Annotated in this window: 46 protein-coding genes, 1 tRNA gene, 1 other RNA gene and 1 riboswitch (1 of these 49 cut by a window edge); of the genes, 21 read left to right on the forward strand and 27 right to left on the reverse strand. The window is 65.0% G+C overall.

Translation table 11 applies throughout. The features are described from left to right. The coding region (gene dnaX / locus AC1DIX_RS10265) for a DNA polymerase III subunit gamma/tau (protein ID WP_477324076.1) at positions 1-1169 on the reverse strand (1169 nt) is incomplete at its 3' end. A 95-nt stretch (positions 1170-1264) separates the two neighbouring features. Here dnaX and AC1DIX_RS10270 point away from each other — a divergent pair. Next, positions 1265-1945 (forward strand): hypothetical protein, encoded by a 681-nt coding sequence (locus AC1DIX_RS10270; RefSeq protein ID WP_442124839.1) that lies wholly within the window; start codon positions 1265-1267, stop codon positions 1943-1945. A gap of 56 nt (positions 1946-2001) precedes the next feature. Here the strand turns inward: AC1DIX_RS10270 and ffs are convergent. Both ffs and ubiD read right to left on the reverse strand, forming a co-directional pair. After that, positions 2002-2100, reverse strand: an RNA gene (ffs, locus tag AC1DIX_RS10275) — signal recognition particle sRNA small type. A gap of 99 nt (positions 2101-2199) precedes the next feature. Then, the gene (gene ubiD, locus AC1DIX_RS10280) at positions 2200-3684 is read right to left on the reverse strand and encodes a 4-hydroxy-3-polyprenylbenzoate decarboxylase (RefSeq protein ID WP_477254367.1); all 1485 of its coding nucleotides are present in this window, start codon (positions 3682-3684) and stop codon (positions 2200-2202) included. Between the two features lie 514 nt (positions 3685-4198). Here ubiD and AC1DIX_RS10285 point away from each other — a divergent pair. After that, a complete protein-coding gene (locus AC1DIX_RS10285) occupies positions 4199-5074 on the forward strand; it encodes a transglycosylase SLT domain-containing protein (RefSeq protein WP_477324316.1) in 876 nt (291 codons plus the stop codon). Positions 5075-5318: 244 nt separating this feature from the next. Here AC1DIX_RS10285 and nusB read toward each other — a convergent pair whose 3' ends face one another. The 3 genes from nusB to ribBA all read right to left on the reverse strand — a co-directional run bounded on the left by nusB (position 5319) and on the right by ribBA (position 7476). Beyond that, positions 5319-5789 carry a transcription antitermination factor NusB gene (gene nusB / locus AC1DIX_RS10290; RefSeq protein ID WP_442121599.1) on the reverse strand — a complete coding sequence of 157 codons (471 nt, stop codon included), beginning with the start codon at positions 5787-5789 and terminating at the stop codon, positions 5319-5321. Between the two features lie 19 nt (positions 5790-5808). Next, positions 5809-6288, reverse strand: a complete 480-nt coding sequence (gene ribH / locus AC1DIX_RS10295; RefSeq protein WP_442121600.1) for a 6,7-dimethyl-8-ribityllumazine synthase — start codon at positions 6286-6288, stop codon at positions 5809-5811. Positions 6289-6369: 81 nt separating this feature from the next. After that, positions 6370-7476, reverse strand: a complete 1107-nt coding sequence (gene ribBA / locus AC1DIX_RS10300; protein ID WP_442121601.1) for a bifunctional 3,4-dihydroxy-2-butanone-4-phosphate synthase/GTP cyclohydrolase II — start codon at positions 7474-7476, stop codon at positions 6370-6372. 240 nt (positions 7477-7716) lie between these two features. On the opposite strand from ribBA, the gene AC1DIX_RS10305 reads away from it, so the two are divergent. Continuing rightward, positions 7717-10581 (forward strand): M16 family metallopeptidase, encoded by a 2865-nt coding sequence (locus AC1DIX_RS10305; RefSeq protein WP_477324078.1) that lies wholly within the window; start codon positions 7717-7719, stop codon positions 10579-10581. Positions 10582-10618: 37 nt separating this feature from the next. On the opposite strand, the gene AC1DIX_RS10310 is transcribed toward AC1DIX_RS10305, so the two are convergent. The 11 genes from AC1DIX_RS10310 to glyA form a co-directional block, all read right to left on the reverse strand. Continuing rightward, positions 10619-12802 (reverse strand): TonB-dependent receptor plug domain-containing protein, encoded by a 2184-nt coding sequence (locus AC1DIX_RS10310; RefSeq protein ID WP_477324080.1) that lies wholly within the window; start codon positions 12800-12802, stop codon positions 10619-10621. A gap of 7 nt (positions 12803-12809) precedes the next feature. Beyond that, positions 12810-14774 carry a S9 family peptidase gene (locus AC1DIX_RS10315; RefSeq protein WP_477324082.1) on the reverse strand — a complete coding sequence of 655 codons (1965 nt, stop codon included), beginning with the start codon at positions 14772-14774 and terminating at the stop codon, positions 12810-12812. Positions 14775-14916: 142 nt separating this feature from the next. Beyond that, positions 14917-15546, reverse strand: a complete 630-nt coding sequence (locus tag AC1DIX_RS10320) for a riboflavin synthase (RefSeq protein ID WP_477324084.1) — start codon at positions 15544-15546, stop codon at positions 14917-14919. A 2-nt stretch (positions 15547-15548) separates the two neighbouring features. Next, entirely contained in the window at positions 15549-16640 is a 1092-nt protein-coding gene (ribD, locus tag AC1DIX_RS10325) for a bifunctional diaminohydroxyphosphoribosylaminopyrimidine deaminase/5-amino-6-(5-phosphoribosylamino)uracil reductase RibD (protein ID WP_477324318.1), read from the reverse strand. Positions 16641-16686: 46 nt separating this feature from the next. Beyond that, positions 16687-17250, reverse strand: a complete 564-nt coding sequence (locus AC1DIX_RS10330; RefSeq protein ID WP_477324086.1) for a GspH/FimT family pseudopilin — start codon at positions 17248-17250, stop codon at positions 16687-16689. Continuing rightward, positions 17247-17693 (reverse strand): type IV pilin protein, encoded by a 447-nt coding sequence (locus tag AC1DIX_RS10335; protein WP_442121607.1) that lies wholly within the window; start codon positions 17691-17693, stop codon positions 17247-17249. The genes AC1DIX_RS10330 and AC1DIX_RS10335 overlap by 4 nt, the downstream gene beginning before the upstream one ends. 32 nt (positions 17694-17725) lie before the next feature. Next, positions 17726-18538 carry a pilus assembly PilX family protein gene (locus AC1DIX_RS10340; RefSeq protein WP_477324088.1) on the reverse strand — a complete coding sequence of 271 codons (813 nt, stop codon included), beginning with the start codon at positions 18536-18538 and terminating at the stop codon, positions 17726-17728. Continuing rightward, positions 18535-19464 (reverse strand): PilW family protein, encoded by a 930-nt coding sequence (locus AC1DIX_RS10345; RefSeq protein WP_477324090.1) that lies wholly within the window; start codon positions 19462-19464, stop codon positions 18535-18537. The genes AC1DIX_RS10340 and AC1DIX_RS10345 overlap by 4 nt, the downstream gene beginning before the upstream one ends. Next, positions 19461-20009 (reverse strand): type IV pilus modification protein PilV, encoded by a 549-nt coding sequence (pilV, locus tag AC1DIX_RS10350; RefSeq protein WP_477324092.1) that lies wholly within the window; start codon positions 20007-20009, stop codon positions 19461-19463. Before pilV ends, AC1DIX_RS10345 begins: the two co-directional genes overlap by 4 nt. 91 nt (positions 20010-20100) lie before the next feature. After that, positions 20101-20571, reverse strand: coding sequence for a transcriptional regulator NrdR (gene nrdR, locus AC1DIX_RS10355; RefSeq protein ID WP_477324094.1), 471 nt, complete (start codon positions 20569-20571; stop codon positions 20101-20103). 30 nt (positions 20572-20601) lie between these two features. Then, positions 20602-21849 (reverse strand): serine hydroxymethyltransferase, encoded by a 1248-nt coding sequence (glyA, locus tag AC1DIX_RS10360; protein WP_477324096.1) that lies wholly within the window; start codon positions 21847-21849, stop codon positions 20602-20604. A 97-nt stretch (positions 21850-21946) separates the two neighbouring features. Beyond that, positions 21947-22045, reverse strand: a riboswitch (ZMP/ZTP riboswitch). Between the two features lie 152 nt (positions 22046-22197). Between glyA and AC1DIX_RS10365 the strand changes: the two genes are divergently transcribed. The 9 genes from AC1DIX_RS10365 to AC1DIX_RS10405 all read left to right on the forward strand — a co-directional run bounded on the left by AC1DIX_RS10365 (position 22198) and on the right by AC1DIX_RS10405 (position 28590). Further along, positions 22198-22950: an SDR family oxidoreductase gene (locus AC1DIX_RS10365; RefSeq protein WP_477252455.1), complete on the forward strand. Its 753-nt coding sequence runs from the start codon at positions 22198-22200 to the stop codon at positions 22948-22950. A gap of 227 nt (positions 22951-23177) precedes the next feature. Next, positions 23178-23582: a tol-pal system-associated acyl-CoA thioesterase gene (ybgC, locus tag AC1DIX_RS10370; RefSeq protein ID WP_442121614.1), complete on the forward strand. Its 405-nt coding sequence runs from the start codon at positions 23178-23180 to the stop codon at positions 23580-23582. A 23-nt stretch (positions 23583-23605) separates the two neighbouring features. Next, positions 23606-24289, forward strand: a complete 684-nt coding sequence (gene tolQ / locus AC1DIX_RS10375; RefSeq protein WP_442121615.1) for a protein TolQ — start codon at positions 23606-23608, stop codon at positions 24287-24289. A gap of 23 nt (positions 24290-24312) precedes the next feature. Beyond that, positions 24313-24741 (forward strand): biopolymer transporter ExbD, encoded by a 429-nt coding sequence (locus AC1DIX_RS10380; protein ID WP_442121616.1) that lies wholly within the window; start codon positions 24313-24315, stop codon positions 24739-24741. A 16-nt stretch (positions 24742-24757) separates the two neighbouring features. Further along, positions 24758-25753, forward strand: coding sequence for a cell envelope integrity protein TolA (gene tolA, locus AC1DIX_RS10385; RefSeq protein ID WP_477324098.1), 996 nt, complete (start codon positions 24758-24760; stop codon positions 25751-25753). A gap of 32 nt (positions 25754-25785) precedes the next feature. Further along, the gene (gene tolB, locus AC1DIX_RS10390; protein WP_442121618.1) at positions 25786-27057 is read left to right on the forward strand and encodes a Tol-Pal system beta propeller repeat protein TolB; all 1272 of its coding nucleotides are present in this window, start codon (positions 25786-25788) and stop codon (positions 27055-27057) included. 25 nt (positions 27058-27082) lie between these two features. Continuing rightward, positions 27083-27610, forward strand: coding sequence for a peptidoglycan-associated lipoprotein Pal (pal, locus tag AC1DIX_RS10395; protein ID WP_442121619.1), 528 nt, complete (start codon positions 27083-27085; stop codon positions 27608-27610). Positions 27611-27696: 86 nt separating this feature from the next. Next, on the forward strand, positions 27697-28458 hold the full coding sequence (gene ybgF, locus AC1DIX_RS10400) for a tol-pal system protein YbgF (RefSeq protein WP_442121620.1): 762 nt from the start codon (positions 27697-27699) through the stop codon (positions 28456-28458). 56 nt (positions 28459-28514) lie between these two features. Continuing rightward, a tRNA-Lys gene (locus AC1DIX_RS10405) sits at positions 28515-28590 on the forward strand. Between the two features lie 108 nt (positions 28591-28698). Here the strand turns inward: AC1DIX_RS10405 and AC1DIX_RS10410 are convergent. The 5 genes from AC1DIX_RS10410 to AC1DIX_RS10430 form a co-directional block, all read right to left on the reverse strand. Then, entirely contained in the window at positions 28699-30699 is a 2001-nt protein-coding gene (locus AC1DIX_RS10410; protein WP_477324100.1) for a T6SS phospholipase effector Tle1-like catalytic domain-containing protein, read from the reverse strand. Then, positions 30677-31264, reverse strand: a complete 588-nt coding sequence (locus AC1DIX_RS10415) for a DUF3304 domain-containing protein (protein ID WP_477324102.1) — start codon at positions 31262-31264, stop codon at positions 30677-30679. The genes AC1DIX_RS10410 and AC1DIX_RS10415 overlap by 23 nt, the downstream gene beginning before the upstream one ends. A 7-nt stretch (positions 31265-31271) precedes the next feature. Beyond that, entirely contained in the window at positions 31272-32141 is an 870-nt protein-coding gene (locus AC1DIX_RS10420; RefSeq protein WP_477324104.1) for a DUF4123 domain-containing protein, read from the reverse strand. Beyond that, positions 32138-34948, reverse strand: coding sequence for a type VI secretion system Vgr family protein (locus AC1DIX_RS10425; RefSeq protein ID WP_477324106.1), 2811 nt, complete (start codon positions 34946-34948; stop codon positions 32138-32140). Before AC1DIX_RS10425 ends, AC1DIX_RS10420 begins: the two co-directional genes overlap by 4 nt. 115 nt (positions 34949-35063) lie before the next feature. Further along, entirely contained in the window at positions 35064-35624 is a 561-nt protein-coding gene (locus tag AC1DIX_RS10430) for a transglycosylase SLT domain-containing protein (RefSeq protein ID WP_477324108.1), read from the reverse strand. Between the two features lie 216 nt (positions 35625-35840). On the opposite strand from AC1DIX_RS10430, the gene AC1DIX_RS10435 reads away from it, so the two are divergent. Then, positions 35841-36854 (forward strand): 5'-nucleotidase, encoded by a 1014-nt coding sequence (locus AC1DIX_RS10435; RefSeq protein ID WP_477324110.1) that lies wholly within the window; start codon positions 35841-35843, stop codon positions 36852-36854. Here AC1DIX_RS10435 and pbpC read toward each other — a convergent pair. Then, positions 36761-38950, reverse strand: a complete 2190-nt coding sequence (gene pbpC / locus AC1DIX_RS10440; RefSeq protein WP_477324320.1) for a penicillin-binding protein 1C — start codon at positions 38948-38950, stop codon at positions 36761-36763. The two genes, AC1DIX_RS10435 and pbpC, sit on opposite strands and share 94 nt — an antisense overlap. Then, on the reverse strand, positions 38950-44691 hold the full coding sequence (locus AC1DIX_RS10445; protein WP_477324112.1) for an alpha-2-macroglobulin family protein: 5742 nt from the start codon (positions 44689-44691) through the stop codon (positions 38950-38952). Before AC1DIX_RS10445 ends, pbpC begins: the two co-directional genes overlap by 1 nt. A 172-nt stretch (positions 44692-44863) precedes the next feature. Between AC1DIX_RS10445 and AC1DIX_RS10450 the strand changes: the two genes are divergently transcribed. From AC1DIX_RS10450 to AC1DIX_RS10465, 4 genes are all read left to right on the forward strand, one after another. Then, positions 44864-46264 (forward strand): L-cystine transporter, encoded by a 1401-nt coding sequence (locus tag AC1DIX_RS10450; RefSeq protein ID WP_477324114.1) that lies wholly within the window; start codon positions 44864-44866, stop codon positions 46262-46264. 207 nt (positions 46265-46471) lie between these two features. Next, a complete protein-coding gene (locus AC1DIX_RS10455) occupies positions 46472-47236 on the forward strand; it encodes a histidine phosphatase family protein (protein WP_442121629.1) in 765 nt (254 codons plus the stop codon). A 13-nt stretch (positions 47237-47249) separates the two neighbouring features. Beyond that, positions 47250-48221, forward strand: coding sequence for an NAD(P)H-hydrate dehydratase (locus AC1DIX_RS10460; protein ID WP_477324116.1), 972 nt, complete (start codon positions 47250-47252; stop codon positions 48219-48221). 239 nt (positions 48222-48460) lie between these two features. After that, positions 48461-48850: a hypothetical protein gene (locus AC1DIX_RS10465; RefSeq protein ID WP_477252475.1), complete on the forward strand. Its 390-nt coding sequence runs from the start codon at positions 48461-48463 to the stop codon at positions 48848-48850. A 143-nt stretch (positions 48851-48993) separates the two neighbouring features. Here AC1DIX_RS10465 and AC1DIX_RS10470 read toward each other — a convergent pair whose 3' ends face one another. The 3 genes from AC1DIX_RS10470 to AC1DIX_RS10480 form a co-directional block, all read right to left on the reverse strand. Continuing rightward, the gene (locus AC1DIX_RS10470) at positions 48994-52194 is read right to left on the reverse strand and encodes an efflux RND transporter permease subunit (protein ID WP_477324118.1); all 3201 of its coding nucleotides are present in this window, start codon (positions 52192-52194) and stop codon (positions 48994-48996) included. 12 nt (positions 52195-52206) lie between these two features. Beyond that, a complete protein-coding gene (locus AC1DIX_RS10475; protein ID WP_477324120.1) occupies positions 52207-53382 on the reverse strand; it encodes an efflux RND transporter periplasmic adaptor subunit in 1176 nt (391 codons plus the stop codon). Positions 53383-53720: 338 nt separating this feature from the next. Beyond that, positions 53721-54146, reverse strand: a complete 426-nt coding sequence (locus tag AC1DIX_RS10480; RefSeq protein ID WP_442121634.1) for a divergent PAP2 family protein — start codon at positions 54144-54146, stop codon at positions 53721-53723. 135 nt (positions 54147-54281) lie between these two features. Between AC1DIX_RS10480 and AC1DIX_RS10485 the strand changes: the two genes are divergently transcribed. The 4 genes from AC1DIX_RS10485 to AC1DIX_RS10500 all read left to right on the forward strand — a co-directional run. Beyond that, the gene (locus AC1DIX_RS10485) at positions 54282-55319 is read left to right on the forward strand and encodes a DUF475 domain-containing protein (protein WP_442121635.1); all 1038 of its coding nucleotides are present in this window, start codon (positions 54282-54284) and stop codon (positions 55317-55319) included. A gap of 27 nt (positions 55320-55346) precedes the next feature. Continuing rightward, a complete protein-coding gene (locus AC1DIX_RS10490) occupies positions 55347-55922 on the forward strand; it encodes a TerD family protein (protein ID WP_477324122.1) in 576 nt (191 codons plus the stop codon). A 106-nt stretch (positions 55923-56028) separates the two neighbouring features. After that, positions 56029-56436: a hypothetical protein gene (locus tag AC1DIX_RS10495; protein WP_442121637.1), complete on the forward strand. Its 408-nt coding sequence runs from the start codon at positions 56029-56031 to the stop codon at positions 56434-56436. Positions 56437-56515: 79 nt separating this feature from the next. After that, on the forward strand, positions 56516-57121 hold the 5' portion of the coding sequence (locus AC1DIX_RS10500) for a CE1 family esterase (protein WP_477324124.1). The gene runs 366 nt beyond the window's last position; the window shows 606 of its 972 coding nt (coding positions 1-606); its start codon is at positions 56516-56518; its stop codon lies off the right edge, out of view.

The following is a 57121-nucleotide window of genomic DNA, read 5'->3' on the forward strand; positions in this document are numbered from 1 at the left end:
GCCTGGGCCTGCGGCATCGCGCGCGCGATCGCGGCCGGCGCCGGGCTGGCCACCTGCTCGGCCCCGCCCTGTCCCGGGCGGAAGGCAAGCATGCGCAGCAGGGTCATGGTGAAGCCGGCGTACTCGTCCGGCGCCAGGCCGATCTCGTTACGGCCGTGCACCGCGATCTGGTAGAAAAGCTGCACTTCCTGCGGATCGAAGACGGTCGCCAGGCGCTGGATGTCGCCAAGCTCCGGCAGATCTTCCGGCACCGCGGTCGGCACGGTCTGGGCCAGCGCGATGCGGTGCAGCAGCGTGCCGAGGTCCTGCAGCGCGCCGTTATAGGACAGGCTGCGGCTGGCCATCTCGTCGGCCACCGCCATCAGGTCGGCGCCATCCTGTCTGGCCAGCGCGTCCAGCAGGCGCACCAGGTAGGACTGGTCGAGCGCACCCAGCATGCCCTGCACGGCGTCCAGGGTGACGGCGCCTGCGGCGTAGGCGATCGCCTGGTCGGTCAGCGACAGCGCATCGCGCATCGAGCCGTGGGCGCCTTGGGCCAGCAGGCGCAGGGCCGGCTGTTCGAACGTCACGCCTTCCTGGCCGAGGATGTTTTCCAGGTGGCCGACGATGTGGCCCGGCGGCATCTGCTTCAGGTTGAACTGCAGGCAGCGCGACAGCACCGTCACCGGGATCTTTTGCGGGTCGGTGGTCGCGAGGATGAATTTCACGTGCTCGGGCGGTTCCTCGAGCGTCTTCAGCATCGCATTGAAGGCGTGGTTGGTGAGCATGTGCACCTCGTCGATCATATAGACCTTGAAGCGCGCATTGCTCGGCGCGTACACCGCCTGTTCCAGCAGCTGGGCCATCTCGTCGACGCCGCGGTTCGATGCCGCGTCCATCTCGACATAGTCGACGAAGCGGCCGGCGTCGATCGCGCGGCAGGGTTCGCAGACCCCGCACGGCTCGGCCGTGATCCCGCCCTGCCCGTCCGGGCCGACGCAGTTGAGCGACTTGGCCAGGATACGCGACAGCGTCGTCTTGCCCACCCCGCGCGTGCCGGTGAACAGATAGGCGTGATGCAGGCGTCCGGTACGTAGCGCATGGGTCAGGGCACGGACGACGTGCTCCTGGCCGACCAGCGTTTCGAAGTTCCTGGGACGGTATTTGCGGGCGAGGACTTGATAGGACATACCGGGATTTTACCGTAGACCGGGGCAGGAGCGGCAACATTAGACGCTCATCGGGAATTCCCCTACACTGATGTTTTTATTTCAATGTGGAAAATATGAGAACACTTGTCGCCGCTGTACTGTCGTCGTCGCTGCTGTTGTCGCTCACGCTTTCCGCCCAGGCCGCCGGCGAACGCGAGTGGATCCCGTACCGCAAGCTGGTCGAGACCGTCAAGGCCGACAAGTTCTACGCCCTGCCGGCCGGCGAGCGCGACAAGGTGATCCTGTATGCCCGGCTGGTCCCGGTCAACAAGGCCATCGCGCCGCCGGACGCGAAGCTGGTGGTGGTCGACGGCGCCAGCCGCACGCCCTTCCCGCTCGACGCCGCCGGCCGTGCGCGCATCGTTCCGAATCCGCAGTGGCTGGCGGACGACGCGAAAATCTGGACCAGCCTGCCGAACGGCGAAAAGATGAGCCTGAGCTTCGACATCGGCGCCGTCCTGCCCGAAGCCGCGCAATGGAATTACGCCACGGTGATGGGCTCCGTCCCGCAGTCGAATGCGGCGATCGGCAAGGTGGCCGGCGCCCTCAGCATGTTCGTGCCGACCATGAAATCGGTGATCTTCAAGTTCGACAAGCCGGCCCAGCTGACCATCAAGGCCAAGGGCGGCGAGCGGCGCTATGCCAGCGACGCGAAGAACCAGGTAAGGCTGAAGCTGGACGGCGACCTGTTGAAGGAGAACCCGCTGGTGATGCTGTCGGAGCGGCCCTTCGAAGCGGAAATCGATTCGGATTGAAGAACACCGACGGCACAAACGAAAACAGCTGCCGGGGCAGCTGTCGTTCTGAATGAGGTGGCGAGCCTGATCTGCGGCACTTGCGGTGAACGGCTTTGGCTGCTTCGTTCCCGACCTGACCAGGTAAACCATGCCGCAATGCGCAGGGGCCCGCCAGCAATCATTATAACCGAGCATGCGCCGGCGGGCAAACCGGCGATCAAAGCCATATATATATATATAGGGCATATGCGCGGCGGATGCCTGCCCCGGCCTTACAGCCCCAGCTGCTGCCAGATGTCGTCCACCCGCTTCTTCACCTCCGGCGCCATGACGATAGGCGTACCCCACTCGCGGTTGGTCTCGCCCGGCCACTTGTTGGTGGCGTCGATGCCCATCTTGCTGCCGAGTCCACTAATGGGGGACGCGAAGTCGAGGTAGTCGATCGGCGTGTTGTCGACCAGGACCGTGTCGCGGGTCGGATCGACGCGGGTCGTGATGGCCCAGATCACTTCCTTCCAGTCGCGCACGTCGACGTCCTCGTCCACCACGACGATGAACTTGGTGTACATGAACTGGCGCAGGAAACTCCAGACCCCGAACATCACGCGCTTGGCGTGGCCGGCGTACTGCTTCTTCATCTGCACCACCGCCATCCGGTAGCTGCAGCCTTCCGGCGGCAAATAGAAATCGGTGATCTCGGTGAACTGCTTCTGCAGCAGGGGAATGAAGACTTCGTTCAGCGCCACGCCCAGCACGGCCGGCTCGTCGGGCGGTTTGCCGGTATAGGTCGAGTGGTAGATCGGGTCGCGCCGCATGGTGATGCGGTCGATGGTGAATACCGGGAACCAGTCCTGCTCGTTGTAATAGCCGGTGTGGTCGCCATACGGGCCTTCCAGCGCATGCTCGAAGCCGGTGGGATGCGTCTGGTCCGGATAGATATGCCCTTCCAGCACGATCTCGGCGGCGGCAGGCACCCGCAGCTCGCTGCCGATGGCCTTGGTGAGCACGGTGCGCTGGCCGCGCAGCAGGCCGGCGAACTGGTATTCGGACAGGGTGTCCGGTACCGGCGTCACCGCGCCCAGGATGGTGGCCGGGTCGGCGCCCAGCGCCACCGCCACCGGATAGGGCTTGCCAGGGTTGGCGATGCAGTGCTCACGGAAATCGAGGGCGCCGCCGCGGTGCGCCAGCCAGCGCATGATGACCTTGTTCGGCCCCAGCACCTGCTGGCGGTAGATGCCCAGGTTCTGCCGCTTCTTGTGCGGGCCCTTGGTAATCACGAGGCCCCAGGTGATCAGGGGAGCGATGTCGCCCGGCCAGCAATGCTGGATCGGCAGGCGTCCGAGGTCGACGTCCTTGCCCTCCCAGACGATTTCCTGGCAGGGCGCGCCCTTCACTTCCTTCGGCGACATATCCCAAACCGCCTTCACGAGCGAGCCCAGGTCCATGATGTCCTTGAAGCCCTTGGGCGGCTCCGGTTCCTTCAAGCGCGCCAGCACGTGGCCGATCTTCCTGAGCTCAGCAATGTTATCGGCCCCCATGCCCAATGCCACCCGTTGCGGTGTGCCAAACAGGTTGCCGAGCACGGGAACCTTGTAGCCGGTCGGCTGTTCAAATAGGAGAGCAGGCCCGGCGGCACGGAGGGTCCGGTCGCAGATTTCAGTCATCTCAAGGTTCGGCGATACGGGCACCGAAATACGCTTTAATTCGCCAATCCCTTGCAACTTGGCAATAAAATCTCGCAAATCCGAATAGTTCATCTATTTTTTCATTCTTTTTTACATCTTTTGAGCTTGGCTAACAATCGACGGCAAGTAGTTGATTTGCCAAAGAATTGATGAGTCAGTCAGAAAACGTTAGACATAAAAGTTATAACGCACGATAGTGCTAGTATTGACTTGATATAAACCAGCTTCTACAATCCGGCCTACCAAGTGAGACAGGCCCGTCCAGGACGTGATTTTAGCCGGTCTCATTATTTCACGGGGTCGGGGCCCCAACGACATTATTTAGGAGTGTTTTCTCAGGACGTCTGTCCTACCAACCCCGAGACAGTTGTTAGCCACCGGGCACCTCCATCGCAGCGCTGCCCGGCTGTAGCAAGCAATGACGGCGTTCCTCGACCGCTATACGCGGCGACGGACGGTTTCTGATGCACGGCATTAGTACCCTGAACAGCAGCGCTTTGTCGCCGCACGGGGCCGCTTTTTCCGCGACAAAGGAGAAACGATGATCCATCGATTCATCGGCACGAGCGCAAAGCTTGTCCAACAGATGGCCAGCCAGCCAGTCACGTGGTCTTCCGTGACGAAAGCGGCACGCGGTATCGTAACGACCGCACAACATACCCTGACCGTATTTGGTCTATCTGCAGTAGCAATGATTGCCCTGCTGTACAACCGCCCCGATCTGGCAAAACGGGTGTCGGACTTCCTGAGCCCGCAGCAGACCGTGCAGGTCGCGGCTGCCCCGGCGCAAGCCCAGGCCGCCAAAGGCGCCGAGGCCGCCAAAGGCGCCGAGGCCGTCGAAATCGCCAACAGCGACGACAAGCAGGGCGTGCGCGCCACGCGCCAGCAGAAGTACGTGACCGAATGGCTGTCGCGCCGCTACCGGGTCGCCGGTGACGCCGCCAACATGCTGGTCGCCACCGCTTACAGCACCGCGCACGAGATCAAGCTCGACCCGCTGCTGATCCTGGCCGTGATGGCGATCGAATCGGGCCTGAATCCCTTCGCGGAAAGCCCGATGGGCGCGCAGGGCCTGATGCAGGTGATGTCGAAGGTCCACAGCGACAAGTTCGACGAAGTCGGCGGCAAGCAGGCCGCCCTGAATCCGGTGGCCAACATCCGTGTCGGCGCCCAGATCCTGAAGGACTACGTGACCCGCACCGGTTCCGTGGAAGGCGGCCTGAAGACTTACGTCGGCGCCGCCGCYTTCGAGGACGACTCGGGCTACGGCAACAAGGTGCTGGCCGAGTACCGCCGCCTGAAGCAGGTCGCGAGCGGCAAGAATGTGCCGATCTTCACGCCGTCCACCCCTGCGCCGCAACTGGCCCAGAAATCCGCGCCGGCCCCGTCCAAGGTCGACAACGCCGCCATCGAAGCCGCACGTGGCGCCAGCCAGTCCGGCGATACCGTGGCAGGACTGTAAGCTTCGACGTACCGATCCCTGGTCGAAGGCCACTGTGGGCGCATGCCTCGGTGGCCTTCTTTTTTTCGCGCACGTCATTCCCGTGAAGGCGGGACTCCAAGCTGGCCGGCGGATCGCGAACAAAATTGGGTTCCCGCCTGCGCGGGAACGACGAGGGATTGTGCGGGAACGACGGGTGAAAAAAAAACGCCCCGGTCTCCCGGGGCGTTTCACTTGTGCACATATATATAGTGCGGTACGGCAATCAGCGCTTTGCGTCCGCCGCCGCCTCGTCCGGGCGCAGCTTGCCCGCCAGGCGGTCCAGCACGCCGTTCACGTACTTGTGACCGTCGATGCCGCCGAAGGACTTGGTCAGCTCGACCGCTTCGTTGATCACGACGCGGTACGGGATCTCGATCTTGTTCTTCAGCTCCCAGGCGCCCAGCAGCAGTACCGCATGTTCGATCGGCGACAGTTCGGCGATCGGACGGTCCAAGGTCGGGGCCAGGGTCTCGCGCAGTTCGACCGACTGGGCGATCGTGCCGTTCAGCAGCTCGGTGAAGTACTCGGCGTCGGCCTTGTCGAAGCCGTGGGCGGCGCGGATGTGGTTGACGACCGTCGAGGCCGGCTCATTGTTCAGCAGCCATTGGTAGAGGCCCTGCAACGCGAACTCGCGCGCGCGGTGACGCGGCGTACGGTTCTTGTTCGGGTTGGCGTGAATGCTCTTGTCAATCATGTTCTTACCTTGCTACCGGTTATTCTTCTTCGGCCTGCAGCTCGTCGAGGCCGAGCAGCAGGTTGGCCATCTCGACGGCGACGCGGGCGGCGTCCGTGCCCTTCTCGGCCATGCGCGCTTCGGCCTGCTCGTCGTTCTCGGTGGTCAGCACGGCGTTGGCGATCGGCATGCCATAGTCCAGACCGATGCGGGTGATGCCGGCGCCCGACTCGTTCGAGACCAGCTCGAAGTGGTAGGTCTCGCCGCGGATCACGGCGCCCAGTGCGATCAGGGCGTCGAACTGCTGGGTTTCGGCCATCTTCTGCAGGGCCAGCGGGATTTCCAGGGCGCCCGGCACGGTCACGTGCAGGATGTCCTCGTCCGCCACGCCCAGGTGCTTCAGCTCCGCCAGGCAGGCCGACAGCAGGCCATGGCCGACGTCGGCATTGAATCGTGCCTGCACGATCCCGATGCGCAGGCCTTCACCCTGCATATTGCTTTCAAAAGTTCCTACCGTCATGGCTGCCTCTTTTTCTGTTTACTGTAAATGTTTGAATGGTAGCGCGTCAGGCGCATCGCTCGCGCCTGATACGCTCGATGTTTACGCTTCCGGCTTGGCCAGGTAACCCGTGACTTCCAGGTCGAAGCCGACCATCGACGGCATCTTGCGCGGATTCGCCAGCAGCTTCATCTTGCACACGCCCACCTGCTTGAGGATCTGGGCGCCGATGCCGTAGGTGCGCAGGTCGAGATTCGCCGCGCGGCCGCCTTGTCGCGGCGCCGACTTGTCGGCGAACTGGGCGAACAGCTCGTCGGCCGTCTCGCCGCAGTTCAGCAGCACGATGACGCCAGCTTCCGCCGCCTTGATCGCCTGCATCGCCGTCGACAGGTTCCACGAGTGCGAGGTGGCGCGGTTGTCCAGCAGGTCGACGATCGAGACCGGCTGGTGCACACGCACCAGGGTTTCCTTGTCGGCTTCCGGCGTGCCGTGCACCAGCGCCAGGTGGGCGCTTGCGCTCGGCTTGTCGCGGAAGGCGACCAGCTTGAACTCGCCGTGCACGGTCGACAGCTGGCGCTCGGCCACGCGCTCGACCAGCGATTCGGTCTGGCTGCGGTAGTGGATCAGGTCGGCGATGGTGCCGATCTTCAGCTTGTGCTCCTCGGCGAACTCGAGCAGGTCCGGCAGGCGCGCCATGGTGCCGTCTTCCTTGATGATCTCGCAGATCACGGAAGCCGGCGTCAGGCCCGCCATCTCGGTCAGGTCGCAGCCCGCCTCGGTATGGCCGGCGCGCATCAGCACCCCGCCCTTCACTGCGCGCAGCGGGAAGATGTGGCCCGGCTGCACCAGGTCTTCCGGCTTCGCGTTCTTCGCCACCGCCACCTGGATGGTGCGGGCGCGGTCGGCCGCCGAGATGCCGGTGGTGACGCCTTCGGCCGCTTCGATCGAGACCGTGAAATTGGTGCCGAAGGAGGTACCGTTCCGGGTCGTCATCATCGGCAGTTCGAGGCGGTCGCAGATCTCTTCCGACAGGGTCAGGCAGACCAGGCCGCGCGCGTGGCGGATCATGAAGTTGATCGCTTCGGGCGTGACGTGTTCGGCGGCGAGCACCAGGTCGCCCTCGTTCTCACGGTCTTCCTCGTCGACCAGAATGACCATGCGCCCTGCGCGCAGTTCGTCGACGATTTCCTGGGTGGTGGACATGGGCATGCGGGTTCCTCGGGGGCAGTGCGGAAACCCGCTATTTTAATGGATTTGCCAGCCTTGCACCGGGCCGGATGGCGGCAATCGCAGCCCGGGGCGCAGCCGGCCGCCGCCGGGCTCGGAAGCTTGTTGCATATTGACAACGATCACTGCACTCTTTCGGTGCAACTATGGTGTTCGACAACCACTGTGCTGCGGGCTGCGCAGGGTAGAATGATTTTTTATTGCTCAACCGGAGCATCTCGCATGTTCGTCCGCCTTGCCCGCACCACCCTGCTCACCGCCATCCTGCTCACCTCGCCGCTGGTTGTCGCTGCGAGCCTCGACCTGAATGCCCCACTGCCGGTCGCGCCCCAGCTCAAGGTCGGCAAGCTGTCGAACGGCCTCACCTACTACATCCAGAAGAACCGCAAGCCCGAGCACAAGCTGGAGCTGCGCCTGGTGGTGAAGGCCGGCTCCATCCTCGAGGACGAAGACCAGCAGGGCCTGGCCCACTTCACGGAGCACATGGCCTTCAACGGTTCGACCCATTTCAAGAAGCACGAGCTGGTGTCCTACCTGCAGTCGATCGGCGTGAAATTCGGCGCCGACCTGAACGCCTACACCTCCTTCGACGAAACCGTCTACGTGCTGCCGGTGCCGGCCGAGCGCAAGCAGGATCTCGACAGAGCCTTCCAGGTGCTGCAGGACTGGGCCCAGGGCCTGACCCTGAACGATGCCGACATCGACAAGGAGCGCGACATCGTGCTCGAAGAACTACGCCTCGGCAAAGGCGCGGGCGACCGCATGCAGAAGGTCCTGATGCCGAAGATGTACAACGGCTCGCGCTATGCCGAGCGCCTCCCGATCGGCAAGGAAGACACCCTGCGCAGCTTCAAGCCCGAGGCCCTGCGCCGCTTCTACCGCGACTGGTACCGTCCCGACCTGATGGCCGTGGTGGCGGTCGGCGACATCGACCCGGTCCAGGCCGAGCAGCTGATCAAGCGCCACTTCGGCAGCCTGAAGAACCCGGCCTCGCCGCGCCCGCGCGCCTATGCCCAGATCCCGCCCCGTCTCGAAACCGAGGCGCTGGTCGTGACCGACAAGGAAGCCGGCCCGGCCTCGGTCCTGATCCGCTATCCGGTGATGCCCTTCAGCGAGCGCGCCACCATCGGCGGCTACCGCGAGCAGCTGGTCGAAGGCCTGTTCGCCGGCATGCTGAACCAGCGCCTGTCCGAACTGGCGCAGCTGCCCTCGCCGCCCTTCATGGGCGCCAGCAGCGCGCTGGGCCGCCTGACGCCGCGCTACCGCTCCTACAACGCAATGGCGGCGCTGGGCGAAGGCGGCGCCAACCCGGCGATCGACGCCCTGGTGCAGGAGAACGAACGCGCGCGCCGCTTCGGCTTCAGCGAGGCCGAACTCGATCGCATGAAGAAAGGCGTGATGCGCACCTACGAGCGCGCCTGGAACGAACGCGACAAGACCGACTCGGGCGGCCTGGCCGCCGAATACATCCGCAACTTCCTCGAAGGCGAATCGATCCCCGGCATCGAGAACGAATACCGCTACGTGAGCGAACTCCTGCCCGGCATCACGGTCGGGGAGATCAACGCCTACGCGCGCCGCACCATCCCCGCCGATTCGGGCAAGCTGGTGATCTATACCGGCCCGGCCAAGGAAGCCGCAGCGATACCGACCGGCGAGCAGCTGCTGGCCGCGGTCGCCGCCGCCGAACGCCGCGACGTCAAGGCCCACGACGAGAAGGCGGTGGCGGCGCAGCTGATGGACCACCCGCCCGCTCCCGGCAGCATCGTCGCCGAGAGCCGCGACGAGCGCCTCGGCACCACCAGCCTGGTGCTGTCGAACGGCGTGAAGGTGATCCTCAAGCCGACCAGCTTCCGCAACGACCAGGTGCTGATGAGCGCCGCCCGCTTCGGCGGCCAGAGCCTGTTCGACACCAAGGACATGTTCAACGCGCGCTACGCCGACACCATCGTCGCCGCGATGGGTCTGAAGGATTTCTCGCCCCTCGACATGCGCAAGATCCTGGCCGGCAAGGCGGCCGCCGTCAGCGCCGGCCTCGGCAACAACACCGACGTGGTCGCCGGCACCGCGGGCGCCACCGACATCGAGACCATGCTGCAGATGGTGTGGCTGAAGTTCGCCGGCGTGCGCCGCGACGAAAACCTGTACAAATCCTTCATCGGCAAGCAGATCGAACTGGCGCGCAACCGCGCCTCGCAGCCGGGCGCGCTGTTCGGCGACGTGCTGGTCAAGACCCTGTACGGCGACAATCCGCGCGCCCCGCGCGCCCTGAAGCCCGAGGACTTCGCCAGCATCGACCTCGACCGCGCGATCGCCATCTACCGCCAGCGCTTCTCGAGCGCCAAGGACCTGACCTTCATCTTCGTCGGCAGCTTCGATGTCAACGCCATCAAGCCCCTGCTGTCCACCTACCTGGCCAGCCTGCCGACCCCTAGCATTCCGGTCGCTTTCCGCGACCTCGGCATCCGCCCCGTGAAAGGCGTGGTCAAGAAGGAAGTCAACAGCGGTTCGGAAGACAAGAGCACGGTCTCGCTGACCTTCACCGGCGCCGCCGAGGTCAACGAGCTCGAAGAGCTGCGCCTGTCGGCCCTGACCGAGGTGATGAACATCCGCATCATCGACGTGCTGCGCGAGAAGCTGGGCCTGATCTACGGCGGCGGCATGGAAGCCTCGATGACGCGCATCCCCTACAGCCACTACACGGTGGGCGTAACCCTGCCGACCGGTCCGGAAAACGTCGACAAGGTGCTCAGCGCAACCTTCGCCGAAATCGAGCGCATGCGCACCCAGGGCCCGGACCAGGCCGACCTCGACAAGGTCAAGACCAACTGGCTGCAGACCTACCGCAAGTCGCTCAAGGAAAACGGCTACTGGCTGGCCGCGCTGCAGACCTCGCTGACCGAGGGCACCGACCCGGCCACCATCCTCACCTTCGACAAGGAAGTGCAGAAGCTGAGCGTGGCGGACCTGAAGGCGGCGGCGCAGCGCTACCTGAAGCCGGACAACTACGTGCAGGTGGTGTTGAATCCGGAGAAGGCGGCGGCGCAGGTAGCCGTTGCAGCGGGAACGCAGAAGGCCCCGCAGTGAATTCGCTGGGTGGGTATGGAGTGCCCACCCAGCTTCCTTAGATCTTCAGTTCGAGCCGCACAGCCAGCGTCGTGTAAGTGCGCACCGACGTATCCAGCGCCTGCACCAGTTCACCGAGATCATCCACCCGCGCAGTCTCATACCTGCGCGGCAGCAGGTTGTTCCCCGAAATCCGCAACTGCGTATTGGCGCTGAACTTCCACAATCCATACAGGTCGAGCTGGCGCTTCATGCCGGTCGTGTACAGCTCGGCCACGCTGCTCTGGACCACGGTCGGTGGCGTCCAGTTGAGGTTGCCGCCAACCGTCAGCGGCGCGTTCTTCACGCGGTAATCGAGACCGAAGTTGGCGGTCTGCCTGGCCTGCCGCTCGAGCCGGTTATTGGGTCCAGGGATGTCGTCGACGCTCGACCAGTAGCGGCTGTAATTGGCGCGCAGGTCCAGGTCCGGCGCCCCGGCGAGCACTTCGGCCAGCTGGAACTTGGCTTCCAGCTCGACGCCGCGGGTAACAGCATGGCCGATGTTCGCCGGCGTCGACACCCAGCGCGGACCGATGCTGGTCGATTGCAGCGCCGTCTGGCGACGCATCAGGTCGTCGATGTCGCGCAGGAAGGCGCTGGCCGACAGGATCCCGCTGCGGCTCAGGTAGTGCTCATAGGCCAGGTCGATGCCCGTTGCCAGTTCCGGCTTCAGATTCGGATTGCCGGTGCGGTCCGGACGGGTCGGGTGGTTATCGCTGGTGAACGAAGGCGCCGCGATCAGGTCGTCCAGAACGGGCGCCTTGTAGCTCCGGGTCAGGCTGGCGCGCACCTGGTCGCGTTTGGAACCGGGAATGCGGTACACGGTGTGCAGCACCGGGCTCCATACGCTGCTGGTGTTCTTCACCGCGTAGCCGGGGCTGTCGCTGGTGCTGCGGATGCCTTCCCAGCGCAGGCCCAGGTAGCCGGACCACTGGCTGGTGATGTCCCACTCGTCCTGTGCGAACAGGGCCAGGCGGCGGGTGTCGGCGGACAGGTTCGCGCCTGAGGCCTCGTACAGGGGATTGTTGTCGCCTTCGGCCCGGTGGACCAGCGCCAGGTGCCCGGCCTCGCCGTCCCAGCCCGCCGCGAAGTGATGGCCTTCGCCCAGCGGGCGGCTGTACTTGCCGCTATTCGAGAAACTGCGCTGGCGCTCGCGATCCACGTCGCTCAGGACCCGATTCAGCGTGCCGCCTTCGCCGTAGTTGTTGCGCAGGCTGTCGCTGTCGCTGCGGTTGATGCCGGCGCTGAACTTGAGTTCCAGCTTCGCGCCGCTGTCCATCTTGTGGGTCCAGTCGCCAAGGCCGCGCGCCATCGTCCCGGTCGTCCGCGCGTCCGCGTGCTGGAGCACGAACTCCGGCGGAACGACGCCGACGACCTGGTCGACCGGCGCGTCGTTCACGCTGTGGTTGCGATTGGCGGATACGAAGGGCTGGAAGTTCAGCGTATCGCCGTTGTCGAATTTCCAGGACAGGCGCGGCGCCAGGTTCAGCGCGCGCGACCTGCCCTCGCCATAGCTGCGGATCAGCTGCAAGCGTTGAAAGCTGCCGTCGGCCAGCAGGTCGGCGTCGCGGGCGGTGACATCGGTGTGCGGCCGGCTTTCCGACACGGTGGCGTTCAGCGTCCACGTGAGCTGGCCGCGCTTTCCCGGCACGGTCACGGACACATTCGCGCCATGGCGGCCCTGCTGGATATTGTCGGCGATGCGCAGCTGCGTGTCCTTCTGCCGGTAGCCCTGGCGCAGGATGACGTTGACAGTGCCGGCGATCGCCTGGGTGCTCTGGTCGGCAACCGCACCGCGCATGATCTCGATGCGCTCCACCTGGTCGGGCGGAATCGATTCGACCGAAAAACCTGGCGGCGGACGCTCGCCATTCACCAGCACCTGGGTGTAGCCGTTGCCGAGGCCACGCATCTGGACGCTGCCGCCGGTCCCCGGCGCGCCGGACATCGTGATGCCGGGCAGGCGCTTGAGCACTTCGCCGAGGCTGGTGTCGCCGTTGCGTTCGAGCTCCTCGCGCCCCACCACCAGCTTCGACGCTGTGGACAGGCGGCGGGTTTCGGTATCGTCGGCGCGGGTACCGCTGACGAGTACCTGCTGCGGCTGGCCTTCGGCCTTGACGGGCTCCTGTTTGACGCTGTCTTGCGCGAAGGCGCCGCCGGCCCCGCACATGGCAAGGCAGGCGGCAGGTAAAAGCTTTTTCATCTCGTGCTTACTTCAGATATTTGTTGAACCAACCGATTTCGCGCGCGCGCAGGTCCTTCTGGTGCTCCGGCTTGCGCAAAGCATGCCCCTCCCCCTCATAGATCACCAAGGTGGTCGGCACACCCATCGCTTTCAGTCCATGCCAGAACTCCAGCGACTGCGCCGGCGGGCACTCGACGTCGCGTTCGCCCACGTAGATCAGGGTCGGCGTCTTCGCGGCCTTGATCGACTCGATCGGCGAGGCCGCGCGGTACACGGCCGGGTCGTCGTACATGGTGGCACCGAAGAAGGGCACCATCCACTGGTCGATGCCGTTCTGGCCGTAGTAGCTGATCCAGTTGGCGATGCCGGCGCCGGCCACCGCGGCCTTGAAGCGCTGGCTGTGGGTCACGCCCCACATCGTCATGAAGCCGCCGTAGGAGTGGCCCATCAGGCCCAGGCGCTTGCCGTCCACCGGCGCCTGCCTGATGGCGGCGTCGACGCCGGCCAGGATGTCGCGCCAGTCGCCGCCGCCGAAATCCTTCCGGTTGGCGCTGGTGAAGCTCGATCCCTGGCCGTAGCTGCCGCGCGGGTTCGGCATGAACACGAAATAGCCTTCCTTGACCAGTTCGCGCACCAGCGCGTTGCCGCCCTCGCCACCGGAGATGTAGCGCGGGGTAGCTGCCGCAGCGGGACCGCCGTGCACCTGCACGATCATCGGGTAGGTCTTGCCGGCGTCGAGCTGGCGCGGACCGACCAGCCAACCCTGCACCTTCAAGCCCTCGTTGGTCCAGGCGACGCTTTGCGCGGACACCACCGGCCCGAAGGCATCATTGTCGTGGGTGATCGGGCTCATCTCCGGCAGGCGGCCGGCGACGATGCGCGGCGCGTGCTCGTAGTCCTCATGCACCGAAGCCGCGACCTTGCCGTCGGCGCTGAACGCGAAGCGGCCGTCGCGCGAGGCGGAGGCCGTGACCGGGCCCTTCCACAGCACCCGGCTGCTCCTGGCGGCCGGGTCGACCGCGACCACGGCGGCGTCGGCGCCGGCCAGCACGGAGGCCATCACCTGCGTGCCGCGCCAGGCGATGCCGTTGAAGGTGCCGGCAAAGCCCGGGGTCACGTCGACCGGCTCGCCACCGTCGATCGAGACCGTGTAGACGTCGCCGCCGACCGAACCGAAATCGCTCATCAGGCCGCCGATGAAGGCGACCGTCTTTCCATCCGGCGACACGTGCGGCATGTTCATCTGCATCTTCGGCGCCGCCAGCACGCGCAGGCTGCCGGTAGCAAGCTCGACATGGCCGAGGGTCGCGATCCACCAGTTGTTGTCGCCATTGCCCTTGGCGCTGGTGACGACGAAGCCCTTGCCGTCCGGGGTCCAGTCGTATTCGTAGATGAAGGTATCGCTTGGCGACACCAGCTTGAAGTCGCCACCGCCGCTCGACACCACGGCGATGCGCTGTTCGTCTTCCTGTTCGGCCATGCCGATCTCGCCGATCTGGCGCGCACCCGCCTCCACCGCACCGGTCAGCTTTTTGGCGCCGACGGTGGCGAGGAAGGCGAGCTGGCGGCCATCCGGCGACCAACGCACGGTGTTCGCCACGCCCTTGACGACGGCCACCGGCGTCAGCTTGCCGTCGCGCAGCACGTTGACGGTGGCGGTGCCGGCTTTCGCATCGGTGCTGATCAAGGCCATCGCCTTCTGGTCCGGCGACCACACCGGCGCCTCGATGCGGCACTGGATGCAATCGGACTGTACGAAGGTCGAGACGATCTTGCCGGTCGCGGTGTCGCGCACCACGATGCGCGGGCCGGTCTTCGCTTCGCCTTCGCTGGCCTCGATCGCGGCCAGGCGTTCGCCGTTGCCGGAAATCGCCAGCGAGCGGTAACTGCGCATGCCTTCCGCCGAGCTGAGCCCGGCCGCGGTCAGCAGGGCGACCAGCGCCGCGCCCTTGAGTACCGTCTTCAATTCGATGTATTCCGTATGCTTCATCCTGGGGTCCCCTGTGTCTGTTTTATTCTGCGGTAAATACAGGCGAGCGAATGCCCTGCCTACTGGACTTATTGCCAGCAGGCAGTCTACGCCATTTGAGGGGTATTCGGAGAAAATCCGCCCGGCAGGCGCCGGGCGCGGATCAGGCCTTGGCGGCCGACAGCATGCGCTCGACGTAGCGCGCGATCAGGTCGATCTCGAGGTTCACCTTGGCGCCGGCATGCAGGTGCTTGAGGGTGGTGACGGCGATCGTGTGCGGGATCAGGTTGATCGAGAAGCGGCAGACTTTTTCGCCATTCGCTTCGAGGTCTTCGACGCTGTTGACGGTCAGCGAAACGCCGTTCACGACGATCGAACCTTTGTACGCCAGGTACTTGCCCAGCTCCACGGGCGCGTCGATGACGAGCTTGAAGGATTCGCCGATCGGCTCGAAGCTGTGCACCGTGCCGAGGCCGTCGACGTGGCCCGAGACGAGGTGGCCGCCGAGGCGCTCGGCCAGGGTCAGCGCCTTTTCCAGGTTCACTTCGCCCGGCTGGTCCAGGCCGGCGGTGCGGTTCAGGCTTTCGCGCGAGACGTCCACGGCGAAGTTATTGCCAACTTTCTCGACCACGGTCATGCAGGCGCCGTTGATGGCGATCGAGTCGCCCAGCGCGACGTCGTCCAGTCCCAGGCCGGCGGCCTCGATCTGCAGGCGCACGCCGGCGAACGAACCGCCTTCGAGCGGCTTGACCGATTGGATGCTGCCCACCGCAGCGACGATTCCAGTAAACATCCTTATTCCTTCTCTTGATGATTGAAGCGCGCCAGGATGCGCAGGTCGGGGCCGACCTGTTGCACGCCCTGGAAGCGCAATGCGAATTTGTCCTGCAGCTGCGCCAACGGCGGCAGGGCGAACATGCCCTGCCCCGGCCCGATCAGGCTCGGCGCCAGGTAGACCAGCAGTTCGTCGACGCAGCCTTCGCGCACCAGCGAGGCGTTCAGCTTGCTGCCCGCCTCGACGTGCACCTCGTTGATCTCACGCCGGCCCAGTTCCAGCATCAGGGCCGGCAGATCGACCTTGCCGGCACTATTGGGCAGCATGATGACTTCGTGACCGGCGGCACGCAGAAGGGCTGCCTTCCCGGCGCTTTTCCCCGCCCCGGCCTGCGCGGCGACGATCCAGCACGGCTCGCCCTGCAGGATGCGCGCATCCGGATCGATGTCCAGCCGGCTGTCGACGATCACGCGGCGCGGCTGCATCGGCGTATCGATGCCACGCACGGTCAGCTGCGGATCGTCGGCCTTGACGGTGCCGATGCCGGTCAGGATGACCTGGGCGCGGGCGCGCCAGGCGTGGCCGTCGGCGCGTGCCTCCGGGCTGGTGATCCACTGGCTTTCGCCGGACGCCAGCGCCGTCGCCCCATCCAGGCTGGCTGCCGTCTTCAGGCGCACCCAGGGTTTCTTGCACCGCATGCGGTTGAAGAAGCCGATGTTCAGTTCGTAGGCCTGGTCGGCCATGATGCCCGAGCTGACCGCGATGCCGGCCGCTTCCAGCTGCGCCAGACCGCGTCCGGCCACCAGCGGATTCGGGTCGACCATAGCCGCCACCACGCGCCCGAGACCGGCCTGGATCAGCGCGCTCGAACACGGCGGCGTGCGGCCGTGGTGGCTGCAGGGTTCCAGCGTGACGTAGGCGGTGGCGCCGGCTACGTCCTTGCCGCGCGCCTGGGCGTCGCGCAGGGCCTGGATTTCGGCGTGCGCCTGCCCGGCCGGCTGGGTGTGGCCGGCGCCGATCACTTCGCCGTCGCGCACGATCACGCAGCCGATGCGCGGGTTCGGCGCGGTGATGTACATGCCCCTGGCCGCCCATTCCAGCGCCAGGGCCATGCCTTCGGTATCGCTCAGTATCAACACGTTGGTTTCATTCGGTTCGTTATGGCGGCGCGGCGGGTCCGTCGCAGGACTTGTCGCGCGCCGGATCGCAGCTGCGGGCCCGGCCCAGCATATTGATTTTAATACGCCGGATGCCGCCGCCGTGGAACAGCGACAGCGTGCCATAGCGCGCCGCCGCCGGGTTGCTGTCGCGGCAGCTGCGCCCGGCGCCATTGTAGGCGATATAGAAAGGCGGCGCCGAGGTGGTGAAGGAAAAGCCGACCGCCAGGCCCTGCGCCAGCGGACCGTGCTCGGCCAGGATCGTGTCGCCGGGCCCGGGCTGGCGGTCGCCGTCGCGGTCGACGAAAACGGTCCAGCCGCGGCGCCAGTCGGCGCCGTCCTGCCCCTTCGGCAACACGGTGACGACCTCGCCGCGCGCCAGCGCCTGGGCGCGCGCCATGCCGATGGCGGCGAACAGGTCGCCGGTGGCGGTCTTGAGCTGCTGGGTGCGGATCAGCTCGCGCAGATTCGGCGCGCCCACACCCAGCAGGATGGCGGCGATCACCAGCACGGCCAGCAGTTCGATCAGCGAAAAGCCGCCGTGCCGCCGGCGCCACGCCTTCATTCCCAGCAACGGCCGCTGCCCTGCGCCGCCTGCACGCCGAGGCTGTCGATGGTCAGGGCGCCGCACTGCGGATCGCGGAAGCGGCTATCGACCTTCTCGGTGCCCGGACGGGCGCGCAGCTGGACGCAGTCGGCGATATCGCGGTCCGGGCAGGCGCGTGCATCCAGCTCGTAGAAGCTTGCCGCTGCGCTCACGCCGGACCACCAGCGGAATCCCTGGGCCTGGGCGTCCTCACTGCTGGAAGAGAATGCGATATAGCTGTTGTGCTGCATGTGGTAGCGCTCCTGTTGCTGCATCGCTTCGATCAGGGCGATCTGTCCTTCGGTACGCTTGGTCCGCACGATGTGACTTGCATAACTCGGGTAAGCCACCGCCGCCAGGATGGACAGAATGGCCATCACGATCAGCATCTCGATCAGGGTAAAGCCGGGCTGCACCTTCATGGTTCTCGTTTCCTCATGGTTGGCTGGGTTCTTCATTCGATGGCCTCGGCATGCAGCCGCGGCCAGTTGGCGATTTCGCGCCAGGCGATGCGTCCGGCAGGTAGCTGGACGGCGGGCGGCGTGGGTGGACCAGGATTCGGCCGCCCCGCCCCGTTCGTCGGGCCGGCATCGTCCGGCGGACCGGCCCCGCCCGGCTCGGGCTCGCTGGCATCCGGCTCGCCGGCGTCACGGCCAGGCGATGCGCCACCCGGCGGCGCCGGTTTCGGCTTGCGGTACACCGACTGCAGCACGACCCGCGCCGATGCCTGGCTGCCGAAACCGATCGCGGTGATCCGGTAGAAACTGCCGAGGGATGCGCCGGCGCCCGGCGGTGCGATCCGCTCGATCAGGTAAGCCGGCGGCTGGGCCGGCAGCAAGCCCTTGCCGGTCGCCATCTTCGCGCCGGTGTAATGTCCGTAAGGCACCATGGCCGGATTGCCGGGATCCGCCAGATCCTGGGCCTGCCAGGCCGGGGGCGAGCTTGCCGGGCAGAGTCCGCGCGAGCTGCCGGCAAGGCCGCATCCCTCGGCGAATCCGCCGGCGCCGGCAGGCGTGAACTGCGCTGCGCGGGCCGGATCGGCGCCGGCAGATGCCGCACCAATATCGCGCTCGGCATCCAGCAAGGCGGCTTCGGCGGCTTCGTAGGCAAGGCCGCGCTCGCGCTCGGCGCGGGCTGCGGCGATGGACGCGAACGCGGTACGCGACACCGAAATGCCCACCAGCATGGCCGCCAGCATCAGCACCAGTGCGCACACCAGCGCGGCGCCGCGCCGGCGCTCAGGATGCAGTGACAACGGCAAGCTCATGGGGCCTCCGCCGGCAGCGCCACCGCCGTGGAAAACAGCCTGCGCTCGCGCCGCCGCAGCTTGTCCGGCAGCGCATCCTCGCGCAGTACCGTGCCCACATCGCTCTTCGCCGCGCCGGCCGCGTGGAGCGGCCCGAACAGCTGATATTCGCGGCTCTCGTGGTCCTGCCGGGTCGGCCTTGCGCCGTGCAGCAGCAGGCCGACGCGCACGCTGACCACGCGTTTCCAGTGCGTCCGGCGATTGAATTCCTGGGGCGGCAGGCCGGCCGGCAGTGCCGCGTCCAGCGCGCGGATCGCATCCGCATTCACATAGCGGTTGGCGGCACCGTCGCGCGGGGTATCGGTGTCCAGGCCGTAGAGCACCTGGAAACTGTCGACGCCGCTAACCACGGCGTCCGCGCTCCAGTTGCCGGCGCCGCGGTATTTGCAGCGCAGCTCGGGCTCGCCGTCGCCGTTCTTCGCCACATAGAAGATGCTCCAGCCTTCTTCGCCAGCGGCGACCGTGAAGCCTGCGCAATCGACCACGCTGCCGTCGCCGCTGCCCGTCCCGGCACCGGGAAAGCGCACGGCCAGCACGTCGCTGCCGTTCGCCACCGCCGCCAGGGGCACGGCGATGCCGGCCGTCGTGCCGCCGAGCGAGCGCGCATCGAGCCCCGCCAGGCGGGCCGGCAAACCGTCGACGGGTGCGGACAGGTCGAGCTGCATCGGATCGGCGTACGCGGCCAGGCGCACCGCGCGGCCGACCAGTTCGAGGGCATTGCGGCCGGCGTCGTCGAGGGCCGCGCTTTCCATCTGGGCGGCGTAGGCGCCGTTGGCCAGGCCCAGCAGGCGGGCCGCGGACAGCACGACCGCCAGGCCGATTGCGAGGGCCACCATCATCTCGACCAGGGTCAGGCCGGCCTGCGGCGGACGGAAACGCCGCCTCATGGCGCACCCGTCCCAAGCGTCAGGAACACGGCCGGCGCGGCCGGCTCGCCGGGTTTGCCGCGCCAGCCCAGCTTGATGGCGACCGGCGCGCCCGGCTCTCCGGTGCAGGTCCAGGCCGGCAAGCCGTCCGCATCCGCCGGCTGGCCGTCGCGGCACACGCGCATGCGCGCGCCGGGAAAGCGGCTGGCCAGCAGGGCCGCGGTTTCGCCGAGGTCGAAGCCGGCCATCTGCATGGGATCGCAATCGGCGTCGCCATGGCAGGAGACCGGGGCCGGCATGGCCGCGCCGGCCTCGGCATCGAACTGGAGATAGGGATTGGCGGCATCGGGCAGCGCCATCGCGACCGGATTCGCGCGCATGCGCTGGGCCAGCGAGGCGGCCAGGCGCAGGCCGTCGGACAGGCGCGCGGCCTCGTCCGCCAGGCGCACGGCGCCGGTCTGCACGGCCGCCGCCCCGGCGACGCCGAGGGCGACGACGAACAGGGCCACCAGCACTTCCACCAGCGTGAAGCCGGCGCTGGTGCCGAGGGCACGACGGCCGCGCATACGATACCTCCAGGTCTCGATCAGGGAGACCAGAAGTTATCAGGCGGGCTCAAGTCAGCCGTGGGAACGGCTCAAACGAACGAACGGAACTTTAACTGGAGGGCGCTTTCGCACCCGGACCGACTTCGGCGATGGCTTCCTGGAACTCGGCCAGGTCTTCGAAGTTCTTGTAGACGGACGCGAAACGGATGTAGGCGATCTTGTCGAGACGCTTGAGTTCCTGCATCACAAGTTCGCCGACGTGGACGCTGTCGACCTCGCGGCGGCCGCTGGTCAGCAGTTTTTCCTCGATCGAGGCGATGGCGGCGTCGATGGCGCCGGCGGCCACGGGACGCTTGCGCAGGGCCAGCATCAGGCTGCCGCGCAGTTTGGAGGATTCGAATTCGGTACGGCTGCCGTTCTTCTTGACGATGATCGGCATCGACAGTTCGACGCGCTCGTAGGTGGTGAAGCGCTTGTCGCACTGGGCGCAGCGGCGCCGGCGGCGGATGGAGTCCCCTTCCTCGGATACGCGGGTATCGAGGACCTGGGTGTCTTCATGCTGACAGAACGGACATTTCATGGTCGCCGGGGCTGCTGCGCTGTTGACGCGTTATGCTGCGTAGACCGGGTACTTTTCGGTCAGTTTCTTGACCTCAAGCTTGACGCGCTCGATGGTCGCGGCGTCGTGCGGATTGTCCAACACGTCGGCGATCAGGTTGCCTACCTTGGTAGCGTCCTCTTCCTTGAAGCCGCGGGTGGTGAAGGCCGGGCTGCCGAGGCGGATGCCGGAGGTCACGAAAGGCTTCTGCGGGTCGTTCGGGATGCCGTTCTTGTTGCAGGTCATGTGTGCCTGGCCCAGGATGGCTTCCGCTTCCTTGCCGGTGAGGCCCTTCGAACGCAGGTCGACCAGCATCACGTGCGACTCGGTGCGGCCGGACACGATGCGCAGGCCGCGCGAGATCAGGGCGTCGGCCAGGGCCTTGGCGTTCTTGACCACCTGCTGCTGGTATTCCTTGAATTCCGGCGACAGCGCTTCCTTGAAGGCGACGGCCTTGCCGGCGATCACGTGCATCAGCGGACCACCCTGGATGCCCGGGAAGATCGCCGAGTTGATGGCCTTCTCGTGCTCGGCCTTCATCAGGATGATGCCGCCGCGCGGGCCGCGCAGGGATTTGTGGGTGGTCGAGGTGACGAAGTCGGCGTAAGGCACCGGGTTCGGGTATTCGCCCGCGGCGATCAGGCCGGCGTAGTGGGCCATGTCGACCATGAACCAGGCGCCGATTTCCTTGGCGACCTTGGCGAAGCGCTCGAAATCGATGCGCAGCGAGAAGGCGGAGGCGCCGGCGATGATCAGCTTCGGCTTGTGCTCGCGGGCCAAGGCTTCCATCTGCTCGTAGTCGATGTCTTCCTGTTCGGTCAGGCCGTAGGAAATGACGTTGAACCATTTGCCCGACATATTCAGCGCCATGCCGTGAGTCAGGTGACCGCCTTCCGCCAGCGACATGCCCATGATGGTGTCGCCCGGATTCAGCATGGCGAAGAACACGCCCTGGTTGGCCTGCGAGCCCGAGTTCGGCTGCACGTTGGCGGCCTCGGCGCCGAACAGTTGCTTGACGCGGTCGATCGCCAGCTGCTCGGCGATATCGACGTATTCGCAGCCGCCGTAGTAACGCTTGCCCGGATAACCTTCGGCGTATTTATTGGTCAGCTGGGAGCCCTGGGCCTGCATCACTGCTGGCGAGGTGTAGTTCTCGGATGCGATCAGCTCGATGTGGTCTTGCTGGCGGGTGTTTTCCTTCTGGATCGCATCCCACAGTTCCGGGTCGACGTTGGCGAGCGTGTGATCTTTTGCAAACATGAAAAAACTCCAATCGATAAGAGTACCAGGCAACAGGCAGCGCTGAACCAAGGCGGGAGCGAGAAACAAGGCAGCCGCGATACGAAGCGTACCAGTCGAAGGCTGCCCAGGCGAACGGCAAACGACATCTCACGCTCCACGGTGGATCTCCACCTTCGCCGCCCTTGGGCGGTTTTCGCCAGTTACGTGAGACGTAAATGGAACTCCCGATTGTAAGGGAAGTCACGCTCGGCGTGCAAGGAACCCGATGACTGGCCGGCAAGTATGGCGAGCCGGCGCCCCGTCTCTCCGCGGATGGTCATTTCGGCTACAATCTCGCAGTTCAACTCACACCAACCGGGATCCATCATGATCGTATTCATTACCGGCGCATCGGCCGGCTTCGGTGCCGCGATGGCGCGCACCTTCGTCAAGAACGGCCACCAGGTGGTGCTGGCGGCGCGGCGCAAGGAGCGCCTGGAGGCGCTGGCCCGCGAGCTGGGCGAATCGGCGCTGCCGGTCGCGATGGATGTCACCGACAAGGCCTCGATCGAGGAAGCGCTGTCGATGCTGCCGCAATCCTGGCGCCAGATCGACGTCCTGATCAACAACGCGGGCCTGGCGCTGAACACCAAGCCGGCCCACGAGGTCCCGCTGGAAGACTGGAACACCATGATCGACACCAACGTCCGCGGCCTGGTGACGATGACCCACGCGCTGCTGCCGTCGATGGTGGAGCGCGGCAGCGGCACGATCATCAACCTCGGCTCGGTCGCCGGCCATTACCCCTACCCGGGCGGCAATGTCTACGGCGCCACCAAGGCCTTCGTCGAGCAGTTCACGCTGAACCTGCGCGCCGACCTGGTCGGTACTGGCGTGCGCGCCACCAACCTGGCGCCCGGCCTGTGCGGCGGCACCGAATTCTCGAACGTGCGCCTGAAGGGCGACGACCAGGCCGCCGCCAAGGTCTACGAAGGCACCCAGCCGCTCACCGCCGAAGACATCGCCGAAACCGCCTACTGGATCGCCACCCTGCCCCCGCACATCAACATCAACTTGATCGAGATGATGCCGACCTGCCAGGGCTTCTCGCCTTTCAACATCAAACGCACCCAGGCTTGATTGGACCGCGGTTTGCGCTGGGTCAGCCATGTAACCGGAGCGACACTATTTGTGAGAAAGTGTTACAGTTGTTGGCTGAGTATGCATGGCTCACGTCTACTAATGCCCGATTGATAACGGCCTAGCCATTGGGCCGCAACGGGTTCCAGCGGCCTATGTTCGCCAGCGTACATAGGCTTGCTGAAAATCGCGTAAAATGTTTCCCATTTTCATTTATGGCAGCTGAAATGCCTTCAGTTTTCACCTGGACAGTACGGGTCTATTACGAAGACACCGACGCCGGCGGCATCGTGTACTACGCCAATTACCTGAAGTTCTTCGAACGGGCGCGCACTGAATGGCTGCGTTCGCTCGGCATTCACCAGCAAACCCTGCTCGACGAGGAAAGCGCTGCGTTCGTGGTTCGCAGCGCAAGCGTCGACTACCTGTCGTCTGCCCGACTGGACGACGAACTGACGCTCCGTCTTACCGTGGAAAAGCTCGGCCGCGCATCGGTCCAGTTCGCGCAGCAGGCCTGGTGCGGCGACACCCTGCTCTCGACCGCCAACGTGAAAGTCGGCTGCGTCGATGCAAAAACAATGCGCCCCCGCCCCCTTCCCGACTCCGCCGCTGCTAAAATGCTGCCCAACTGAAATACATTTGACCAAAACTACTGATGAACGCAGTCCAAGACCTCTCTTTCATTGAACTGATCGCCCACGCGCACTTCCTGGTCAAGTTGATCATGCTCCTGCTGTTCGCGATCTCCGTGATCAGCTGGACCTATATTTTCCGCAAGCTGTTCGCCATCCGCGCCGCGCGCCGCCTGACCGAACAGTTCGAACGCAACTTCTGGGCCGGCGGCAACCTGCATACCCTGCACCAGAGCGCCAGCACCCAGCGCGACCAGAGCGGTCCGCTGGCCCGCATCTTCGAAGCCGGCATGGGCGAGTTCATCAAGGGCAAGCAGGCTGCCCGCGACGCCCTCGACCTCGGCGCCGTGCTGGACGGCGCCCGCCGCGCAATGCGCGCCGCCTTCCACCGCGAACTCGATCACCTGGACACCCACCTGAACTTCCTTGCCTCGGTCGGCTCGGTGTCGCCGTACATCGGCCTGCTGGGAACCGTGTGGGGCATCATGAACGCCTTCCGCGGCCTGGCCAACGTGCAGCAGGCAACCCTGGCCACCGTCGCCCCCGGCATCGCCGAAGCGCTGATCGCCACCGCGATCGGCCTGTTCGCGGCAATCCCGGCCGTGGTCGCCTACAACCGCTTCACCCACGATATCGACCGCCTCGCGATCCGCTTCGAAAGCTTCGTCGAGGAATTCTCGAACATCCTGCAGCGCCAGTCGCGCTGATCGATGGGGATTAAGGTAAGAACATGGCATTCAACAGCAACCTGCGCAGCGGACGCCGCAAGCTGAAGTCCGAAATCAACGTCGTGCCGTATATCGACGTGATGCTGGTGCTGCTCATCATTTTCATGGCGGTGCCGCCGACGCAGAACCCCAGCGAAATCAAGCTGCCCAGCGCCGAGCGCTCGACCCAGCCGCCGGACGACTACATCAATATCGCGGTGAAGAGCGATTCGCGGCTGCAGATCGGCATCAACGGCAAACAGGCGCAGGCGCTCGAGGAAGTGTCGAGCCGCGAAGCCCTGGTCGAGCGCCTGCGCGCGATCCACGCCGAGCATCCGGACTATCCCGTCATGATTTCCGGCGACCGCGAAAGCAAGTATGACAATGTGATCCAGCTGATCTCGGAAGCCAAGAAGATGGGCATCAACCGGGTTGGACTGGCCACTCAGTAACGAAAAAGAAAAGTTGATGTCGGCAACGAAGCAGAACAGCAATGCCATCGGCGGATCGCCCTACCAGGTGCCGCCGGAACCGAACCGCTGGCCCTCGATCGGCCTGGCGGTGGGTGTGCACGCCCTGCTGCTCGCCTTCCTGGTGGTCGGCATTAACTGGACCAATAACCAGCCGGTAGCGGTCGAGGCCGAGGTCTGGGATACGAGCGTGCTGCAGGCCGCCCCGCCGGCGCCGCCGCAGCCCGAACCGGAACCCCAGCCGGAGCCGCAGCCGGAAACCCCGCCGCCGACGCCGCGCGTGGCCGAGCCGCCGCCAGTGGCCGAACCGGCGCCGCCGAAGCAGCCGGACATCGCGCTCGATCGCGAGAAGAAACGCAAGGAAGAACTGAAGCGTAAAGAAGAAGAAAAGGCCGAGCGCGAACGCGAAATCGCCCAGCAGAAGCGCGAAGAAGAGAAGAAAGAAAAGGCGCTGGCCGAGAAAAAGGCGCGCGAAGAAGAAAAGAAAAAAGCCGAGGAACTGGCGAGAAAAGAAGAAGAGGCCGAGAAGAAGAAACTGGCCGAGAAGGAAAAGCTGGCCAAGGAAAAGGCCGATAAAGCCGCCAAGGCAAAGGCCGAAAAAGCCGAAGCGGCCAAGCTGGACAAACTGCGTAACGAGGAAATGAAACGCCTGATGTCGGGCGCGGGTAACCCGGGCAGCACCGGCAGTGCCGAGAAATCGACCGCGCCGCGCATCGACAAGGGTTATATCGCCAGCATCGCGGCGAAGATCAAGGGTAATACGAGCTACCCGGGCAGCACGGATGTGCCGGGCAATCCGGAAGTCGTTTTCCAGGTGGAGCAATTGCCGACCGGTGAAATCCTGTCGGTTCGCAAGACCAAGAGCAGCGGCATCCCCGCTTTCGACGAAGCCGTGGAGCGCGGTATTAACAAATCGTCACCGCTACCGAAGAAGAAAGATGGTACGGTAGAGCGTTCTGTTCAGGTCGGTTTCAAACTGAAAGAAATGAACTGACCCGCTCGACTCAAACCTTAGCTGAGACATTTATGAAGAAATTACATTCCCTGCTGTTTTCGGCCACCCTGCTGATGGGCGTGGCCGCGCATGCCCAGGTGCGCGTCGAAATCGCCGGCGTGAGCGGTACCCAGATCCCGGTCGCGGTCGCGGCTTTCGCCGACGAATCGGTCGCGCCGGAACAGGTATCCGCCATCATCCGCGCCGACCTCGAACGCAGCGGCGTGTTCAAGGTGATCGATGCGCGCCAGGCCATCTCCGACACCGCCAGCATCGACCTCGGCGCCTTCAAGGCCAGCGGCGCCGATGCGCTGGTGGTCGGCTCGGTCAGCCGCCTGGCGGACGGCCGCCTGCAGGTCCGCTACAAGCTGCTCGACACCGTCAAGCAAACCCAGTTGTCGCAACTGTCGGATGCGGTCGGTCCGCGCAACACCCGCCTCGAAGCCCACCGCATCGCCGACGACGTCTATGAAAAACTGACCGGCGTGCGCGGCATCTTCTCGACCCGTATCTCCTATGTGAAGGTGAACCACGGCAACGGCAACCACAGCTACGAGCTGGTGGTGGCGGATGCCGACGGCGAAAACGAACAGGTAGCCGCCTTCGGCCGCGAAGCGATCATCTCGCCGGCGTGGTCGCCGGACGGCACCAAGGTCGCTTATGTTTCTTTCGAAAAGCAGAAGCCGATCATCTACGTCCAGAACCTGGTGACCGGCCAGCGCGCCATCATCGCCAACGAAAAGGGCAGCAACTCGGCGCCGTCCTGGTCGCCTGACGGCACCAAACTCGCCCTCGCCCTGTCGAAGACCGGCAATACCCAGGTGTTCATCGTGAACGCCGACGGCAGCGGCATGCATCGCCTGACCACCAGCAATGGCATTGACACCGAGCCGCAGTTCTCGGCCGACGGCCAGAGCGTGTATTTCGTCAGCGACCGCAGCGGCGGTCCGCAGATTTACAAAATGAGCGTGAACGGTGGCCAGGCTAGCCGCGTCACGTTCAATGGAAGCTATAACATCAGCCCACGTGTATCCCCGGACGGCAAGACGCTGGCGTGGATTTCCCAACGCGATGGGGTTTTCTCCTTGTATGCGATGGACCTGGCAAGCGGCCAGGAACAGCGCTTGGCCGATGGGGCCACTGAACCGAGTTTTTCGCCAAACGGCAAGTACATCATGTATGCCAACAAGGGCGGCGGGCGAGCCTCGCTGGCCGTGGTGTCCGTCGACGGACGTGTAAAGCAGCGACTGTCGACTCAGGCGGGAAACATCAAGGAGCCCAGCTGGGGCCCCTTCATGAAGTAAATATTTTTTGACCAGGAGAAAACCCATGCGCAACGTAAAAACTGTAGCCTTCATCGTTTCGGCCGCCGCCCTGCTGTCGGCCTGCTCGTCGACCAAACTGCAAGAAACCCCGGTGGTCGAAAAGACCCCGGTCGCCCAGGCAGCGCCGCCGGCCGACACCAGCCGTGAGGTCCGCCCGGTCGAGACCGGCAACGTGGATCCGCTGAACGACCCGAAAGGCGTTCTGGCCAACCGTAGCGTCTACTTCGACTTCGACAGCTACGCCGTGCGCGACGACGGCAAGCCGGTCGTCGAGAACCACTCGGCTTACCTGACCAAGAACAAGCAGCGTAAAGTGCTGATCCAGGGTAACACCGACGAGCGCGGCGGCACCGAGTACAACCTGGCCCTGGGCCAGAAGCGCGCCGAAGCCGTGCGCAAGGCAATGGGCGCCCTGGGCGTGTCCGAGAACCAGATGGAAGCCGTCTCGCTGGGCAAGGAAAAGCCGAAAGCAACCGGCAGCAACGAAGCGGCTTGGGCGGAAAACCGCCGTGCCGACATCGTCTATCAATAATCCGGACATACTCGGCTGATTGACAGCGGGGCGGGATGCGGTGCAGACTGCATCCCGCCCCGTAATGCTTAGGAAGAGTCAGATAAATGATCAAACCGTCCCAGTCCCGCCTTGCGGCCATCGCCCTCGCCTTTGCCGCCTGGCTGCCCCTGCACGCGAGCGCCGGCCTGCTCGACGACGATGAAGCACGCCGCGCCATCCTCGACCTGCGCGCCAAGGTCGACGCCCTGTCCCGCGACTTCAATGCGCGCATCGACACCAAATCGGACAAGACCTCGACCCTCGAGATGCTGAACCATCAAGAGGAAACGATGCAGGAAATCGCCCGCCTGCGCGGCCAGCTCGAAGTGCTGGCGAACCAGATCGCCACCTCGCAGAAGAACCAGAGGGACCTGTACGCCGACCTCGACGCCCGCATCAAGAAGCTCGAACCGCGCCAGGAGACCATCGACGGCCAGACCGCCGAAGTGCTGCCGACCGAGAAGAAGTCCTACGACACCGCGATGGAGCTGTTCAAGTCCGGCGACTACAAGTCCGCCGCTGGCGCACTGCAGGATTTCGTGCGCCGCTTCCCGGACTCGGCCTACGCCGCCAACGCCCAGTACTGGCTCGGCAACGCCTACTACGCCCAGCGCGACTACAAGAACGCGATCGCAGCCCAGGAAGCGGTCGTCTCGAACTACGGCACCAGCCCGAAGGCGCCTGACGCGATGCTGAACATCGCCAGCAACTACATCGAGCTGAAGGACAAGAAGAACGCCAAGAAGGTGTTGCAGCAGCTGGTCTCGAAGTTTCCGGACACGGCCGCCGCGGCAACCGCCAAGGACCGCCTGGCTGCGCTGAAGTAAGTCGCTCATGAGCGTTTGACAGCCCGGCTGATTGAACCTATAATCTTGCTTCTTTCGGGTCGTTAGCTCAGTTGGTAGAGCAGCGGACTTTTAATCCGTTGGTCGCTGGTTCGAGCCCAGCACGGCCTACCAGAATTCAGTAGCAAGCAATGAAGGCGTTACGAGTGATCGTGGCGCCTTTTTTGTTTTTTAGTTCTGGTCATGAATGAGATGACCCAATGATTTCGTGCCTTTACAGCCCTAAGCCATTCTTGCTTCGTTCTTCATAAGTAGATCCTGCCTTTCTAATTCTGCATATTTGTATTTTTCGTTCCCACCCAAATAAACAACTCGTGGGTCCGAAGGCAGTGTGGCATCTTTAGCAAACCCCGCTAATGAGTCGTGGACATAGTTGTCAAAAAACCGGATGACTTTCTCGTCCGTCAATCCCCTTCTGTGCGTAAATTCGTCTTCGTACGCCTCAAGTAGCGCCCTGTAATGTGGCCGCAGATCCGCTCTTCTTTTAACGATCTGATTTTCGTTTGAAGTTGCTTTTATAACTAAAAGGATCGCTCGAACATCAGCTAATAGCTGTCTGTCGTATAGATCTAGCATCAATTCGAAATTTTTCATATTCGGGATAGCGTCTTTCCGAGCAGTGGCTCTCAGTCGAGCCTCATGCGCGCGGCCATAATTTTTACGTAATTTGCTTGCGTTCTCTTGATTATTTGACGAGACATTGTTGTCTAATGCCCCATCAAAATCCTTGCTTTCTCCAGGAGTAGAGAACGCGTCCATGTAGAATTTTGCCAAGTCTTCTTGCTGCTTAAGCGTTGCCACTTCTTTAGAAAGTTTCGCTTCACGCTCTCTATATTTGATATTTTGCTCCTCTACAATGTTGGCGTCAGCTTTGTCGCCATTAGCCTTTCTTCTTATTGCCAGGAAGCGCCAAGCATAATACAACCTCATGTGTCTATTGATCCCGTCACCCAACGTAGAAAAAGAGCCAATCACGTTTAAGTAATGATCGTACGCATCTCGCATCGACGCGTGCAGATTAAAGTCATCTTCATTGGCAGGGAGCCACTCGACCGACATCGGAACACCGCAGCGCAACGCGTGATCGAACATGTGACGCAAAGGAATTAAACTAAGACTTTCCGAAGCGAGGATTCCTCTACCTGCTTCGCCTGGCGCATACCCTCCCCCAACGTCGGAATGAACTCCAGCATAGACGCTCTCGAAAAAGTGCGGAGGCTTCGTTATCATGCCGTTTGAAAGAATGCTTACACTGTCAACCGGAAAGGAATTCCGAAGCTCGTGTGCAGCAATGAAGTGCCTTACTTCCTCCACCGTTTCGTGCACGACTAGACGCGCCCCCCATTCACGGTGACCATGTTGGTCTCCCGGTGCCGGATCAGCACCGGGCTGTCCACTAGAAGCAAATGCCAGATGTTCCGGCCTGGTCGCCTCGTACTTTTTAAGGCGATTCGATATCATGCCGGCGGTATCGGATCTAGCGGTTTCATATACGCCTGTCGTATTTGAACTCATAGGTAGACCAACGGACGCGACTGTGTCAAAAAGGCCCATGAATCTAAATCGAACAGGCCAAGCCCCATTCTTCAGCAACCATTTTTTTCCTTGCAGGTTGCAACGGCGCTCCATCAACATGTTCACAAAAGCACGTGCGAGCGCAGCACCTCGACTAAATCCGAAAATCGCTATATTTATTTCCACGATGGGATTTATAGGCGCCATTGCTCGAGCCAACGGCTTTTTAAGAACTCTATCAAATTCGTCGAGTGCGAAGTTTAACCTCTCCTCACCCATGGCGCCACATCCTAATCCGAGCACGCTACCGCCATCATCACCTATTTCTGGAAAGTACGTGCCAATTCCAGGAATATATACCGAAAATATTCCCTCTCTCTCATTCGAACCCTTATGCACGCGGAACAGGCGGGCAACATTGCTATGCTTCAGAATTTCAATGTCTGCCCGAAGATTGTTCCCAGTGCCATCGAAGAAGAACGAAAGCCAAAGAATCTGCTTGCATGTGAAAGGTGAGCTATTGAGGGCATCTGCGGCCTTCAAAGAATGCGCAAGCTTTACGAAGTCTGAAGTCTTTTGCTGCGCGCTTTTGCTATCTGCCGCTATCTTCTGCGCTTGATCCGCCGCGACACGGAGACTAGATTCTGTAGCCTTCAAAGGTGGTGACCGCGTATCACTAACCTGATCAATCCTCTGGATTTTTGTCATCTCTGCATCTCGGAAATGATGATTTATCTGTGCGCTTTCGATCCAAAATAAGAACCGGGTATGACATGCCATCGGTTAATTGAACCTTTACTGAGCCATCAGGATAGAAGTGTGTCTCGATGTATTCAGGATTTTCACTATCGCGACGCAACACCTCGACCTCAGCTTCTTTGTAATACAAATACCGGGCCTTATCAGCCTGCCCTGTTCTGCTATTTCTAATCAAGTATGTACAACCGTCGACTTGCCACCGGACCTTGACAGTCATACGCTCTCGATAGCCACGCCGGATCTTCACACAGCATGTAGTGCCACTTCCCCCACCCGTGTCAGAACTCAAGCGTACGTAGCCACCACTAGCACCCTCCACGCTATATTCGGAAATGTATCGATCTGTATAGTTATATCCAACAAGGCCGAGCAATAAATATTCATCGCTTCTTTTTTGCCCCTCAACTTTTTCAGACGACTTTGCAAGGCCGATCGTAACGATAGGCAATGCGATCATTAAATAGATTCGCGAAAATACCAGTGAAAACTGAGTTTTTTTCTCAAAGAAACTCATTCGTCTCTCACTTTTCCATTAATTCGATCTTAGATATCATTTCCAAAAATTCGCAATTCCCCTGCCTCAACTCTGCAATTAAACTTCTCAAGCCTCCATCCTCAACAAAATTCCTCCCTTTATTAAAAGCAATTGCCGCACATAAGGCTATTTTAAAAACCGTGTTCAAACCTGCTGTTCGCGCCTCGTGCATTACTGAATTTATCAACTCGAATTTCTTGGCCGCCGATATTTTCCCCATCAATTGAGGCAGACTATTTTCAAGCAGACCAACTACTTGATCTATTTCCGATTCCACAAGAAGCGCACCCTCCTGCTCCTGACTCAATTGAAGCGACTCCGAAGTTTCGTTTTGATAATCCAAGCTAGACGCAACACTTACCAATCTTCCCTCGCGATTAACATACCTCCAACCTTCAGCGATGCCGAAGAACTGTGCAGCCTGCTCAGCAGAAAGAACTTTTGTCAATCCTTCAAATATTCTAGGATCAAAGAATCGAAGCATAGCGTCCATATCTTCTGAAAGCCGGACGTGCAATCTTGCTGCAAGTCGCAATCGTAGAAGATCAATTTTTAAAGGTGATGCCAGAATAATTACAGACGAGGTGTATGTGCCGTATTCTCCTATCCATTCGAATATGGATCGAGACATCTGAAGCTGACCGCTTCTCCCAACAAGAACAAGAATAGGCGCAGCAGCCAACGCATTCGTCTCTTGAGTTTCATCGAACAAACTGATCCATTCCGCAGAGCTTCTAAGTAGCTGCCTATGCAGTCCCGGCAGTCCGCCGTGATCAAGCAGAAAGTAGACGTTCGATGCAGGATGAGCGCCGATAAACTCCTCTGCGACGGTCCGAAAGTCAATCCATGCACTCATGCCGACCTCAAAACGAAAGGCGCACCCGCATTCCGCGCTTTCATCAGGCACTCAACACAGATGCTAAAAGGGAGTAATGGCAGCGCATAGGAATGCTGCTCCGGCCCGGTAAAGCTCTTCTTCCCCGCATGCACAGCAATCTTCCCAGGACACTGCACCAAAATATTCCCACCCTCGATCGTGATATTCGCCCCACCCGCCGTCGACAAACTGATCCGCTTGGCCGCCGCCCAGTCGATATGCGCATTGGCACTGATCACATTGACCTCATCCCGCGCCTGCACGCGAAGTCCATCACCCTGCGCCTGAATGTCGATTGCCTCTTTCGCCGCAAGCAGTTGCAGACCAAGTCCGCCCTCCCCAGCCTTGACCGCGCCGCCCAGCACACCGATCGCCTGGCCGCTATGCACCCGCATCTGTCCCCCAGTGACGAACTGTGTATCGAGCCCACTCATCACTGTTACGGTCTCGCCGTTGGCCAGTTGCAGACTCTGCCCGGCATTCGCTCCGAAGCCATCCCTCGCGGATACGGCAATGATCGGATCAGCCATATGCGGCAGCTTTTCGCCGGAGCCGGCAAGCTCGGCCATCGCCGACACCGATGCATGCATGGCCTTCAATGGCGGCGCCTTGTCATCGAGCGCACTCGCGTTGGCCTTCGCAGCGCCAAGATGTGCCGCCAGCCCGACGGTCAGATGCGTCGAAGCAGCCGTACTGAACGATTCAGCCAGTGAAACGGCCTGTTGGAGCAGGCCGGCGCCTGCCGCGTTTTCGCCGGCCGGATCGCGGGCGGCAGCGGCATGCCCGATCCCGTAGCTGGAGACCAGCAAGCCACCGCCCGCGCGCAACGCGCCGTAATGGTCGGTACGCAGCTCGGCGCCCAGACCCCGGAAGCTGCCCCGGTAGTTGTCGGCAGCATGAATCAGATGCCCCAGATTCAGTTCCGAAGCAGCGTAGGTGCATCTGAGCTGGACGCGGCCCTGGGCATCGGTATCGTCGAACAGCAGCTGGTTGTAGCCATGGCCGCCGAATTCCTTGCTACGCACGCCCCACTGCGCGCCAGCGTTGCGATGGCCGCCGTTGTCGGCTGACGCGCCATGCCAGACGGGGCTATGTCCACCTGCCAGATTCCCCTGTCCCGAGGCACGGCGGTCATGTGCGGCGGCAAAGCACGAGGTGTCGTTGTCGGCAGTCGCTTGCCCGCCCGGGGTTGGCACGATGCCTCCCTCGCCTCGCCCGTTGTACAAGGCGCCGACCACGATCGGCCGGTCGATGTCGTTCTCGATGAACTGCACCAGCACTTCCTGCCCGATCCGCGGCAGGAACTGGCTGCCCATGCCGCCGCCAGCCGAACGCTGGGCCACGCGCACCCAGCAGGAGGCGTTGCCGCTCATTCGTCCACTTTCCTGCCAATGAAAGCGGATGCGCACGCGGCCCAGGCGGTCACAGTACAGCTCATCGGCGCCGCTCGGGCTGTCGCCGCCGTCCGCGCCGACCACGATGGCGCTCTGGGCACCGAAGGCGGTCGGCTTACGAAGCACAGGATCATCGTCGATCAGGAGCCCGGGACACCACGGCACTTCGGCCGGGATCGCCGTAAACTGGTTGCCATAGCCGGACTTGAGGGCGCGTTCGACCACCAGCGCCTGGCCGCCGGACAGCTGCGCGCCGGTGAGCTCTTCCAGCAGCTCGGGAATCGGTCCGAACAGCTCCTCCAGCGCCTGCGTGGCCGGCGGCGGCAAGTTGTTCACCCCGACACTCCATACACGCAAGACCGTGAACGCCGCCGCATTGCCGAGCTCACGGCGCGGCGCACCGGTCACCGTCATCCTGGCGCCGGCGCGCAGCGTGCGGACCGTCGAGCGGCCCCGCCATAGCTGTCCGCGCGCTTCCCGCGCCTGCATGCGCAGGTCGGCGTCGCGACGGGCCTGGCCGCGGTCGGCGTAGGCGTACTGTCCCGGCACCTCGTAGGCTTCGAGCTCCGGCAGGCTGCGCCCGTAGCGGACAAGCGAAGGCGCGCTGCCGGTGACGCTCTTCCCGGCCTTGTAATCGCTGCTCAGCACCGTGACCAGGGACGCGTGCAGGCGCCGCTGCGATTCCAGTGCCTGCACCGTATCCGAGGCTTCGACGGCGCTGAAGCCGTGGAAGCGGATGCCGCCGTCCTGCGCGCTGCTGGGGTCTTCGGGAACAGCGCAGGGCTGGGTGCTGTCCGCGAAGATCACCAGTTCGGTGTCATCCAGGCGCCAGCTCAGGCCCTCTTCGGCCAACAGTCTGCGCACGAAATCGAGATCGGACTCGCGGTACTGGCAACAGTAGCTGCGCGGCTTGGCGTCGGCGATGAAGGGGCTGGTGTCGTCGCTCCATCGCCACTTCGCCAGCGGCAGCCATGGCTCGAACACGTCGTCGACGATCCCGATGACGGATTTGTCTTGCCAAACGCGGCTGTTGCTGCCCTGGCCGAGGCGCCACAGCCAGGTCGAGATTCGGATGCGATAGCGGGCGAAGCCGCCGTCGCTGCCCAGCATCGCGGCTTCGCTGATCTCGCCGTCGAAGCCGGTGCGGCTGCCGTCGGCCAGGCTCACCTCCAGGCTGGCCGAGCGGCCGAGCATGGAGGCCGGGTCGAGATGCGCGCTGGTCGACAGGGCGATCACGTCGCGCACGCCCACTTCGTCGATTGCGTCGTCAGCTGCGAAGGCTTCGACCAGCAATGCTTCGGCGGCCCCGTCGATGCTCAGCTCAATCAGCCGGGTCGTGCCCGAGAATTCTGCCAGCGCGGCGCTGAGCTGTTCCGTCAGGGCGTTGATCATGACCGCACGCACTCCTTATCGACTGATTGGCGTTGCCAAGATACAGTAGGTAAGAAGCAATTTCTTGCGCAAGCTCACACCGTGACGCAGCGTAAGCATCGTACGTAACAAGGCGCTAGCTCTCGAGCCCCCTCAGCGCCTCGATACCCTCCGGATCCAGCGTCAACTTCTCCGCAGCCAGCCGGATCTTCCGGTAATAAATCCCATTCCTGACACCCCGATAATCCTTGTAGGCTTCCGCAATCGGGTCGGTCTTTCCCTCCCGCCGCGCCTTGTCGATCAAGGCCTGCAGGTAGCGCGTGCCGGCGCGGATATTGGTCGCCTCGTCGATGAAGGCCTGGCTGGCGTGGAAGGCGTCCGCTTCCCGGTACAGCTCGGCCTCAAGCCGGCGTTCGCCCGGCGGCTTGCGCAGGTTGTCGAGCCGGTACAGTTCCCGGTTGGCCACCTTCAGCATCTGCATCAGGCCACGTGCGCTGCTGCCCCTGGCCTGGGCGGCCTGGTCGAAGCGCGATTCCATATAAATCTGGGAGACGATCATGTCGGTGCCGAGGCTGGACTCGTTGTTCGCTTCGACCAGCGCCCTGATCGCGCGCAGGCGCGCCAGCAGCTCTTCCTGCGATGGGACTTCGCCATTGCCCGGAGACGATCCCCGCTCCGGCACTGCCTGCTTGTCCATGTCCGTCTCCTTGCATGACCGGCAGTCTCATCGTCACTCGAACGGGACTGACCCGGCTTGCGTTTGCTCAGCCACATGCAATGGGGGTACGGGCCATGGCCCCTTGCTCGACCTCAACGGAGCCGGAGATTCTCGTCGAATCGTTTCCCAAAGGAACCGTGGGGTCAGGTAAGATCGATCGGTATCGCCACTCAACCATTCAGCCATTCAGCCGCCATGCCCCTCGACCTTTCAGACACCCTCGTCGTCGGCATTTCCGCCACTGCCCTGTTCGACCTGGCCGAAGCGGATGCCGTCTACAAAGCCAGACACGCGAAAAATCCCCAGAGCGCGCTCGAGGAGTACCGCGCCTACATGCTGGAACGCGAGAACGAAGCGCTGCGCGACGGCACCGGCATGCCGCTGGTGCGCGCCCTGCTCGGCCTGAACCGCTTTGCGCCCTCCGAATCCCGGCCCCTGGTCGAGGTGGTGGTCATGTCGCGCAACAGTCCCGAGACCGGGGTCCGCGTCTTCAACAACATCCGCTCGCGCGGGCTGCCGATCTCGCGCCACGCCTTCACCGGCGGGCAGTCGGTGGTCGATTACCTGGACGCCTTCGCGGTCGACCTGTTCCTGACCACGAACGTCGACGACGCCCAGCGCATCATCGATGCCCAGGCCTGCGCCGCCGCCGTGCTCAAGCCGCCGCCGCACGCCGGCGAGGCGCCGCTCGAGGACCAGGTGCGGATCGCCTTCGACGGCGACGCCGTGCTGTTCGACGATTCCAGTGAGCTGGTCTACAAGACCGAAGGCCTGGGCCGCTTCCACACGGTCGAGGACGAAAAGCAGAACGAGCCGATGAACGACGGGCCCTATGCGATCCTGCTGCGCAAGCTGGCCAGGCTGCAGGAACGCCTGCCCTTCGGCGCGGATGCGTCCCCGGTGCGCATCGCCATCGTCACCGCGCGCAGCGCGCCGGCCGAGATGCGGGTCATCAATACCCTGCGCCACTGGGGGGTCTACGTGAACGAGATCTTCTTCCTGGGCGGCGTGCCGAAGTCGAAGGTGGTGAAGGCCTTCCGCGCCCACATCTTCTTCGACGACCAGGACCTGCACCTCGATCCCGCCGCCAAGCACGTGCCTTCCGGCCGCGTGCCCTACCGCTCGGACTCGCCGCTGTTTTCGCCTCTGGCCGGGGTAGAGCTGGCCGACGATCCGCCGCTGCTGGTCGAGAAGCTCGAAACCAGCTGAGAACCGCCGCGCACCTCGAAACGGGCGCTCGCCAAAGTGCGCCCGTCCCGCCCCACCAGCTTCAATTCATGCTTGCCCGGCACCGGCGCCCAGCCGGCTTCCAGCTCGGCCGCGCCCACGTCTTTACCGTCCAGCACCCAGGCCAGGCCGCCCTCGCCCTGGGCCTCGAAACGCAGCCGCTGCAGGCGTTCGGGGATGTCGGGGTCGAGTGCGATCAGGCTGGAATCGGCCGGATACACGATCTTCGGCTGGCGCTGCGAGGGCGCCAGCAGCTCCACCGATGCGGTCTCGGTGCCGCGCACGAACCACTCGCTGCGCGGCGCTTCCACCGCGGGCGTGAAGGCGACCGTCTGCCGCACCACGCCTGACGGCGGCGCCGGCGCGCGGCCTGGCCGGTCGCGGTGCAGGTAGTCCATCACATCGCGCCACACCGGCGCCGCGCCCGAAACGCCGGACACGTCCCACATCGGGCTACCGTCGAAATTGCCGACCCAGACCCCGACCGTGTAGCGGTCCGTGAAGCCGACGCACCAGTTGTCGCGCATGTCCTTGCTGGTGCCGGTCTTCACCGCGCTCCAGAAGCTGGTGGCGAGCTCGTTGCGCAGGCCGAAGGTGACGCTGCGTGCGCCGCGGTCGGACAGGATGTCGGCGACGATGAAGGCGCCGCGTTCGTCCAGCACGCGGCGCTGCTTCTCCGGTGCGCGCGCCCTGAGCGTGACGCTGCCCTGCAGGCCGCCATTGGCCAGCGTGCGGTAGGCGTTGCTGAGGTCCAGCAGGCTGACGTCGGCGGAGCCCAGCGCCAGCGAATAGCCGTAGAAATCGGCCGCCTCCGTCAGGCTGGCGATGCCGACTTCGCGCAGCCGCTCATGGAAGCGTTCCAGTCCCGTCAGCATCAGGGTGCGCACCGCCGGGATGTTCAGCGAGCCGGCCAGGCTGGTGCGCACGCTCGCCACCTCGTGATAGCGGCGGTCGTAGTTCTGCGGTACGTAAAGGCCGCCGACGGTCGGGATGTCGACCGGGGTATCGTCCAGCAGAGACGCCGCATGCAGCACGCCGCGTTCGATCGCCAGCTCGTACAGGAAGGGTTTCAAGGTCGATCCGGCCTGGCGCAGGGCGGCCACGCCGTCCACTTCTTTGCTGCCCGTGTTGGCGACATAGGCGAGGATCTCGCCGCTGGCGTTGTCCAGCACCACCACGGCGCCGTCGCCGACGTTGCGCTCGGCCAGTTCGGCCAGGTGGCGGCGCAGGGTTGCGGCGGCGAAGCGCTGCAGCTTCGCATCCAGGGTGCTGCGGGCCGCGCGCTGGCCGCTGCCGCCGTCCAGCAGCTGGCGCGCCACCTGGGCCGGCGGCTGCTGGAAGGCCGCGCCCGGACGGCTCAGGGCCACCTCGACCTGCCACTCGATGGTGGCGCAGTTCGACGCCGCCTTCAGTTCCGCGGCCAGTGCACAGGCGCGGCGCGCGACCTCGCGGCCGGGGGCGCCCGGTGCGCGCAGCAGGCTCGCCAGGATCGCCGATTCGCCGATGTCCAGGCTGATTGGTGCCTTGCCGAACAAGCCACGCGATGCCGCGCCGACGCCCTGCAGCTCGCCGCGGAAGCTTGCCAGGTTCAGGTAGGCCTCCAGGATCTGCTGCTTGCTCCAGCCGGCCTCCAGCTCGCGCGCGGCGAGGGCCTGGTCCCACTTCTGGCTCCAGCTGCGGCCGGCCGCGCGGGCCGCCAGCCCCGGGTCGAGCAGACCGGCCAGCTGCATCGTGATGGTGGACGCTCCGCGCAGGCGCGACGGGCCGCCGCGCCCGACCCGCAACAGGTTGTCCCAGGCCGCCTGGCCGACCGCCTTGAAGTCGATGCCGCCATGTTCCATGAAGCGCTGGTCCTCGGCCTGCATCACCGCGCGGCCCAGGCTGGGCGAGATGTCGGCCAGCGCCACCCAGGGCTGGCGGCGCGCCGCCATGTCGATGCGCACGCTCTCCAGCGGCTCGCCGTGGCGGTCCAGCAGCTGGGCGTCCGAAGGCTTCCAGGCGGCCTTTACCTGTTCCGGCGCCGGCACCGCGGCCGCAGCCGGAACGGCGATCGCCAGGGCCAGCAGCAAGGCACGCATCACGGTCCCACCACCACCCCGGCGTTCGGCAGCTCGCCGAACATCTCCGGGTTGTAGAGGGCCTCGACCCGCGTGACGGGCATGGCGAAACGGCCCTCGTTATTCAGGCGCACCGTGTACTCGACGCTGAAGCTGCCCTTCGGGACGAACTCATAGTAGGAACGGAAGGCGGCCTGGGTGCGTTCCTGGAAGGCCGGGAAGACCCAGCCGCGGAAGCGCTCGCCGGCGGTGGCGATCTGGCTGTCGCGCCCGAGTCCCGTGCCGAGGATGCTGGCGCCGGCCGGGATCGGATCGTCGACCACCACCCAGGTCATATCGGCCTGGGCCTCGACGTCGATCCGCACGCGGTAGACGTCGCCGCGCGACCACTGGCCCCTGGTCTTCTGTTCCACTGGCGTGATGCTGCGCACGATCCGGTAGCCCGAGGACAGCGGCGCCTTGAGCGGCACCGCGGCCAGGCTGCGCACGGTCGCCCATGGCTTGCCGCTGCCGAGCTGGCGCAGCTTCAGGGTCGCCGGCCCTTCCGGCCAGGCCTGCAGCACCGTCGACGGCACCGTGCCGGTCCAGGATGCGTCGCCCAGCGTCATCTGCGCATTGCCGCTCACCGGCTCGGCCTCGACCTTGCGCGAGAAGGCATCCAGCGCCACCACGCCCCAGGCGTTGGCGGTGGTCGTGTTCCAGCGTCCCTGCTTCTGGCGGCCCAGCGCGCCGCGCGCCAGACGGCCGATGTCGGCCTGCCAGAACGGGTCGCCGGTGGCGGCCAGCAGCAGGCGGTTGGCATTGACGTCGGCGGAGGCCATCAACCACCACCAGTCGTCGCGGCGCTCGGTTGAGAAGCCGAGGGTCGTGCCCTGCAGGTTCAGGCGCCCGCGCAGCACCTGACGCGCCTGCGCGAGCTGCTGCTCGCGCTGCGGCAGGTCGCGGGTGCGGGTGAGCACCTGGTACCAGTCCAGCACGGCGGAGGTCGGCCACTGGTTCGGTTCGACCGTGATCGATTCCAGCATCGCCGGCTTCACCATCCCGCTCCTCGACAAGGCCTCCAGCGCGGCCAGCTTGCGCACCGTGAGTTCGCCGCTGGCCAGGTAGGGCGGGCGGGCGATCTTGCCGTCGACGAAGGCGGTGAGTCCCGCTTCCATGCGCTGCTTCAGGTCTTCGGGAATCGTGTAGCCGGCTTCGCCTGTCAGGGACAGCACATAGGCCGTCAGGGTGTCGCTGCCCAGTTCCATCGGCGCGAAGTACTTGACCAGGCCATCCGCATCCAGGTGGGCCGGCAAGGTCGCCACCGTGGCTTCCCACATGGTCTTGTCGCGCAGCGCCACCGAGCGCGAGGTGCGCTGCTCGAAGCAGGTGTAGGGATAGGCGCGCATGTAGTCGCGCACGCCCGGCAGGTCGCCGCCCAGGCGCGCGCTCAGCACGGTCTCGACACCGCCGCGTCCCGGCAGCGCGTCCGCCGGGCGCTGCACCGGCAGGGTCTTCTCGCCGTCGAGCTGGAGCAGGGTTGCCTGCAGGGTGCGCACCGGCACCGCCACGCCCACCTGCTGGCGGATGCGGATGCGGTCCTGCGCCCCTTCTCCGCCGTTGGCGTCGACCTCCCACTGCAGGGCTTTGGCGCCGGCCTGCACGCTCCAGTTCCAGCCCAGCTCGCGGGCCTCGCCCGGCGCCAGGGTCACGCTCAGTGGCGCCAGCGACTGGCCCTTGCCCGCATCCGCGCCCACGCTCGCCCCTAGGCGCACCTTCAGCTCGCGCTGCGAGGCATTGCGCACCGTGAAGCCGGCGCGGAAGCTGTCGCCCTCGCGCACGCTGGCAGGGAGCCCCGACAGCAGCATCAGGTCCTGGGTGGTGCGGATGTCGGCCGAGCCGGTGCCGAACAGGCCGGCCCCGCCGCTGGCCACGGCGACGATGCGGAAGCTGCCCAGGGTGTCGTTGAGCGGCACCTGCACGCTGGCTTCGCCGTTGGCGTCGACCGCCACCTTGCCCTTCCACAGCAGCAGGGTCTCGAACAATTCGCGGGTCGCGCTGCGCCCGCCGCCGCCGCCGTGCGGGAAGGCCTTGCGGCCGAAGTGGCGCTTGCCGATCACCTGCATCTGCGCGGTCGCCGTCTCGACCTGCAGGTTCCGTTCGCGCATCATGGTCTCCAGCAGGTTCCAGCTGCTGTTCGGCATCAGCTCCAGCAGGCCGGCGTCGACCGCCGCCAGCGCCACCTCGGTCCCGGCCGGCAGCCTGCCGCCGCCGGGCGCCTCGACCTTCAGCGTCACCTTCGCCTGCTCGCGCACCTTGTAGACGCTGCGTTCCGGCGTCACCTTCACCTTCAGCTCGTGCGCGGCCCAGCCGACGCGCAGCGGCGCGTAACCGAGCTTGTAGGCCGGCTTGCCGAGATCGACCAGCGCGGTGGGCTGCACGCCGCCCACGCGTCCGCGCACCACCAGGGCCGACACGAAGACGTTCGGCGCATAGCTGTCCTTGACCGGGATGCCGACCGACTGGTCGCGGCCGGACAGCTGGCGCACATAGGCGTCGAGGATGCCTTCGCGCTCCACCGTCACCAGCACGCTGGCCTTGCGGAAGGGGCTGCGCACCTGCAGGGTCGCGGTCTCGCCGGGTTCGTAGCGCTTCTTCGACGGCAGCAGGTCGATGCGATCATGATCGCCGGCGGCAAACCATTGTTCCTCGGCGCCGCCGATCCAGATCTCGCGCCGGGTCGCGGCCACCCGTCCCTGCGGGTCGCTGGCGCGGGCACGCAGGATCAGGTCGCCCTCGGCCGGAGCGGACACCTCGCAGGCCAGCAGGCCCTGCGCATCGGTCGTGCCGCCGCAGGCCTCGCCCAGGCGTTTGATCTCGCTGCTGTGCTCATACGCGTAGAAGCCGCCGACCAGGCGCCGGCGGTGCGAGGTGGTCCGGCGCACGAAGAAGTCGACGCCGACCGCGACGCCGGGCACGGGCTTGCCGGCGGCGTCCAGCACCACGGCCTGGAACTTGACCGCATCTTTGGTCTGCATCCAGCCGTTCGGCCTGATGCCGACCACGTAGGCCGAGGGCCACAGCGGCACCCGCGCCGCCACGGTCGAGGTCTCGCCGTTCGGATCCTGGAAGGACAGTTCGGCCAGCAGGCTTTTCGGCTTGTCGAGCGGCGGCAGCCTGTCCACAGCGATGCGCGCGCCGCCGGCACGGTCCAGGGTCAGCGACTGGGTGCGCGCGGCTTCGAGCTGCCCGTCTCCTTCCTCGCTGCCGGCGTCCTCCTCCTCGTCGCCGCCGCCCATCGCCACCACGCCTTCCTTGACGTCGCCCAGCCCCAGGCCGAATTCCTCATAACCGGGGAACTGCACGCCGGTCTCCTGCACCACGCTGCGCAGCTTGACCGGGACCTGGGCCGCCGGACCGCCGGACAGATAACCCACCTGGGCATCGAAGGTGACCGCGTTCGGCGCCACCTGGGCCTGGTCCGGCGATTTCAGCACCGCTTTCATGGTCGGCACGCGGAACTGCTCGACGCGGAAGGAGCCCGACACCTGGCCGCCGACCAGCACTTCGTACACGCCCAGTTTGGCGTCCTGCGGGATCTTCCACTCGCCCTGGGCCGCGCCGCCGGCATCCCAGTCGAGCGCGAATCCGGTCTTCTCGCCGCTGCCCTGGTGGACGATGAAACCGCGGACCGGGTACGCGGTCTTGTCGACGCCGAGTTCCTGGGCGCGCCAGTCCTGGTTCGAAGCCGGCGGCCTGTCATTCACCTTGACCATGGCGAAGCCGGCGCTCGTGTGGCGGCGCAGGAAGTGCTTCATGTGCACGGTCTCGCCGGCGCGCAGCAGGGTGCGGTCGAAAACGGTGGCGGCGATGCGGCTGTCCTCGAAGCGGCCGCCGGTCGGAAGGTTGAAACGCCAGTTCTCGATGCCCTCATGCCAGTCCGACAGCGTGAAGCTGAAGTCCTCGCCGCGGCGCGCGCTGACGAAGTAGCCGTCCATGCCCTTGCAGCGGGATGCCGGCAGTTCCTTGCGGATGCGGGCGATGCCCTGCGCATCGCTGGTCCCGCTCCACAGCAGGCGCGCCGCGCAATCGCGCACCTCGACCCGGGCGCCGCCCACCGGCCTGCCCTGGTCGAGCGAGGTCACCCATACCAGCGAGGATTGCGCGCCCAGCTTGAAGTGGGCCGCCATATTCGTGACCAGGGCGCTGCTGCGGACCCAGGCGCTGCGCCCTTTCGGATTCAGGGCCGCACCCAGGCGCGGGCTTTCCAGCTCCACCACATAAAAGCCCGGCTCGCGCAGCGGAATGCCGATGACTTCGAAGGCGCGCCGTCCGTTCGGCTTGGGCAGGATGAAGCGCTGCAGGGTATCCGGCCTGGCCCCGGCAAATACCGACGTCTCGAGCTGCTTGCCGGAGGGCTGGTCCGGCGTCCAGCCGGTGCCCGGCCGGGACAGCTTGCGCAGCCAGGCGATGATGTCCTGCTCGCGGCCGCCCTTCAGCTGCAGGGTGGCGCCACTGCCGTGCAGCTTGCCCGCCAGCCTGGGTTCGACGTTGCGCACCGTGACCGGCAGCATGCGGTCCCCTTTCGCTTCGAGGATGCCGAAAGGCGCCGCGAACTTCACCAGCGGCGGCGCCTCGCCGGTGCGGATCGGCAGCGGGAAGCGCGCACGGTTCACCAGCGGCCGGCCGGCATCGTCCTTCAGGCCGTCCGGAAGGTGCAGGCTCAGGCGCGCCTGTTCCGGGAAGGGCCCGGGCAGGCTGACCATGCTCACCGTGGCGCCGCGCTCTTCGTCCTTGCCGAAGGCCACCGGATGGCGCTTGCCGTTCGCCTCTTCCATGTAGATGCCGCGCGCATCGGCCACGGCGATCGGCGCGCTGAATTCCAGGCGCATCGGCAGGAAGGGAATGCACTGGGCCCGCGCGCTGACCCGGTCGCAGCGCAGCCTGGCGCTGAAGTCGGGCCGGGTCTTGTAGGCCAGCATGTGGTCGGCGCTGGTGGCGGCGCCGTTGGCGGCGGCGATGCCCTTGCCCCAGACCAGGGCCACCTTGGTATCGGCCGGCAGGGTGCGCTGGCATTGCAGCACCAGCAGGCGATCGAGCTTGCCCGCGCGTTCGTCGGCGCGCAGCCGGGCCGGCGTATAGGGCTTGCCGCGTTCCTGCCCGCCATCGCCATCGCCGCGCAGGGTGTTCTGGACCATCCAGCGGCTCGCCAGCAGCGCCTGTTCGCGCGCCTCGCCGCCCAGGATGCGCACGCCGATCTTCTCGGCGATGCCGTCGGCCTGGCACCAGGCGTGGCCGCTGACGGACGGCGCCGTGGCAGGGGCCGACAGCGCCAGCACGAAGGCCTGGTGCTCGTCGATCGCGCTGCTGCCGTCGTAGGGCGCGGCGTGGAGGACGGCCGGCCCGCCGGTGGCGAGCACGAATTCGCGCCGGCCCGCCAGCGCCTGCCCTGCCAGGTCGCGCAGGTCGGCGCGCAGCTGGAAGCGGCAACGCACGGCGCCGGGCAGGTCGCGTTCGAAGTCGTAGGCCCAGGTGCGGTCGTCGACCCAGCGTCCCTTGCCGGGCACCGGACAGTCGACCTCGAAAGGCGCCGGCGCGCGCATGTCGCCGAAGGACACCATGGGGACGGAGAAGCGCGCCGTGGCCTGGCGCACCTGGCTGACGGTCCCTTCCGGAGAAAACATCTCGATGCCGGGCGGCGCCGTCTGCGCCAGCGCGGCGGTGGCGGGCCACCAGCACAGCCCCCCCAGGTACAGCCCCCTCAGCAAGCTCACGCCGCGCATCTTTTTCCTCCTGTCCGAAGCCAGCCGATCTTGCCATAAAGGCTAACCCTGTCAACAACATTTACAACCGTAAAAAAAGACAGGCTATGCACGCTATGCATGAATGGCTATAAAATGCGTCTGTTATATTTCCTGTACGCATATACGACGACAGGCATCCACCGAAGACACCATGCACATCCAATTGATCCTGAACCTGGCCATTGCCCTCGCCGTCTGCGCCCTGCTGTTCTTCATGCAGCAGCGCCATGTCTCCTTCACCAAGCGGGTGTTCACCGGCCTCGGCATCGGCATCGTGCTGGGCGCGGGCTTCCAGGCCGTGTACGGGCTCGGTTCGCCGGTCATTGCCGATACCGATGCCTGGCTCGACGTGCTCGGCACCGGCTACGTCAAGCTGCTGCAGATGATCATCATCCCGCTGATCATGGTCTCCATCATCCAGGCCATCCTGAAGCTGCGCGACGCCTCCTCGCTCGGCAAGATCAGCGCGCTGACGATCGGCACCCTGATGATCACCACCGCCATCGCCGCCGGCATCGGCATCCTGATGGCCAAGCTGTTCGGCCTGTCCGCGGTCGGCCTGACCTCGAGCGCGGCCGAAGTCGCGCGCGGCGCCTACCTCGAAGGCAAGCTGGCCACCGCCCAGCAGCTGTCGGTGCCGAACACCATCCTCTCCTTCCTGCCGGAGAACCCCTTCCTCGACATGACCGGCGCGCGCAAGACCTCGACCATCGCCGTGGTCCTGTTCTCGATCTTCATCGGCGTATCAAGCACCGGCATCGCAGGCAAGAAGCCGGACGTGTTCGAGTCATTCAGCCACTTCGTGCACGTCGCCCACGTGATCGTGATGCGCATGGTGACCCTGGTGCTGCGCCTGACGCCCTTCGGCGTGTTCGCCCTGATCACCCAGGTGCTGGCCAGCTCCAGCCTGCAGGACATCCTCAACCTGATCGGCTTCGTGATGGCCTCGTACAGCGCCCTGATCCTGATGTTCTGCGTGCATCTGCTGATCGTCGGCGGCGTCGGCCTGAACCCGGTGCGCTACGTGAAGAAGATCTTCCCGGTGCTGGCCTTCGCCTTCACCTCGCGCACCTCGGCCGGCAGCATCCCGATGAGCGTGCAGACCCAGACCGCGCGCCTCGGCACGCCCGAGGGCATCGCCAACTTCGCCGCCTCCTTCGGCTCGATGATGGGCCAGAACGGCTGCGCCGGTATCTACCCGGCCATGCTGGCGGTGATGATCGCGCCGACCGTCGGCATCGACCCGTTCACCAGCAGCTTCCTCCTGCCGCTGATCGGCATCGTCACCATCGGCTCGGTGGGCGTTGCCGGGGTCGGCGGCGGCGCCACCTTCGCCGCGCTGATCGTGCTGTCGGCGATGAACCTGCCGGTGGCGCTGGCCGGCCTGCTGATCTCGATCGAGCCGCTGATCGACATGGGCCGCACCGCCCTCAACGTGAGCGGCTCCATCACGGCCGGCACCCTGGCCAGCCGCGTGCTCGGCCAGACCGACATGCGCGTCTTCAACAGCGACGCCGCGGTCAACCTCGACGGCGACGAACAGGTCGCCTGACCCCGCCTCCCCCGCATGCCGGCCGGCCGCCGGCATGCGCGGCCTCGGCTTTCCCGAAGCAAAACCGTTTTCCTGGCGTGCACTTGTTGACAGCAAACCTCCTGTCGACGGGCCTCCGCACGCGACGTTTTCGGGCGGAATCGTGCGCGAAGGTCCCGACGAATCCGTCTATGATGCGCACATGTCAAAATCACAAATAGGTTGGTGATGGACCAAAAGTGGCCTCAGGAAATCTGGCTGGTCAGGCATGGGCAGAGTGCGGGCAACGTCGCGCGCGATGCCGCCGAAGCCGCGGCCGGACTGCACATCGACATCGCCGAGCGCGATGTCGACGTGCCGCTCTCCGAGCTCGGCCGGCAGCAGTCGGAAGCGCTGGGCGCCTGGTTCGCGGCCCTGCCTCCGCACGAGCAGCCCAGCGTCGTGCTGCACTCGCCCTATGTGCGCGCGGTGCAGACGGCCGCCATCCTGATGCAGCGCCTGGACCGCGACGAACTGCTCGCGGTGCACGCCGACGAACGCCTGCGCGAAAAGGAATTCGGCATCCTCGACCGCCTGACCGTGCTCGGCATCAAGGAGCAATATCCCGACCTGTATGAACAGCGCCGCCACGTCGGGAAGTTCTATTTCCGACCGCCCGGCGGCGAGAGCTGGTGCGACGTCATCCTGCGCCTGCGCAGCGTGCTCGACACCCTCACCCGCGAATACTGCCGCGAGCGCGTGCTGATCGTCGGCCACCAGGTCATCGTCAACTGCTTCCGCTATCTGCTGGAGCGCATGGACGAAGCCGCCATCCTCGAACAGGATCGCGCCGGCGACGTGCCGAACTGCTCGGTCACCTCCTATTCCTTCGACCCGTCGCTGGGCAAGCGCGGCAAGCTCGCCGTGCGGCTGGTCAATTTTGTCGCGCCGCTCGAAGCTACCGGAACCCCCGTCACCACCGGCAAGGATGTGCCGACGGCGGCCAAGGCTTGAGGCGACCTCCACCATGACGCTGCACACCCATGCCCGGCCGCGCGACCTCGATGCAAGCCTGCTGCGCAGCTGGCCGCTGCCGATGCCGTCTTTCGATGCCGACAAGGAGGAGCGCGGCCACGTGCTGATCCTCGGCGGCTCGCGCGAGATGCCGGGCGCCGTCATCCTGGCCGCCGTCGCCGCCATGCGCGCCGGCGCCGGCAAGCTGACGGTCGCCACCGGCAACAGCGTGGCCCAGCTGGTCGCGCTGGCGATTCCCGAATCCCGCGTGCTGGGGCTGGCCGAGAACGAAGCCGGCGGCTTCACGGTCGAAGCCGTGGCCGCCCTCGATCCGCTGGCCGACCGCATCAACGCCATCCTGATCGGTCCCGGCATGCAGGACGAGGCCGCCACCGCGCGCCTGGTGCATGCCCTGCTGCCGCGCCTGCAAGGCACGGAAACCAGCATCATCCTCGACGCCGATGCGATGGGCGCGATCCTGCATCCGCCGTCCGGCGCCAACCCGCCCTTCCGCTTCGGCGTTCCTGTCCTGGTGACGCCGCACGCGGGCGAGATGGCGCACCTGACCGGCATCCCGAAGGAAAGAATCGCCGACGGCGACGACCGGCTCGCCCTGGAGATGGCGCTGCGCTGGAACGCGGTGGTCACGCTGAAGGGTGCGCGCACCGTGATCGCCACGCCGCAGGGCGAGCGCTGGCAGCACGAAGGCGGCAACGCCGGGCTCGGCACCTCGGGCTCGGGCGACGTCCTGGCCGGCATCATCGCCGGACTCGCGGCACGCGGCGCCGAGCTCGCCCAGGCGGCGGGCTGGGGCGTGGTCCTGCACGCGCGCGCCGGCGACCGGCTCGCGGCGCGCCTGGGCAGGCTCGGTTATCTGGCGCGGGAACTGGCGGACGAAGTCCCCGCGCTGCTCGAACAAGCCGCCGGCGATGCTGCCGACGCGGCATCACGGCCATCCGGCAGTTTCGCCGGGGGGAAGGGCTGAACCCTGACGGTTCGGCTCTTATCTGAAAGAAGTGTGCAATTCGGCGCACCGGCAGAACCATGCAGGGAAGCCGGAGTCGAATTCGTACACCACACGGGGCCGCGTATTGCGTCGGCTCCCTGAGGTTCCCTGACGGGACTAAAAGTTCCGCTGGAAACCAAACTGGCGTCGTCGACCCTCCAGCGCCTCACCCTGGAGACGGCGGCAAAAAAAGTAGACGTGAACGAGGAGTAAAACAAATGAAAGCTCTTAGCAACGCATCGAAGATTCTGTTTGCCGCAGCCCTGATGGCAAGCCTGGCGGCTTGCAAGAAAAACGACACCACCAGCACGACCGGCACCGGCGACACGTCGGCCACCGCGCCGAGCAGCACTTCGGGCACCAGCGGCACCGGCAGCACCGGCGCAGCGGGTAGCACCGGCACCGGCGCAGGCAGCACCGGCAGCACCGGCGCAACCGGCACCATGGGCGATACCGGCACCGGCGCAACCGGCACCGGCACCACCGGCACCGGCACCACGCCGCCGGTCGACAGCACCGGCACCGGCACGGGCACAACCGGCACGGGCACCACCGGCACCGGCACCACCGGCACCGGTACGACGGGCACCGGCACCAGCGGCCACTAATCGGCCATTGAGCGGCCACCCAGGCGGCGGAGGCAAAGCGGCTCGAGTGCCAGCCGTCCGCCGGACACGACGAAAAAAGGCCTGCGCGAGCAGGCCTTTTGCATTGAGACACGACGCTTGCGCCGGCGAACCGGCGCAGCGGATCAGGCAGTCACCGGACCGCGGCGGCCGGTCGCGAAGCGTCCCGCCTTGACGATCATGCGGAACACGAAGCGCACCAGCACGATGGTCAGGATCGCTTCGACGAAGGTCATCACGAAGGCCGGCAGCGCCGAGAAGCGCACCACGCGGCGGTGGAACTTGGCGGACATGCGGTCGCGGGCGATCTCGATGCTGTCGTAGAAGGTCGGCACGACCAGCAGGGTCAGCATCGTCGAGGTGATGGTGCCGCCGATGATGGAGATCGCCAGCGGCTGGTAGAACTCGCCCGAGTCGCCGAGGGCCAGCGCCACCGGCAGCATGCCGGCGATCAGCGCGAAGGTGGTCATCAGGATCGGACGCAGGCGGGCGCGGCCGGCAGCCATCAGGGCCTCCTCGCGGTCCATGCCTTCGGCTTCACGGGAACGCGCCGCATCCAGCAGCAGGATCGCGTTCTTGGCCACCAGTCCCATCAGCATGATGATGCCGATGAAGCTCATCATGTTCAGGGTGCCGCCGGTCAGGATCAGCGCCAGGACCACCCCGATCAGCGACAGCGGCAGCGACATCATCACGCCCAGCGGCGCGGTGAAGGAGCCGAACTGCATCACCAGGATCAGGTACATGAGGCCGATGCCGGAGATCAGGCCGATGCCCAGGTTGGTGAACACCTCGTTCATGATCTTGCTCTGGCCGCCCACCGCCAGGCCGTAGCCCGGCGGGAAGTCCATGGTCTTGGCCAGCTTCATCGCATCCTGCATCACTTCGCCGTTCGAGCGGCCCTGGGCGTTGGCGGTGACCGTGACCACGCGCTTGCCGTCACGGTGCGAGATCGAGGCCGGGCCCTTGCCCATCGTGATCTTCGCGATCTGGTCGAGCGGCACCATCATATTCGTGCCGGCCACCGGGATCGGCAGGCGCTCGATGTTGTCGGTGCCGACGCGGTCGCTCGGGTGCAGGCGCACCGCCACGTCGCGGCTCTGGCCGGTCGGGTCGACCCAGTCGCCGACCTCGATGCCGGCGAAGGCCACGCGCAGTGCGCTGGCGGCGTCGCCCACCGAGATGCCCATCGAGTTGGCCAGGCCGCGGTCCATTTCGATCTGCAGCTCGTCCTTCGGATCCTGCTGGGACAGGGTGACGTCGACCGCACCCGGTATCTGGCGCAGCTTCTCCATGTAGCGGGAGGTCAGTTCCATCAGCTTGCGCGAATCGGGACCGGTGAAGTCGAGCGACACCGGCTTGCCGTTGCCGGACAGGTCGTCCATCACGACATACTCGGCGCCCACCAGGCGGCTGACCTTGTCGCGCAGGGCCGTCGCAACCTCGGACGCGCTGCGCTTGCGTTCGCGGCGCTTGCCGATGTCGACGTAGATCGAGCCGCCGTTCACGTTGATCGAGCTGTTGGTATCCTTGGTTTCCGGCAGGGTGCGGGCGATCGCGGCCGCCTCTTCCATCTTCAGGCGCGCATACTCGACCGAGGACGAGGCCGGGGTGCGGACTTCGATCTTGATCTGGCCCTGGTCCATCTTCGGCTGGAAGGCCACGCCGCCCTTCCACATGTGCAAACCGATGGCGGCCGCCAGCGACAGCAGCGCGATCACGGCCATCGAGCGGCGGTGATGCAGGGCCCAGGCGATGACGTTGCCGTAGCGGTCAGCCTGGTGGTCGAACCAGGTATTGAATTTCGCCAGGTATTTTTCCAGGCCGCGCTTCGGCGCATGGTGGTGGCCCGGCGGGTCGCCCCAGAAGGCCGACATCATCGGGTCCAGCGTGAACGAGATCAGCAGCGACACGGCAACCGAGCAGGTCACGGTCAGGGCGAAGGGACGGAACCATTCGCCGGCGATGCCGCCCATGAAGGCGACCGGAATGAACACGGCCATGATCGAGAAGGTGGTCGAGGCCACGGCCATGCCGATCTCGGCGGTGCCGTTCAGGGCCGCGGTACGGCGGTCCTCGCCGTTCTCCATGTGCCGCACGATGTTTTCCCGCACCACGATCGCGTCGTCGATCAGCACGCCGATCGCCAGCGACAGCCCGAGCAGGGTCATGAAGTTGAGCGTGAAGCCGCACAGCCAGACCGCGATGAAGGCCGCCAGCACCGAGGTCGGCAGCGACAGCGCGGTGATCAGGGTCGAGCGCCAGGAGTTCAGGAAAGCGTACACCACGAAGATGGTCAGCACCGCGCCGAATACCAGCGACTCGATGACGTTGTTCAGGCTGTCCTGGGCCGACTTGCCGCCGTCCCAGGTGACTTCCAGCTTGGTGCCGGGCGGCAACTCCTTCTGCACCTCTTCGATCATCGCGTTGACCTTCTTGGCGATGGTCACCGTGGACGCTTCGCGGGAGCGCACGATGTAGATGCCGACGTCGGGCTTGCCGCTGCGGATCGACAGATTGTCGACGTCGGCGAAGCCGTCCTTGATGTCGGCCACCTGGTTCAGGCGCACCACGGTATCGCCGTTGCGCTTGACCACGACCTGCGAGAAGTCCTCGGGCCGGTCGATGCGGCCGACCAGGCGGATGCCCTTCTCGTCCAGCGGACCGCGCACCTTGCCGACCGGCGCATTGGTGTTCTGGCGTCCCAGCGCATTCGTGACATCGGTCACCGAAACATTGAACTCGCGCAGCTTTTGCGCATGCAGCAGCACCGACAGTTCGCGCTTGAGCGAACCGCCGACCTGCACGTCGGCCACGCCGTCGATGCCGCGGAAGCGGTCGGCCAGCACGTCCTCGGCCAGGCGCGACAGTTCGGCGTGGCTCTGGGTGGTCGAGGTCAGCGACAGGTTCATGATCGGCTGGGCCGAGGGATCGACCCGGCGCAGCACCGGCTCGCGCATCTCGATCGGCAGCTTGTAGCGCACCGCGGCGATCGCGTTGCGAACGTCGTCCGCCGCCTCGATCAGGTTACGCTTGAAGTCGAACTGCAGCACGATGGTGGCGCTGCCCTCGTTGGCGTAGGCGCGCGCTTCGGTCACGCCGCTGACGGCCTGCATCTGCTTCTCGAGGCGGTTGACGATCTCGCGTTCGCTGGTCTCGGGCGAGGCGCCCGGATACGGGACGGTCACGACCAGGATCGGAATCTGCACGTCCGGCTCGTTGTTCACGCGCAGCTTGGACAGGGCGTACAGGCCCATGCACATCATCGCGATGATGAGCACGATCGTGGCGACCGGCTTCTTGACGCTGAAATTGGAAAGGAACATGGAGGCTTATCCTTATTGTTTCCCTTGGGCCTGGCCGTTGCCGGCGCTCGCAAGCGCTTGCGCCTTGGCGGCCGCCAGCTCGATCTTCTGGCCGTCCTTCAGGCTGGCGCTCGGGTGGCGCAGCACGGCATCGCCGGCCGCCAGGCCGCCCTTGATCTCGAAGTCGCCGGTGCGCGGATCGCGCGTGCCCACCGTCAGGTCGGCCCTGGCCAGGGCATTGCCCTTGAGCTTCCAGGCATAGGTCTTGTCGCCGGCCTTGACCATCGCCGATTCCGGCAGGGTCAGGGCGTCGCTCATTTCGGCGTCGACGCGGCCTTCGGCGTACAGGCCGGCCACGCTCGGCTGCTTGCCGCCGTTGAAGCCGACCAGCACCTCGACCTGGCGGGTGACGTCGTTGGCGGACGGGTCGATGCGCTTGACGATGCCGCTGAACTGTTGCTCACCATAGCCGTTGACGCGGAACATGACCGGCTGGCCGACTTTCACGGCGGCGATCTTGTCGGCCGAGACGCGGCCTTCGAAGCGCATCGAGGTCGGGTCGATGACTTTCAGCAGTTCCTTGCCGATGGCGGCCGTGTCGCCGGCCGACACCTTCCGGTCGGACACGATGCCGTCGAAGGGTGCGCGGACCACGGTGCGGACGACCTGCTGGCGGGCCGTCGCCACGCGCGCGCGCGCGGCCGAGACTTCGCTCTGGGCGGTGTTGCGGCGCACTTCGGCGTCGTCCAGGGCCTGGGCCGAGGTCATGCCGGAGGCCCGCAGGGTCTTCAGGCGGTCCAGTGCGCGGGTCGACTGCTCGAAAGCCTGGTCGGCCGCGCGTGCGGAGGCTTCGGCCGACATCAGGGTGTCGCGGATCGAGGTCTCGTCGAGCTTCACCAGTACGTCGCCGCGCTTGACCGGCTCGCCGTTTTCCTTCAGCACCTGCAGCACGACGGCCGAGACTTCGGCGCGCAGGTCGGCCTTGCGTTCCGGCTGGATCGAGCCGGTGATCACGGGTCCMGAAGCGAGCGCATTGCTCTGCACCGTCAGCACGTCTTCCGGCGACACCAGCAGCTGCACGGCCTTGCCATCCTTCTTGGCATCGGCCTGCGCAGTCGCGGTTTCCGGCTTGGCGGGTTCCTTGGGACCTTTACCGCAGGCGGCGAGCGCCGAGGCAATGGCAAGGACGAGTAGGGTTTTGCGCAGCATTTCGTGGATCTCCCGGGTGGACTCGTACGCTGTAAATATAAGAATATGAAAAACCAGCGCGCAGTATCCGTGAGGCGGTTTGGGCCGTCAATCGGGGATCGGCAGAGCGTGGTTTTCGTGGGATGAACTGCGTATTCGTGCGACGAACTGCAGTTGGCAGAGATGAAATGCGTCCGGAAGTGGACAGTGGGCGGACAGGCGGACGTCCGGGTGAAACGTTGCGGAAGCTGGACGAACTTGGGTCCCCGCCTTCGCGGGGACGACGGCTCGAGCATTGTCGTCCCCGCGAAGGCGGAAGAGTGTCCCCGGCACTCTTCCGCCAAGTTGACTCTAAGCTTTTATTTCACAAACAAGTGATAAACCACATTCCCCATCAAAACCCCGGTAACGATCCCGCCCCCGATCTCGACCAGGGTATGCCCCATGCGCTCGCGCAGCGTACGGTGGCCGCTGTCCCCGCTCCCTGCGGCCAGGCGGTTGATGGCGGCGGCCTGGCGGCCAACGTGCTGGCGCAGGCTGTTGGCGTCGATCATCACGATGAAGCACAGGGTGACCGCCACGCCGAAGGCCGGGTGGCCGATGCCCTCGCGCAGGGCGATCAGGGTCGCCATGCTGGTCACGGTGGCGCTGTGGTTGCTCGGAAAGCCGCCGTTGCCGACCAGGTTGAAGGCCCAGCGCCGCTGGCGCGCGCTATTGATCAGGAATTTGATCGGTCCGACCACCAGCCAGGTCAACAGCGGGGTCAGCAGGTAAGTGAAATCCATGTGAGTTCCGAAGGTTAGTACAAAAATAATGCCGGGCAACATTATCGCAGAAGCTATGCGCCTGCCACAGTGAGAAACTTGTAATATCCTGTCCAGTGTGGTTTATCAGACAACGCAGCATACAGGGAGAACTCGATGCAACATTTCAAGCTGTCATTCGTGGTGACGGTCGTCCTGCTGGCGCTGGCCGCCTGGTGGGGCTACAGCCACGGCGGCACCGGCGGTCTGCTGCAGGCCTTGTGGATCGCGGCGGTGCTGGGCGTGCTTGAAGTCTCGCTTTCCTTCGACAACGCGGTGGTGAATGCCTCCGTGCTGCGCAACTGGAACGCATTCTGGCAAAAACTTTTCCTGACGGCCGGCATCCTGGTGGCCGTATTCGGCATGCGCCTGCTGTTCCCGCTGCTGATCGTCTCGGTGGCGACCGGCCTCGGCCTGATCGACGTCTGGCACATGGCCACCAGAACACCCGACGAGTACGCGCGCATCCTGACCGCCCAGCACGCCGAGGTGGCGGCCTTCGGCGGCGCCTTCCTGCTGCTGGTCTTCCTCAACTTCCTGTTCGACGAGGAAAAGGAACTCCACTGGCTGGGCTGGATCGAAGAAAAAGTCGGCCAGTTCGGCAGCGAAGGCCTGGCCGTCCTGCTGACCCTGCTGGCCGTGTTCGGCTGCATGAGCCTGATGCCCCAGCAAGCCAAGCTGCCGGTGCTGATCGCCGGCGTGGTCGGCGTCATCGTCTACGTGGGCGTGAACTGGTTCAGCGGCCTGCTTGAAGAGGAGGAATCGGACCCGGCGGTGGGCAAGCTGATTTCGCAGGGCAGCATCGGCGGCTTCCTCTACCTCGAGGTGCTGGATGCCTCGTTCAGCTTCGACGGCGTGATCGGCGCCTTCGCCATCACCAACGACGTCGTCATCATCATGCTGGGCCTGGCCATCGGCGCGATGTTCGTGCGTTCGCTTACCGTGTTCCTGGTGCACAAGGGCACGCTGGAAGAATTCGTCTACCTCGAGCACGGCGCCCACTACGCGATCGGCATCCTGGCCCTGATCATGTTCGCCAGCGTCGAATACGAGATTCCGGAATGGTTCACCGGACTGTCCGGCATCGCCTTCATCCTGGTCTCGCTGTGGTCCTCGATCCGCTACAAGCGGCGCGAGGAACTCGGATCGGCCTGAATTCAACCCAAAACGAAAGGAAATCATATGGCGATCAGTCTGCAAAAAGGCGGCAACGTCAACCTGTCCAAGGAAGACCCGACCCTCAAGAAAGTCATCATCGGCCTGGGCTGGGATCCGCGCGCCAGCGACGGCGCCACCTTCGACCTCGACGGCAGCGCCTTCCTGCTGCGCGGCGACGGCAAGGTGCGCGGCGATGCCGACTTCATCTTCTACAACAACCTGCAGTCCACCGACGGCTCGGTCAAGCACACCGGCGACAACCGCACCGGCCAGGGCGAAGGCGACGACGAACGCCTGCTGGTCGACCTGACCCGGGTGCCGCCGGAGGTCGAGAAGATCGCCTTCTCCGTGACCATCCACGAAGCCGACCAGCGCCGCCAGAACTTCGGCCAGGTGGGGCGCGCCTTCATCCGTTGCCTGAACGCCGAGGGCGAGCGCGAGATCGCGCGTTACGACCTGTCCGAAGACAGCTCGACCGAGACCGCGATGATCTTTGGCGAACTCTACCGCTACGGCAGCGAATGGAAGTTCCGCGCCGTCGGCCAGGGCTATAACGGCGGCCTGGGTCCGCTGGCACGCTCCTTCGGCGTCAACGTCTGAGCTTCAGGGTCTGAAACACCGTCCGGTACGCCTGCCGGACATGAGCTTTTGACAATTCGCGCGCTCATCGTCAGAATGGGCGCCGGATTCACTTACCCTCACGACCATGCCATCGACCTTCCCGCGCCGAACCAGCGTCCTCCTCGCCTCCGTCGTCGTTGCCGCCATCGTGCTGTTCGCGCTCTACATGGCGATCGTCCTGCACTGGTCGTATTCCGAAGGCGAACGCGCCGGCTACCTGCAGAAACTGTCGCGCAAGGGCTGGCTGTGCAAGACCTGGGAGGGCGAGATCCTGCTGTCCAGCATGCCGGGCGCCATCCCCGAGCGCTTCGCCTTCACGGTGCGCGACGAAAACGTGGTCAAGCAGCTGCAGGCGGCCATGGGCCAGCGCGTCCAGCTCAGCTATGCCCAGCACGTCGGCCTCCCGACCAGCTGCTTCGGCGAGACCAGCTATTTCGTCGAGAAAGCCGTGGTCGGCGGCCAAAATCCGGTATCGCCGAACCCCGGCAGCTGATACGAAAAAAGAATCACAGAGCCATCTTCCCAAGCTTTTCGATATATCTGTGGCAACGCGGCAAGCAAGAGGGCGCAGGATGAAAGAATGGGCTGCGGGAATGGCGCTGGCATGGGCGGCGATGGATGCGGCGCAGGCCTCCACCATCGTCGACTACGCGCTGCTGCGTCCAGAAGGACGGCGCCACTACCTCGTGGTCGAACCCGACCGGCTGGCGCGCGACAAGCGCCCCACCGTCATCCTGCTGCACGGGCATGGTGCCTCGGCCGCCTTCATGGTCGGCCTCGCTTCCTTCGGCACCTATCGCTCCCAGGACTGGATCCGGCTCGCCGAACGCGAGCGCGTGATGCTGATCGCGCCGGACGGCATCAAGGGCAGCGACGGCAAGCAGGCCTGGAACGATTGCCGCCTCGATGCCGCCAGCAACGCCACCAGCGACGACGTCGGCTTCATCGCCGCCCTGATCGACACCGCGGTCAACGAGCTCGGCGCCGATCCCGAGCGCATCTACGTGTACGGCAGCTCGAACGGCGGCGGCATGGCCTACCGCCTCGGCATCGAACTGGCGCCGCGGCTGGCGGCGATCGGCGTGCAGAGCGCCCTGATGGCGATGCAGACGCGCTGCCGGGCGCCCGCGCATCCGATCTCGGTGTTCGCCTCGCACGGCACCGCCGACGAGATCGCG

This window comes from Massilia sp. 05N420, assembly GCF_056397205.1.

Bases quoted from the DNA above. Each gene is read 5' to 3' on its own strand.
- AC1DIX_RS10270 (WP_442124839.1), top strand. From the start codon at position 1,265: ATGAGAACACTTGTCGCCGCTGTACTGTCGTCGTCGCTGCTGTTGTCG.
- ubiD (WP_477254367.1), bottom strand. From the start codon at position 3,684: ATGAACTATTCGGATTTGCGAGATTTTATTGCCAAGTTGCAAGGGATT.
- nusB (WP_442121599.1), bottom strand. From the start codon at position 5,789: ATGATTGACAAGAGCATTCACGCCAACCCGAACAAGAACCGTACGCCG.
- ribH (WP_442121600.1), bottom strand. From the start codon at position 6,288: ATGACGGTAGGAACTTTTGAAAGCAATATGCAGGGTGAAGGCCTGCGC.
- ribBA (WP_442121601.1), bottom strand. From the start codon at position 7,476: ATGCCCATGTCCACCACCCAGGAAATCGTCGACGAACTGCGCGCAGGG.
- AC1DIX_RS10305 (WP_477324078.1), top strand. From the start codon at position 7,717: ATGTTCGTCCGCCTTGCCCGCACCACCCTGCTCACCGCCATCCTGCTC.
- AC1DIX_RS10310 (WP_477324080.1), bottom strand. From the start codon at position 12,802: ATGAAAAAGCTTTTACCTGCCGCCTGCCTTGCCATGTGCGGGGCCGGC.
- AC1DIX_RS10315 (WP_477324082.1), bottom strand. From the start codon at position 14,774: ATGAAGCATACGGAATACATCGAATTGAAGACGGTACTCAAGGGCGCG.
- AC1DIX_RS10320 (WP_477324084.1), bottom strand. From the start codon at position 15,546: ATGTTTACTGGAATCGTCGCTGCGGTGGGCAGCATCCAATCGGTCAAG.
- ribD (WP_477324318.1), bottom strand. From the start codon at position 16,640: ATGGCCCTGGCGCTGGAATGGGCGGCCAGGGGCATGTACATCACCGCG.
- AC1DIX_RS10330 (WP_477324086.1), bottom strand. From the start codon at position 17,250: ATGAAGGCGTGGCGCCGGCGGCACGGCGGCTTTTCGCTGATCGAACTG.
- AC1DIX_RS10335 (WP_442121607.1), bottom strand. From the start codon at position 17,693: ATGAAGGTGCAGCCCGGCTTTACCCTGATCGAGATGCTGATCGTGATG.
- AC1DIX_RS10340 (WP_477324088.1), bottom strand. From the start codon at position 18,538: ATGAGCTTGCCGTTGTCACTGCATCCTGAGCGCCGGCGCGGCGCCGCG.
- AC1DIX_RS10345 (WP_477324090.1), bottom strand. From the start codon at position 19,464: ATGAGGCGGCGTTTCCGTCCGCCGCAGGCCGGCCTGACCCTGGTCGAG.
- pilV (WP_477324092.1), bottom strand. From the start codon at position 20,009: ATGCGCGGCCGTCGTGCCCTCGGCACCAGCGCCGGCTTCACGCTGGTG.
- nrdR (WP_477324094.1), bottom strand. From the start codon at position 20,571: ATGAAATGTCCGTTCTGTCAGCATGAAGACACCCAGGTCCTCGATACC.
- glyA (WP_477324096.1), bottom strand. From the start codon at position 21,849: ATGTTTGCAAAAGATCACACGCTCGCCAACGTCGACCCGGAACTGTGG.
- AC1DIX_RS10365 (WP_477252455.1), top strand. From the start codon at position 22,198: ATGATCGTATTCATTACCGGCGCATCGGCCGGCTTCGGTGCCGCGATG.
- ybgC (WP_442121614.1), top strand. From the start codon at position 23,178: ATGCCTTCAGTTTTCACCTGGACAGTACGGGTCTATTACGAAGACACC.
- tolQ (WP_442121615.1), top strand. From the start codon at position 23,606: ATGAACGCAGTCCAAGACCTCTCTTTCATTGAACTGATCGCCCACGCG.
- AC1DIX_RS10380 (WP_442121616.1), top strand. From the start codon at position 24,313: ATGGCATTCAACAGCAACCTGCGCAGCGGACGCCGCAAGCTGAAGTCC.
- tolA (WP_477324098.1), top strand. From the start codon at position 24,758: ATGTCGGCAACGAAGCAGAACAGCAATGCCATCGGCGGATCGCCCTAC.
- tolB (WP_442121618.1), top strand. From the start codon at position 25,786: ATGAAGAAATTACATTCCCTGCTGTTTTCGGCCACCCTGCTGATGGGC.
- pal (WP_442121619.1), top strand. From the start codon at position 27,083: ATGCGCAACGTAAAAACTGTAGCCTTCATCGTTTCGGCCGCCGCCCTG.
- ybgF (WP_442121620.1), top strand. From the start codon at position 27,697: ATGATCAAACCGTCCCAGTCCCGCCTTGCGGCCATCGCCCTCGCCTTT.
- AC1DIX_RS10410 (WP_477324100.1), bottom strand. From the start codon at position 30,699: ATGACAAAAATCCAGAGGATTGATCAGGTTAGTGATACGCGGTCACCA.
- AC1DIX_RS10415 (WP_477324102.1), bottom strand. From the start codon at position 31,264: ATGAGTTTCTTTGAGAAAAAAACTCAGTTTTCACTGGTATTTTCGCGA.
- AC1DIX_RS10420 (WP_477324104.1), bottom strand. From the start codon at position 32,141: ATGAGTGCATGGATTGACTTTCGGACCGTCGCAGAGGAGTTTATCGGC.
- AC1DIX_RS10425 (WP_477324106.1), bottom strand. From the start codon at position 34,948: ATGATCAACGCCCTGACGGAACAGCTCAGCGCCGCGCTGGCAGAATTC.
- AC1DIX_RS10430 (WP_477324108.1), bottom strand. From the start codon at position 35,624: ATGGACAAGCAGGCAGTGCCGGAGCGGGGATCGTCTCCGGGCAATGGC.
- AC1DIX_RS10435 (WP_477324110.1), top strand. From the start codon at position 35,841: ATGCCCCTCGACCTTTCAGACACCCTCGTCGTCGGCATTTCCGCCACT.
- pbpC (WP_477324320.1), bottom strand. From the start codon at position 38,950: ATGCGTGCCTTGCTGCTGGCCCTGGCGATCGCCGTTCCGGCTGCGGCC.
- AC1DIX_RS10445 (WP_477324112.1), bottom strand. From the start codon at position 44,691: ATGCGCGGCGTGAGCTTGCTGAGGGGGCTGTACCTGGGGGGGCTGTGC.
- AC1DIX_RS10450 (WP_477324114.1), top strand. From the start codon at position 44,864: ATGCACATCCAATTGATCCTGAACCTGGCCATTGCCCTCGCCGTCTGC.
- AC1DIX_RS10455 (WP_442121629.1), top strand. From the start codon at position 46,472: ATGGACCAAAAGTGGCCTCAGGAAATCTGGCTGGTCAGGCATGGGCAG.
- AC1DIX_RS10460 (WP_477324116.1), top strand. From the start codon at position 47,250: ATGACGCTGCACACCCATGCCCGGCCGCGCGACCTCGATGCAAGCCTG.
- AC1DIX_RS10465 (WP_477252475.1), top strand. From the start codon at position 48,461: ATGAAAGCTCTTAGCAACGCATCGAAGATTCTGTTTGCCGCAGCCCTG.
- AC1DIX_RS10470 (WP_477324118.1), bottom strand. From the start codon at position 52,194: ATGTTCCTTTCCAATTTCAGCGTCAAGAAGCCGGTCGCCACGATCGTG.
- AC1DIX_RS10480 (WP_442121634.1), bottom strand. From the start codon at position 54,146: ATGGATTTCACTTACCTGCTGACCCCGCTGTTGACCTGGCTGGTGGTC.
- AC1DIX_RS10485 (WP_442121635.1), top strand. From the start codon at position 54,282: ATGCAACATTTCAAGCTGTCATTCGTGGTGACGGTCGTCCTGCTGGCG.
- AC1DIX_RS10490 (WP_477324122.1), top strand. From the start codon at position 55,347: ATGGCGATCAGTCTGCAAAAAGGCGGCAACGTCAACCTGTCCAAGGAA.
- AC1DIX_RS10495 (WP_442121637.1), top strand. From the start codon at position 56,029: ATGCCATCGACCTTCCCGCGCCGAACCAGCGTCCTCCTCGCCTCCGTC.